Genomic DNA, 54,847 nt, shown 5'->3' on the forward strand with positions numbered 1-54,847 from the left:
CATCGCCGCTCACCGTGGTCTGGAACGAGGACTGGTTCTGGTCGACGTCGCTGATCGAGATGGTGCCGTTCGCCGTCAGCGTCGGATTGGCGCTGTCCTCGGTCACATCGGCCACCGTCGGGGTGCCAATCACCGCCGCGTCGTTGACGCCATTGATCACAACCGTCAGCGTACCGACACTGAGCGTGCCGTTCGACATCTTGATCGTGTACTGAATCGTATCGGTGAATGTCTGTCCGGCACCGAGCGCGTTGATCTGCGCACTCAACCCTGTCGCGTCATAGTGAACCTTGTTGTCGGTGCCGATCCAGAATTTCGCCCCGCTCGTGCTGCTGGTTTCGATGACGTTCGCACCGTCCTGGATCAGCAGATCCTTGTTGTAGTCAGCGAACGCCTTGTTGGTGACGACGATCCCAGCCCCTCCGTCGTCGTTCTTGACGCCGTCATCCACCGAATAGATCGTCGTCTTGGTTCCGCCACCGCTTGCCGCCAGGACGTCGAACGTGAACTGAAGGCTGCCGTCTTCTGTACCGGATTGCGTCAGATTGGCTGCCGCGCCCGAATTCGAAAAGGTGACGGTCGAACCTGAAACTGTCGTAGTCGCCATTGCCAATTTCCCCCTGTGATCCCTTTGCGAACAATGGACGTGTTCGCCCCAACGGTTACTGCTGATCCTGGCGCGCTCACTCCGCCGTTGCAGCAAGCGCATGCTCTTGCCTGCGGCGGTTGGTCAGGACCAAGCCATTCTGATTGACCGAGAAGACTTCTCTCGCTGAGAGACAAAAACCCACCCCAAGCGCTTTCGCGCTCGTTCCCCAACACTCCTAGCTGGCGTGCCCCTCTTGTCGCCGCGATCGCGGGACCAAGCCTATCTATAGGCGTTTATATTAGCTTTTTACGAATTGGAAACCATACCCGCATATATAATAGTGGGTAATGTTAATGACTTGTTAGATATTTAATTAATCGGCGACCGGTCGGTTAATGGCGTAAAACTGACGTCGCGCCGTAACTTGGTCGTTGGCGTTGTCATATCCGGATATGGCGCAAAGTGCGCCAGAGCTTGGTCGCCAGCGTCTTCCGATGTCAGCCCGCCAGGCAGTTCTGCTCTGCGGCATTGGGATCGGCTGGCGCCGTCGCCCAGGCGAGTTCGACCAGCGTCACGGTGCGCCGGCCGGCGCCGTCGACCTGGCAGACGATGAGGCCCTGCTCCTCGATGTAATCGAGCAGCCGTCGCGCCCGGCGCAGTGAATGCGAGCCATAGGCCCGCGCGATCGCCGCGTCGCTCGGGCAGGGCCAGCCCTCCTTGGCGGCGCGGGCGATCATCATGAACACGCCCTGCATGTCCTCCGGCAGCAGCGAGGCGCGCACGGAAACGTCGCGCCACGCATCGTCCTCGGCCATGTCGGAGCCGACGCCGGCGCGGGCCCGCGTCAGCATGCGGCGGAATTCCGAAAGATCGGGCACAACGGAGGCAAGCCCTTCGATGCGGCAGCGGACCACGAACTCCTGGTAGAGCACACCGATCACCCGGAACCCGGCATCCGGCTCGGCCAGGATGGCGCGCAGGATGCGGTCCATCCGCTCGCGCCGTTCGGCCAGGTCCTCGGCGCTGGGCTGCGGCTCCGCCGGCTCGGGGCGGATATCCAGCGGCGCGGCCTTGGCCGCCATCAGCTGATCGAGCAGGTCGGGCGAAGGCCGGCGTTGCGGCCTGACCGTCTCGGGTGGCGGCGCCGCCAGAATGATCGAGCGCGCGTCCTCCAGCGTCGCTTCCGGCAGCGGCATCAGTCGCGGCGTGCCGTTGCGCGGGCTGGTTTCCGTCTGGCCGATGCGCAGGCCGAGCGGACGGCGCGACAGCGCCGGACCGAGCGCCATGAAATGCCCGCGCTCCAGGTCGCGAAACGCCTCCGCCTGTCGCCGTTCCATGCCGAGCAGGTCGGCGGCGCGCGCCATGTCGATGTCGAGGAAGGTCCGGCCCATCAGGAAGTTGGAGGCTTCCGCCGCGACATTCTTGGCGAGCTTCGCCAGCCGCTGCGTGGCGATGATGCCGGCAAGCCCGCGCTTGCGGCCGCGGCACATCAGATTGGTCATGGCGCCCAGCGAGAGCTTGCGGGCCTCGTCCGAAACCTCGCCGGCGGCGGCGGGCGCGAAGAGCTGCGCCTCGTCGACGACCACCAGCATCGGATACCAGTGGTCGCGCGCAACCTCGAACAATCCGCCAAGGAAAGCCGCGGCGCGCCGCATCTGGTTCTCCGCGTCGAGCCCTTCGAGGTTGAGCACCGTCGAGACGCGGTGAATGCGCGCCCGCTCGCCAGCCGCCTGCAGGCCGCGCTCGGTATGCTCCTCGGCGTCGATCACCAGATGGCCGTAGCGTTCGCCGAGCGAGACAAAGTCGCCTTCGGGGTCGATGATGGTCTGCTGCACCCAGGGCGCGCTCTGCTCGAGCAGCCGGCGCAACAGGTGCGACTTGCCGGAGCCCGAATTGCCCTGCACCAGCAGGCGGGTCGCCAGCAATTCCTCAAGGTCGAGGGCAGCCGGCGTACCTGCCGTGGTCTGCCCCATCTCGATTGCAACGGTCATGTCTCGACTCGGATCGTCTCCCTGCGCGCGACGGGCTTACCAACCCGAGCGCGGTGCGTCGAGCACATGTCGGGCCTGGGTGGCTGGTGTCCACATCTTGGCGGCAGACTGTCGGCAGTCACTCTGGTCGGACCACCATTTCGCTGGCGCCGGTCAGCCATTGGCGTATCATCCTGGCGGGACAGGGTTCATGGCAGGAGGAGGCTAATGAACGTCGCTGCGGAAGTGCCCGTCATGGACCTGACGGTGCAAGACCTTGTTTCGTCTGCCCTTTCGAAATTTCGCGCTGGCGACACCGTCTCGACGCGCGCGATGCTCGAAGCCGTCCGCCGTTCCGATCCGGCCTGCGGCGACAGCGACGACCATCTCGTCGAACTAATCGTCATGGCGGCAATTGGTAAGACCATGGGCGTCGTCTTCGACCACCGCTCGCCTGACGAGCGATTGCCGCTTCTATCCTAGTGGCACTGCACAGGGATTTTGACCGGTCGGCTCTCTGTTTGCGTTAGCAGGCGGCATGCCTTGGAGATTGGCCGAAACGCCCATCGCGATCGTCATTCTAGGGCGGAGCAGGAGCGAAGCTCCGTCGCGAAGACCCTAGAATCCATGCCGTTACGTTTGCCAAGAAGTGCAACGGAGCAGAATTCTGCACCGCAGCAATGCTTCGAAGTCACGGAATGGATTCTATGGTCTGCGCGCGTCGCTTCGCTCCTTGCTCCGCCATAGAATGACGAAACTAACAGGCGCTTCGGCTAATCTCCACAATCGGCGATTTTGCTAATGCGGGCGCCGTCCGACAGGCCGCTAGCTGCCCAGCGGGTGCGGCATGTAACCGACGAAGCCGGCGATCTTCCAACGGCCGCCGACCTTGCGGCAGAAGTAGAGCGTCTGCCATTTGAGCCGATCGACGCCGCCGTCGGCCTTGGCGACCGAGCCATCGAACTTCTTGTGCAGCACGGCGCGATCGCCATCGACATCGATGTCGCGCATGTTGGTGACGCGGAACAGCGCCTCACGCAACGGCTCGGCGAATTTCGTCGCCGCGGTCTCCTTGGCCTGGCGCAGCCATTCGTCGCGATAGACGTCCAGCCGCGGGAACTGCAGCCGCCAGGCATCGGCATTGGCCAGGAAATGCGCATGCATGCCGAAGAAGCTCTCGGCGATGAAATCGTCCTCGACCATCGACCAGTCCTGTCCTAGGAAGGCATCGATGTCGCGCCGCACCAGCATTTCCCAGAGCGCATGGCGATCGGCATCGCCTTCCGGAAACGGGTTCTTCTCGAAGGTCATCCTGGATCTCCCCTCATATGTGCGCAGCGGTCGCAAGCGGCGTCGGGCGCAAGATGCTCAGGCTTCTGTAATAAAGCAACATGAATTTCGAAAAAATGTTGCTTTCCGACATTGCCTCTATGAGGATCATGCCGACAAGCGTAGACGGCTATATGACCCGGTTCCCCTAATGCATGTCGCCCAGAAGTGTACGCGGTACTGGGACAACGACATGCATAAAAACAAGGACTAAAGCGCGTCGCCAGAATCCGTTTCAGCGCGACGCGCTTTAGTCGACAAAAGGAGGCTCACTTGCCCAAGCAGTGCTTTGGAAAATCGCATGTTCCGCTCTCGCCCGCCGTGCGCGCCGGCGATTTCGTCTATGTCTCCGGTCAGGTCCCGGTGGGCACCGACGGGCTTGTGGTGAAGGGCGGCATCGCCGAGCAGGCCGAGCAGGTGCTGCAGAACGTCAAGGCGGCGCTGGCGCTGGCCGGCTGCACCATGGACGATGTGGTGAAGACCACCGTCTGGCTGGAGGACGCGCGCGACTTCGGCACCTTCAACACCGTCTATGCAAAGCATTTCTCGCAGGACCCGCCGGCACGCACCACGGTCGAATCCCGCCTGATGATCGACATCAAGATCGAGATCGAAGCCGTCGCCTACCGGCCGGTCTGAGCGCGGTCATACAGAGGGAGGGCACCGATGCAGTTCGATCTCCTGATCAAGGGCGGGCGTGTCATCGATCCTGCATCGGGTCTGGATGCGCAACGCGACGTTGCCATTGCCGACGGCCGTATCGCCGCGATCGACGCCGCCATCGATGCCGAGGCGTCGGGTGAGGTCGTCGACGCCAGGGACTGTATCGTCACGCCCGGCCTCGTCGACCTGCACAGCCACGTTTATTGGGGCGGCACCTCGCTCGGCGTCGATGCCGACCGGCTCGCCGCCAGGAGCGGCACCACCACCTTCATCGACGCCGGCAGCGCCGGCGCCGGTAATTTCCTGGGCTTCCGCCGCCATGTCATCGAGCGCTCGAAGGTCCGCATCCTCGCTTACGTCAACATCTCCTTTGCCGGCATATTCGGCTTCGCGAAGACTGTGTCCGTCGGCGAATGCAGCGACCTCAGGCTTTGCGAGCCGCGCGAGACGGTGGCGGCGGTGCGCGAGCACGCCGATGTCGTCGTCGGCGTAAAAGTGCGATCCGGCAAGCATGCCGGCGGCACCAGCGGCATCGCGCCGGTCGACCTCGCGCTCGAAGCCGCGGACAAGGTCGGCCTGCCGCTGATGGCGCATATCGACGAGCCGCCGCCCGGCCGCTCCGAGGTGCTGCCCAGGCTGCGCCGCGGCGACATCCTCACCCATTGCTTCCGCCCGTTTCCCAACGCGCCGGTCTTCGCCTCCGGCGCGGTGCGGCCGGACATGCGCCTGGCGCGCGAACGCGGCGTCATCTTCGACATCGGCCACGGCATGGGCTCCTTCGACTTCGAGGTGGCGAAGGCGATGCTGGCCGAAGGCCTGGCGCCCGACGTCATCTCGAGCGACGTGCATCTCTACTGCGTCGACGGCCCCGCCTTCGACATCCTGGTCTGCATGTCGAAGCTCGTGGCGCTCGGCATGCCATTGGTCGAGGTGCTGCGCGCCGCGACGGTGGCTCCGGCGAACGCGATCGCCAGGCCGGAACTGGGCTTGCTGGAGGTGGGCGGCATCGGCGATGTCGCGGTACTGAGGCAACTGCCAGGCCGCTTCACCTTCGTCGATGCGGTCGGCGCCTCGCTGGTTTCGGATCGGCGGCTGGTCTCCAACGGCATCGTCCTCGGCGGCAAATGGTGGCCGAACGAAGCGCCCGACCACAACGAGACCGAGCGCTTCGAGCCGCATGCGCACCATACGCATGTGGAGGTGGCGGCCAGGCATTTTGGCCCTATAACTTCGTCATTCTAGGGCGGAGCGACGCGAAGCGGAGCGCAGACCCTAGAATCCATGCCGTGACTATTGCCGAAGAATGCAGCGGTACAGATGGGGCTTGAGACGATCCCCGTGAAAGAAGCCCGTTCTGGTCCGCTTGCGCACGCCACGAATGTCGCGGCATGGATTCTAGGGTCTGCGCCGCGTCGCTTCGCTCCTTGCTCCGCCCTAGAATGACGAAGGATAGGTTCGCGAATTGCTCGGCTCGCCGTAGACCGGCGTCGCAATCCCTTCCATCCTCGCCTTGAGCTGCAGCGCCACATATTTCGAATAGAAGCGCGACAGCGCCAGGTTGCCGCCGTGGAACCACAACGCTTCCTGCGCCGTCGGCTTCCACATGTTGCGCAACTCACCCTGCCACGGACCCGGGTCGCCCTTCACGCCGGAACCGAGGCCCCAGCACGGGCCGACCCTGTCGGCGACCTCGCGTGAGACGATCGCGGCAACCGTCTCGTTCATCGACTGGTAGCCGGTGCAGCAGACGATCGCGTCGACGGCGAGTTCGCTGCCGTCCTCGAACAGGATGCCGTCAGGCGTCAGCGACTTGATGCCGACGCCGCTCTTCACCGCGATCTCCCCGTTCAGTATCAACTCGCAGGCGCCGACATCGATGTAGTAGCCCGAACCTGTGCGGTAGGCCTTCATCAACAGCCCGGTCTCGTCCTCGCCAAAGTCGATGGCAAAGCCGCTGTCGCCGAGGCGCATGTAGAAATCCGCGTCGCGCGCCCTGATCACATCGTAGAGCGCGCGCTGGCCCTTCGGCACCAGCGCGAAGGGCATCGAGGCGACGATCATGTCGGCCTTGTCGGTACTGATGCCGCGCGCCAGCGCCTTTTCCGAGAATATCTCGAAGCCGACATCCATCAGCGTGTCGGACTTCACCACCGTTGTGGGCGAGCGCTGCACCATGGTGACCTTCGCGCCCGCTTCCCACAGATCGACGCTGACATCGTGGCCTGAGCTTGCAGCACCAATCACTGCGACGCGCTTGCCGCTGAATTTCTCGCCGGTGGCATACTGGCTGGAATGCAAAAGCTCGCCCTTGAAGCTGTCCGCGCCCGGTAGCTCGATCTGGCGCGGCGGACCGTAGGCGCCGGTGGCGAAGACGATATGCTTCGGCTTCAGCGTGACGCGCTGGCCGACGCGATCGACCACGACGGTCCAGACCTTTTCGGCCTCGTCATAAGCGGCGCTGATGCATTTGGTGGCGACCCAATAGTTCAGCTCCATGACGCGGGTATACATTTCCAGCCAGTCGCCCATCTTGTCCTTGGGCGTGAAGACTGGCCAGTTTTCCGGGAACGGAACATAGGGCAGATGGTCGTACCAGACCGGATCATGCAGCACGAGCGAGCGATAGCGGTTGCGCCAGGAATCGCCGGCGCGCGCGTTCTTCTCGATGACGAGGGTGGGAACGCCGAGCTGCCGCAGCCGGGCGCCCAGCATGATGCCGCCCTGCCCGCCGCCAATCACCAGGCAGTAGGGCTGGTCATGCACGCCGAGATCGCGCGCCTCGCGCGCTCGTGCCTCGGCCCAGGTCTCGCGCTTCGGGTCTGCCTTGTGGCGGATGCCGAGCGGCCGGGCCGGCCCCTTCCGCTCCTCGAAACCCTTGAGCTCGGTCATCGCCGTGAACAGCGTCCGGCAGCGGCCGTCCTTGAGACGCAGGATCCCCTCGCCGCGCGCGACTGCCGTCTCGAAGCTGAACCACGCTTCGATGATGCCGTCGTCGACGCTTGGGTCTCCGGTCAGGTGCCAGTGCGACGGCTGCGCCAGATGGAGCGTGGCCTTCAGCATCTCGCGGATTGCGCCCTGTCCCTCCATGGTCTTGATGTTCCAGGTGAAGGTCAAGAGGTCGCGCCAATAGCAATCCTCGACGAAAAGGCCGGTCGCCGCCTCGATATCGCCGGCCTCCAGCGCACGGCCAAAAGCGCCGAGCCAGGTTGCCGCCTGTTGCGATGGTGCGATGTCGAGCATTCTTCTTCGTTCCTTTTTTCAGTTCGAATTCTTTATCGAAGCCGGCGCCGCTGCCTTCTCCTTCTCCCCTTGTGGGAGAAGGTGGATCGGCGCGATAGCGTCGAGACGGATGAGGGGTGTTCCAGCGGAGTGAGACGCTGGCGTCCCCGGGAGCACCCCTCATCCGACCTCGCTTCGCGAGGCCACCTTCTCCCACAAGGGGAGAAGGGACTCTGCTAATCTCCGAGCGGCTCCATCTCCTTGCCCGTCCGATGGATCTGGGCATTGTACTTGATCCGGCGCACGGTCTCGCGCGCCGGGCCGTCAATCCTGTAAGCGGTCGCCACCGCCAGAAGATCGATGGCCGCAAGGAAGGCGTAGCGCGACGCGGTCGGCTTCAGCGTATCGGGATATTCTGGCACGGCAACCGTCAGCCGCACGTCGCAGACGCGCGTCAGCTCTGTGTCCGGCGCCGTCACGCAGATCGCGTTGGCGCGATAATGCTTGGCGAGCTCGACCGCCTCGATCACCTCGCGCGTGCGGCCGGTGGCCGAAATCGCGATCACCAGATCGCCCGGCTTCAGCGTCGAGGCCGTCATGCGCATCAGGTATGGATCGCATTGCGCGCTGATGGTGATGCCGTAGCGGAACAGGCGGTATTGCGTCTCCTGCGCCAGCGCCGACGAGCTGCCGCCGAGGCCGAACACCGTCACCTGCCGCGCCTTGGCGATCAGCTCCGCCGCCTTCTGCAACTGGCCTGGATCGATCTGCCGCTCCGCCTCCTGCAGCGCGCGCCGCGCCTCGCCGAACACCGCGTTCCAGAACGGCATGCCGCTGTCGCCATTCGCGGGTTGCGGCTTGGTGGCAAGATAGAGCGCGCCGACGACCAGGCTCTGCGCGAGCTTCAGCTTGAAGTCGCGCACGCCCTCGCAGCCGATGGCACGGCAAAAGCGGGTCACCGTCGGTTCACTGACCCCTGCTCGCTGCGCGAGTGCCGCATTTGAGGCATCGACCGCATATTTGACGTCGTCGAGCACGACATCGGCGACGCGGCGCTCGGCCGGCCGCAACTCCGCATAGCTGTCCTTCACCTGCGAGATGATATCGGGAATGCGCCTGACATGGTCGTGTCGGTCGTCGGTCTCGTCCGTCCTTCGCAACGCCTTGCTGTCAGCTTCGGTCATTGGCCAGTCCTCCCCAGTCCGCTTCTGGAGCCACCATCTTCGCGATTATCCGCCCTCTGGCCATAGGCAATCAACTGCGGCGAGTATGTAGGAAAGTAACAGACATCGCAAGCGGGCAAAAAACAATGAAAAATCATACTATTAGATAAAAGATGATTGAACCTGATTGCATCCGCACTTCGCTTCCGCTTGACAGTAAAGTAGGATAGTTACAGACTGATTTTGCGGACAGATGGGGCCTTCGGCAACTCATCGCGCAGTCTCCGAGGGGAGCATGAGTACGGCAAGCGCAAGAACGCCCAAGCTCGGCGTGCAAGCAGCGACCAAGGTCTATCAAACAGCCTCCGGCGATCTTCTGGCGCTCGATCGCTGCAGCCTGGATGTGCAGCCCAATGAGATCGTCTCGATCGTCGGCCCTTCCGGCTGCGGCAAGACCACGCTGTTGTGGTCGATGTCAGGCCTGCATCGGCTGACCGGCGGCGCGATCCTGCTCGACGGCAAGGAGATCACCGGACCGCGCCCGGAGATCGGCATCGTCTTTCAGGAGGCGAACCTTTTGCCCTGGCGCAATCTCGACGCCAACATCAACTTCCCCTTCGAGATCAAGGGCGAGAAGCCCGATCGCGCCTGGATCGCGCATCTGTTGAACCGCGTCGGGCTCGACGGCTTCGGCGGCAAATTCCCGCGCGAGCTTTCCGGCGGCATGCAGCAGCGTGCCGCGATCGTGCGCGCGCTGGCGCTGAAACCTTCGGTGCTCCTGATGGACGAGCCCTTCGGCGCGCTCGACAGCTTCACCCGCGAGGAGATGAACCGCCTCGTCGAGGAGATCTGGCTCGACACCAAGACCACCATCGTCTTCATCACCCACAGCATCGAGGAAGCGATCTTCCTCTCCGATCGGGTCGTGGTGCTGACCACGCGGCCGGGCCGTGTCGCCAAGGTCTACGACGTGCCGTTTCCGCGGCCGCGGTCGCTGGAAATCATGGCGACGAAAGAAGTCTTCGACCTCACCAACAAGATCAAGATGGACATTGTCGGCGAGCGCGTCCGGCCAATTGCGCCGGAGCGGCCGTCGGCTGAAATCGTGAGGATCAGGCCGTGAGCGGGGGCGACGCCATTCCGGAATTCTCAAAGGCGAAGTCAGGCGGCGATGGCCAGGACGTCAGCCTGACCAATCTTTCGGCCTTTGCCAGCGGCCCCGGCATCAAGTCCGGCGCCGAGGTGGCGGCGATCCTCGCCGTCGCGGTGGTGATCATCGGCGGCATCGAGCTGGCGCTACGCATCTTCCACGTACCGCAATACATCATGCCGCCGCCGAGCTCGATCGCTTACGCCTTATTCGACGAGTTCCCGCTGATCGCGCCGCATCTCGGCTACACGCTGATCGAGCTCGTTTCAGGCTTTGCCATCGGCGCCATCGTCGGCCTGGTCATGGCCGCGGTGATCACCCAGTTTCCCTTCGCCGAAAAGATCGTGGCACCCTACATCCTGATCCTCGTCACCACGCCGATGCTGGCGCTGGTGCCGCTGCTCATCCTGCGCTTCGGCTTCGGCTATACGCCGCGCATCATCGCCGTGGCTTTGGCCGCTGGCCCGATGGTGATGATCAACGCCGCCACCGGCTTCCGCCGCGTCGACAGCGCCAAGATCGCGTTGGCCCGCTCCTATGGCGCCAGCACTCTCCAGATATTCTGGAAGATCCGCGCGCCGATGGCGCTGCCGATGATCCTGGTCGGCCTGATGATCGGCGCGATCTTCGGACTGCTCACCGCCGTGGGTGCCGAGATGGTCGGCGGCGGCTTCGGTCTCGGCAACCGGCTGACCTCCTATTCGTCGATGATCCAGATGCCGCAATTCTTCGCGGTGGTGCTGATCCTCTCGACGCTCGGCATCCTGATCTACGTGCTGTTCTTCCTGATCGGCAAGAAATGGGCGAGCTGGGAGACCTAATGCATCTCGCCCAAAAGTGCGCAGCGGTTTTGGGACAACGACATGCACAGACAAGCGGAGCATTGAGGCCCGGGAGGCGGGCGAAAAGGCAAGGCGAAGCAATCAACAAAAGGGGAGTGCCATGACAAACGAAAATCCGATCCATTCCAGTATCCCGGCCGGCATCAGCCGCCGCTATTTCCTGCAGGTGACGGCGGCCGGCGTCGTAACCGCCACCGCGCTCGGCGCATCAGGTCTGAAGGCCAGGGCAGCGGCTTATGAGAAATTCACCTGGATCTCGCCGCGCGGCACGCTCGAAGTGCTGGACGATTATCCCTACTGGTCGGCCAAGAAGGCCGGCTATTTCGGCGATCTCAACACCGACATGCAGCCCGGCCCTTCGGACGGCACCGCGACGGTGAAGTTCGTCGATGTCGGCCAGGCCGATATGGGCTTCCCCTCGCCCGGCGTCTTCTCCTTCGCCATCCAGAACGGCATGAAGCTGAAGTCCGTCTTCCACATGGGCGCGCGCGATACGTTCAGCATCGCCTTCCGCAAGGGCGAGGGATCGAACGACCTCAAGAAGCTGGAAGGCAAGACCATCCTGCTCGGCTCCGCCGCCTGGCAGTCGATTACCGATCCGCTGCTTGCCGCCCAGGGCGTCGACATCAAGAAGGTGAAATATGTCGAGGCCGGCTGGCCGACCTGGGGCACGGCGCTTGCCGGCGGCCAGGGCGATGCAGCGCTCTCCTGGGAAGGTCTGCGCGCCGAGTGGATCGCCAAGGGGCTCGACTTCGAATACTGGCTGGGCGTCAAGAATTCCAAGCTGCCGGCCAACACCTTCGTCGTGCGCGCCGCCGACATCGAGGATGCCGACAAGAAGGCCTTCCTGGAAAAATACCTGCGCGGCTGGGCGATGGGTCTCGAATTCGGCTACCAGAACCCGCGCGCCGCGGTCGAGGCCGTGTTCGAGCAGTTCCCGACCTTGGCCAAGAACCTTGGCCCGGAGCTCGGCACGACCTCGATCCTGCAGCAGATCAACGTCTTCCGCGGCGACATGGACAAGCGCGGCGGCTGGGGCTCGCACGACATGGCGAGCTGGCAGGGCTTCTTCGACGAAATCCTTAAGATCGGCCAGATCACGGCGCCGGTGAAGGCCGAGGACGTCTGCACGAATGACCTGATCCCGGCGGCCAACGACTTCGACAAGGCCAAGGTCAAGGCCGACGCCGACGGCGCGAAACTGTCGGAAGGCTTTGCCGCGCTCGACGTCGAGAAGATCAAGGCGCACCTGTTCGATTCCGCCGTCAAGTAGCCCCGGCGACGGCACCAGGGACAATCGGGCGGCGATCCAGTCGCCGCCCTCCATTCAATGAACATGCGGGAGGCTGACATGGCCGACAAGGTAAGGATACTGGTGGTTGGTCTGGGCAATATGGGCGCTTCGCATGCCAGCGCCTATCATCGCTCCGACGGCTTCGAGATCGTCGGCATCATGAGCCGCTCGATCAAGAGCAACAAGAAGATCCCGAAAGAACTCGCCGGCTACCCGCTCTATGAAGATTTCGACCTGGCGCTGAAGGAGACCAAGCCCGATGCGGTCTCCATCAACAGCTGGCCGAACACCCACGCCGAATACGCGCTGAAGGCGATCGCCGCCAACTGCCATGTGTTCATGGAAAAGCCCTTGGCCACCAACATCGCGGATGCCGAGAAGGTGGTGGCCGCGGCGCGCGCGAAGAACCGCAAGCTGGTGCTCGGCTACATCCTGCGCGTCCACCCGTCCTGGATCAAATTCATCGAGGTCGGCAAGACGCTCGGCAAGCCGCTGGTGATGCGCCTCAACCTCAACCAGCAGAGCAGCGGCACCGCCTGGCACTGGCACAAGAACCTGATCGACTCGCTGATCCCGATCGTCGACTGCGGCGTGCACTATGTCGACGTCATGTGCCAGCTGACCGGCGCCAAGCCGGTACGCGTGCACGGCATCGGCGCCAAGCTCTGGGCCGAAGCCGACAAGCAGAATTACGGCCACCTGCACGTCACCTTCGATGACGGATCGGTCGGCTGGTATGAGGCGGGCTGGGGCCCGATGATGAGCGAGACCGCCTATTTCGTGAAGGACGTGGTCGGCCCTAAGGGCGCGGTCTCGATCGTCGCCGGCCAGTCGGGAAGCAGCGGCAAGGACGCCGAGGAGGTTTCGGATTCCGCCGACATCGACCGCCACACCAAGACCGACGCGCTGAAGATCCATTACGCGCAGGTCGACGGCGACAAGAATTTTTCCAAGCCCGACGAGATCGTCAGCATGGAGGACGAGCCCGGTCACCAGGAACTTTGCGACCGCGAGCAGGCCTTCTTCCTGCGCGCCATCCGCGAGGACCTCGATTTGACCGAGCAGATGGATGCCGCCGTCAACAGCCTGCGCATAGTGCTGGCGGCCGAGCAGAGCATCGCGGAAAAGCGGACAGTAGAACTGGCCTAGAGCAATTCCAGGAAAAGTGCGTAGCGGTTTTCCGTCCGGCGCAAAAACAACGGAGGCCGCGCCAGGCCCCCTCATCCGACCGCTTCGCGGCCACCTTCTCCCCGAAGGGAGAAGAGGTTGGCGCCGGCGCCGACAATCCCCTCTCCCGCCGGGGAGAGGTCAGCCGAGCGCAGCGGAGGCTGGGTGAGTCTGAGCTGGTTCTCAGCTAACAGCACTACCAAGTGGGAGGAAAAACATGGCCGCGATTTCGGAGAGCCTGCTCGAAACCTACACCAGTTCCGACGCCCTAGGCTTGGCAAGCTTGGTGAAGCGCGGCGAGGTTTCGCCGGCCGAGCTTGTCGAAGCTGCGATCATCACGATCGAGCGCCTCAACCCATCGCTCAACGCGGTCATCCACCGCCTCTATGACATGGCGCGCAGCCAGGCGGCGACGGTCGACAAGACCGCGCCCTTCGCTGGCGTGCCTTATCTGCTCAAGGAGCTCGCTTCGTCCTGGAATGGCGCGCCCCTCACCAATTCCTGCCGCTACCTGAAGGACTTCGTCGCCGATTCCGACAGCGAGGTCGTGCGCCGCATCAAGGCCGCCGGCCTGGTGCTGGTCGGCAAGTCCAACGCGCCCGAGAATGGCTGGTCGATCACCACTGAGCCGAAGCTCTACGGCACGACGAAGAACCCATGGAAGGAAGGCGTCACGCCGGGCGGCTCGAGCGGCGGCGCCGCGGTCGCAGTCGTCACCGGCATGGTGCCGATCGCCGAAGCCAGCGACGGCGCCGGCTCGATCCGCGTGCCGGCCTCCTGCTGCGGCATCATCGGCCTGAAGCCGTCGCGCGGCCGCGTCAGCCTCGCGCCCTTCGGCGACTATTGGTTTGGCGGCGCCTATTTCCTCTGCTGCTCGCGCACGGTGCGCGATACCGCCGCCTATCTCGATGCGGTGGCCGGCGCCCTGCCCGGCGACGCCTATACGCCGCCGGTGCCGGAGGACAGTTGGCTGAACCTTTCCGCGCGGGCGCCGAAGAAACTGCGCATCGGCTTTACCGTCACGCCGCCCAACCGCACAGCGATGGATCCTGAAGTCAAGGCGACGGTCCTCTCCACCGTCGCCGCGCTCGAACGCTTGGGCCACGATGTCGAGGAACACGACATGCCGCTCGACGCCGACGCTGCGTGGAAAACCTATACCGACATGACCAACGTGCAGACGGCCGCTACCTTCGGCTTCCTCGAAACGCTGGTCGGCCGCCCCGTCACGCCAAACGACGTCGAGCCGGTGACCTGGGCCGTCATCCAGCGCGGCCGCGCGACCAGCGGCATCGAGCATGTTTCCGATGTCGAGCAGTTGAGGTTGATCGGCCGCGACGTCGTCGGCGACCTCAATCCCTACGACATCTTCATCACCCCGACGCTGACGCGGTTGCCGCGCCCCCTGGGTTATTACGACATGTCGGAAACCGACCTCGACCGCTACAACGCCAAATGGGCCGACGCGGTCTTCAACTTCCCCTTCAACATCTCAGGTCTGCCGGCGATCTCGCTGCCGCTTGGGCAGTCGGCCGACGGCGCGCCGATCGGGGTGCAAATCGTCGGCCGCTACGGTGATGAGGCGACGGTGCTGGCGCTATCCACGCAGCTGGAAGGGGAGATGCCGTGGAAGGACCGGCGGCCAGCGCTGTAGACGATCACCTTGTCGGGCAAGGCTATCAACGTCCGTTGGGGTAGTCAGCGCAAACGCTGGTGATGAGCTGAAGGCTCATGAACCTCGTCATTCCAGGGCGGAGCAAGGAGCGAAGCGACGCGCGCAGACCCTGGAATCCATGCCGTTACCTGGACCGAAGTGTGCAACGGTGCAGAATTCTGGACCGCCGCGGCGCTTCCGGGTCACGGCATGGATCCTCGGGTCTGCGCGCGTCGCTTCGCTCCTTGCTCCGCCCGTGGATGACGACCGCGATAGGCGTCTCGGCCAATCGCCAAGGCATGGAATCTGCCAACGCACATTAACCAACCGCAGCTTCGGACGGGACCAGCCAAAACCCCTATAAAATTCCTATATCTTTCCCACCCATCCCGTCTCGAACCTTTATGGCGATCGGGTCCATATATCCATCCGAAAAAGCGCTTTGATCGCCGTCACCGCCAAGGTGACGTGCGCCCGCGCGCGGTTTCGAGCCCGCCACGGCGAGCCGCAAACACAAAGTGGAAACAAGGAACGCCTGCAATGGACCTCATAGTTCTCGGGATCGGGATTTTATTCTTCGTCCTGTCCTTAGCCTACGTCAAAGCCTGCGACGTTATCTGAGCGGAACGGTCGGATAATGCTTCTCGATTACATTCTTGGCGGCGCAGTGACTTTGTTCCTACTTGCCTATCTCACCTACGCGCTCATCCGCCCAGAACGCTTCTGATCGGCGCACGGAAGGTCACATGATGACACTCAACGGCTGGATACAGATCCTCCTCTATTGCGGGGTCCTGCTTTTGCTCGTGAAGCCGCTCGGCGGCTACATGTATCGCGTTTTCAGCGGCGACCGCACCTTGCTCTCGCCGGTGCTCGTCCCGATCGAGCGCGGCCTCTATCGCCTCGCCGCAACGAGCGAGAAGGAGGAGCAGCACTGGGCCGTCTACGCGACCGCCATGCTGCTCTTCAACCTCGCCGGCTTCCTCGTTCTTTACGCGCTGCAGCGGCTGCAGGGCGCCCTGCCCTATAATCCCGCCGGGATGACCGCGGTCGAGCCCGGGCTCGCCTTTAACACCGCAGCCAGCTTCATCACCAACACCAACTGGCAGAACTACGGCGGCGAAAGCACGATGTCCTACCTCGTGCAGATGGCCGGCCTCACCGTCCAGAACTTCGTCTCCGCCGCCACCGGCATTGCCATCGCCATTGCCCTGATCCGCGGCTTTGCCCGCGCTTCAGGCAAGTCGATCGGCAATTTCTGGGTCGATCTCACCCGGTGCACGCTCTACGTGCTCCTGCCGATATGCATCGTGCTGACGCTCGCCTATGTCCGGCTGGGCATTCCGCAGACGCTCGGGCCCTATGTCGATGCCACCACGCTGGAAGGCGCCAAGCAGACGATCGCGCTCGGACCGGTCGCCTCGCAGGTCGCCATCAAGATGCTCGGCACCAATGGCGGCGGCTTCTTCAACGCCAACGCAGCGCATCCGTTCGAAAATCCCGACGCCATCTCGAACTTCATCCAGATGCTGACGATCTTTACGCTGGGTGCTGCGCTCACCAACGTCTTCGGCCGCATGGTCGGCAGTGAGCGGCAGGGCTGGGCCATCCTTGCCTCGATGGGCGTGCTGTTCCTGGTCGGCGTCGCCGTCTGCTACTGGGCGGAAGCCGCCGGCAACCCGCTGGTCCATGCGCTCGGCATCGACGGCGGCAACATGGAAGGCAAGGAGACGCGCTTTGGCATCGCCTTGTCCGCTCTCTTCGCCGTCATCACCACGGCCGCCTCGTGCGGCGCCGTCAATGCCATGCATGACAGCTTCACCGCGCTCGGCGGCATGATCCCGCTGATCAACATGCAGCTCGGCGAAATCATCATCGGCGGTGTCGGCGCCGGCTTTTACGGCATACTGATGTTCGTCGTCGTCGCCGTCTTCGTCGCCGGCCTGATGGTCGGCCGCACGCCCGAATATCTCGGCAAGAAGATCGAGGCCAAGGAGGTCAAGATGGCGATGCTCGCCATCCTGTGCCTGCCGCTGGCGATGCTCATCTTCACGGCCATCGCCGTGGCCTTGCCGAGCGCCGTGGCCTCGATCGCCAATGCCGGCCCGCACGGCTTCACCGAGGTGCTCTATGCCTACACATCGGCGGCCGCGAACAACGGCTCGGCCTTCGGCGGCCTCACCGGCAACACGCACTGGTACAACATCACGCTGGGCCTCGGCATGCTGATGGGCCGCTTCCTGGTCATCATCCCGGCTTTAGCCATCGCCGGCTCGCTGGCCGCCAAGAAGACCGTGCCCGCTTCCGCCGGCACCTTCCCGACCGACAGCATGCTGTTCGTGGGCCTCCTGGTCGGTGTCATCATCATCGTCGGCGGCCTCACCTTCTTCCCGTCGCTCGCCGTCGGTCCGATCGTCGAGCATCTGGCGATGATCCATGGACAGACCTTCTGAGATGACCATGCCCCGCTTTAACGACATACGTCGCAACGACCGTCACCAAACCGGTGACGGAGCGCCCGACAACGGAAGGGATGAGAATCCTCGTCCTTTCCCGACGCTTTCAACCTTTCTCGGCATGGCGGCCGTGCTGTTCGTGCTGTGGCTGCTGGCAGTTGGCCTTCCGCACCTCTTCCCGAAGACCGAGCAGCCGGCGCCGTCAACCATCATCGATACTGGAGCCTCGAAATGAGCCAGGCCAAATCCGCTGTTATCATGGACGCCCGCATCCTGGTGCCGGCGATCAGCGGCGCCTTCCGCAAGCTCGATCCGCGCACGCTGGTCAAGAACCCGGTGATGTTCGTCGTCGCCGTCGTCTCCGCGCTCACCACCGTGCTGTTCGTCAAGGATCTCGTCACTGGCGGCGGCGATCTCGGCTTCACCTTGCAGATCATCATCTGGCTCTGGTTCACCGTCCTGTTCGCCAATTTCGCCGAGGCCGTCGCCGAAGGCCGCGGCAAGGCGCAGGCCGACTCGCTGCGCAAGGCGCGCACCGAGACCCAGGCCAAGCTGCTCGCCAATGGCGATCGCTCGAAGTTCAAGCTGGTGCCCGGCACCAGCCTGAAGGTCGGCGACATCGTGCTGGTCGAAGCCGGCGACATCATCCCTTCGGACGGCGAGGTGATCGAAGGCGTGGCATCCGTCAACGAAGCCGCGATCACCGGTGAATCCGCGCCGGTCATCCGCGAATCCGGCGGCGACCGTTCGGCCGTCACCGGCGGCACCCAGGTGCTGTCCGACTGGATCCGTGTGCGCATCTCCGCCGCTTCGGGCCATACCTTTCTCGACCGCATGATCTCGCTGGTCGAAGGTGCGGAGCGCCAGAAGACCCCGAACGAGATCGCGCTCAACATCCTGCTTGTCGGCATGACGCTGATCTTCGTGTTGGCGACCGCGACCATTCCGAGCTTCGCCTCCTATTCGGGTGGCTATATCTCGGTGACGATCCTGGTTGCGCTCTTCGTGACGCTGATCCCGACCACGATCGGCGCGCTGCTGTCGGCCATCGGCATCGCCGGCATGGACCGCCTTGTGCGCTTCAACGTGCTCGCCATGTCCGGCCGCGCCGTCGAGGCCGCCGGCGACGTCGATACACTTCTCCTCGACAAGACCGGCACCATCACGCTCGGCAACCGCCAGGCGACGGAGTTCCGCCCGGTCAAGGGCGTCCCCGAGCAGGAGTTGGCCGATGCGGCCCAGCTTGCCTCGCTGGCCGACGAGACGCCGGAAGGCCGCTCGATCGTCGTGCTGGCCAAGGAGAAATACGGCATCCGCGCCCGCGACATGGCAACGCTGCACGCGACCTTCGTGCCCTTCACCGCGCAGACCCGCATGAGCGGCGTCGACTGTGACGGCTCGTCGGTGCGCAAGGGCGCGGTGGATGCGGTGCTTGCCCATGTCAGCCAGGCGACGGCCGCCGCGCATGGCGCCCGTCCGGCCGGCGACACGATCCGCGACCTGCAGGCGATCGCCGACGAGATCGCCAAGGCCGGCGGCACGCCGCTGGCGGTCGAGCGCGACGGTCGCCTGCTCGGCGTCGTCCATCTCAAGGACATCGTCAAGGGCGGCATCGCCGAGCGTTTCGCCGAACTGCGCAAGATGGGCATCCGCACGGTGATGATCACCGGCGACAACCCGCTGACCGCGGCGGCAATTGCCGCCGAAGCCGGGGTCGACGACTTCCTCGCCCAGGCGACGCCCGAGAACAAGCTGTCGCTGATCCGCCAGGAGCAGGCCAAGGGCAAGCTGGTCGCCATGTGCGGCGACGGCACCAATGACGCGCCAGCGCTCGCCCAGGCCGATGTCGGCGTCGCCATGAACACCGGCACGGTCGCCGCGCGCGAGGCCGGCAACATGGTCGACCTCGACAGCGATCCGACCAAGCTGATCGAGATCGTCGAGATCGGCAAGGCGCTCTTGATGACGCGCGGCTCGCTGACGACCTTCTCGATCGCCAACGACGTGGCCAAGTACTTCGCCATCATCCCGGCGATGTTCGCCGTCTTCTATGTTGCGCCCGGCCAGTCGACCGGTCCGCTGCAGGCGCTCAACATCATGCATCTGGGAACGCCGCAGAGCGCCATCCTGTCGGCTATCATCTTCAACGCGCTGATCATCATCGCGCTGATCCCGCTGTCGCTGAAAGGCGTGAAGTATCGTGCCATCGGCGCCGGCTCGCTGCTCACCCGCAACCTGCTGATCTACGGCCTTGGCGGCATCATCGTGCCGTTCGTCGGCATCAAGGCGATCGACCTGATCGTCACGGCCCTCGGCCTCGCATAAGGACAACCCCGATGTTCAAGCAACTCAGGCCCGCGATCGTCATGATCGTCTTCTTCACGGTGCTGACCGGCCTCATCTATCCGATCGGCATGACCGGCATTGCCCAGGCGCTGTTCCCGAACCAGGCCAATGGCAGCCTGATCACCAAGGACGGCAAGGTGATCGGCTCTGGCCTGATCGGCCAGGCCTTCGCCAGCGACGGCTATTTCCACGGCCGGCCGTCGGCCGCGGGCAATGGCTACGACGCCGGCGCCTCCGGCGGCTCCAATCTCGGCCCGACCAATCCGAAGCTGATCGAACGCATCAAGGGTGACACCGAGAAGCTGAAGGCCGAAAACCCGAATACGCCGGTGCCGATGAACCTCGTCACCACCTCGGGCAGCGGCCTCGATCCCGACATCAGCCCCGACGCTGCCTATTTCCAGGTGCCGCGCGTCGCCAAGGCCCGCGGCGTGGGCGAACCCAAGGTGAAGGCGCTCGTCGAAAGCCATGTCGAGGATCGCGAGCTGGGCTTCATGGGTGAGCCGACGGTCAACGTGCTCGCGCTCAACCTGGCGCTGGATGACCTGAAGTAATCAGCCTCCGCGCCGGGGATCGACACGCCCCCCGGCTCAATTCATGATTGGACCTGATGCCGGACGACAGGACCGCTCCCCAGAACCGACCGTCCCCCGACGCGCTCCTCGAGCATGCCGAGCGCGAGGGCCGCGGCCGCCTGCGCATATTTCTCGGCGCGGCCCCCGGCGTCGGCAAGACCTATGAGATGCTGATGGCGGGCCGCGCCCAGCGCGCCGACGGCATCGACGCCGTAATCGGCATCGTCGAGACGCACGGCCGCAAGGAAACCCAGGCCCTGGTCGACGGCTATGAGGTGATCCCGCGCCGCCTGGTCGAGCATCGCGGCCAAACTCTGGACGAGATGGACATCGACGCCATCCTGAAGCGGCGTCCCGCCCTGGTCCTGGTCGACGAGCTTGCCCACACCAACGCGCCCGGCAGCCGGCATCCCAAACGCTATCTCGATGTGCAGGAGATTCTTGCCCAAGGCATCGACGTCTACACCACGCTCAACATCCAGCATGTCGAGAGCCTGAACGACGTCGTCGCCCAGATCACGCGCGTCAGGGTGCGCGAGACGGTTCCCGATTCCATCATCGACGAGGCCGACGACATTGAGGTCATCGACCTCACCCCCAGCGACCTGATCAAACGGCTGCAGGACGGCAAGGTCTATTTCCCCAACACCGCGCAGCGCGCCATCGAGAACTATTTTTCGCCGGGCAATCTGACGGCGCTGCGCGAGCTGGCCCTGCGCCGCACCGCCCAGCGCGTCGACGAACAGCTGCTCAACCACATGCAGTCGCACGCCATTCCGGGTCCCTGGGCGGCCGGCGAGCGCGTCCTCGTCTGCGTCGACTCACAGCCTGGCGGAGCGGCGCGCATCCGCTATGCGCGCCGCCTCGCCGACCGGCTGCGCGCGCCCTGGACGGCGCTCCACGTCGACACGCCTCGCCTGGCGGGCCTGTCCGAGGAGGACAAGGACCGCCTGGCCAGGAATCTTCGCCTTGCCGAACAGCTCGGCGCCGAGATCACCACCGTTCCGGGTCAGAACGTCGCCCAGGACATCGTGCGCCACGCAACGGCGAACAATTTCACCCATATCGTCATCGGCAGGCCAACCCGTTCGCGCTGGCGCGAGCTGATCGAGGGCTCGCTCACCTATGATCTGATCCGCAATGCCGGCGACATCAGCGTCCATGTCATTTCGGGCGCCGGGCGCGATGCCGACACGCCGCCGGCGCGGGTGAAAGCGGCGCCCGAGCAGAAGCCTTTCCAGATCTGGCCCTATCTGTTCTCGACGGTCTATGTCGCCGGCGCGCTGGCTGTCAGCTCGATCCTCGACCAGTTCCTCGACGTCCGCAATCTCGCCAGTGTCCTGCTTCTGTCGGTGCTGACAGCCGCCGTGACGTTCGGACTCTGGCCGGCGCTCTATGCCTGTTTCCTGAGCGCGCTTGCCTTCAACTTCTTCTTCCTCGAGCCGCGCTACACGCTGACGATAAGGGATCCGGAAAGCATCGTTGCCTTTGCGGTCTTCCTCGTCGTGGCCGTGATCGCCAGCAATCTGACGGCGCGCGTGCAGCGCCAGGCAGTCGCCGCGCGCTCGCGGGCACGCGCCACCGAGGACATCTATTCCTTCTCCAAGAAGCTTGCCGGCGCCGGCATGCTCGACGACGTGCTGTGGGCCACCGCCTTTCAGATCGCCTCGATGCTGAAAGTGCGGGTCGTGCTGCTGCTGCCGGAAAACGGCACCATCACCGTCAAGGCCGGTTATCCGCCGGACGACACCCTGGCCGAGGCCGATATCGCGGCCGCCCGCTGGGCCTGGGAGCACAACCGCGCCGCCGGCCGCGGCGCCGACACCTTGCCTGGCGCAAAACGTCTCTATCTCCCCTTGCGCACGGGGCGAACCGCGATCGGCGTGGTTGGCCTCGACAATGACAAGCAGGGGCCCCTGCTGACACCGGAGCAGCAGCGCCTGCTCGACGCCTTGGCCGACCAGGCCGCGGTCGCCATCGAGCGTGTCCAGCTCGTCGCCGATGTCGACCGCGCCCGGCTTGCGGCCGAAGCCGACCGGCTGCGCTCGGCGTTGCTCACCTCGATCTCGCATGATTTGAAGACGCCGCTCGCCGCGATCATGGGTGCGGCCGGCACGCTCAAGGAATTCGCGCCGGCGTTGCCGGAGAAGGATCGCGCGGAGCTTCTGTCGACGGTCGTCAGCGAAGCGGAGCGGCTGAACCGCTTCATCGCCAATCTGCTCGACATGACCAGGATCGAGTCGGGCGCGATGGAGCCGAACTACGGGCTCCATTATGTCGGCGATGTAGTCGGCTCTGCGCTGAGCCGGGCACAAAAGATCACCGCCGAGCACACGATAGAGACCGATATTCCGGCTGACCTCTCGATGCTGCGGCTCGATCCGGTGCTGTTCGAGCAGGCGCTGTTCAACCTCCTCGACAACGCTGCCAAATATGCCTCGCCCGGTTCGACCATCCGGCTGCAGGCCTGGGTCGACAACGGCGCCGTCATCCTGCAGGTCATGGATGAGGGGCCGGGCATCCCACCCGATGACCTGGAGCGGATATTCGACACCTTCTACCGCGTGCGCAAACGCGACCAGGTGCGCGCGGGCACCGGTCTCGGCCTGTCGATCAGCCGCGGCTTCATCGAGGCGATGGGCGGCACGATCGCAGCCGCCAACCGCACCGACCGGCAAGGCGCGATTTTCACCATCCGCATGCCGGTGCCGGTTGAGTTGCCTGTGCCGGGCGCACCCCTTACGGACGATGCGGCATGACAAATCAGACCGTCTCCATCTTGGTCGTCGACGACGAACCGCCGATCCGTAAATTGCTGCGCGTCGGCCTCGGCAGTCAGGGCTATGCGGTCTCCGAAGCGCCGAACGCCAGGGCGGCGATCGAACTCATGCAGACCGAGCGGCCCGACCTGATCCTGCTCGATCTCGGCCTGCCCGGCATGACCGGTCTCGAGCTGCTCGGCAAATGGCGGAGCGACGGGCTCGACATTCCGGTCGTCATCCTTTCCAGCCGCACCGACGAGGCCGGCATCGTCTCGGCGCTCGAGCTCGGCGCCGACGATTATGTGACAAAGCCCTTCGGCATGAACGAGCTTGTCGCCCGCATCCGCGTGGCGCTGCGCCACAAATTCCAGCAGCAGGGCGAGAAGCCGGTATTCCACACCGGCGACCTTTCGGTCGACCTGGTGAAGCGCATTGTCAAGGTCGAGGGCAAGGACGTAAAACTGTCGCCCAAGGAATACGAGATCCTGCGCATGCTCGTGCAATATGCCGGCAAGGTGCTGACCCACCAGTTCCTGATGAAGCATATCTGGAACGACTCGACCGACGTCCAGTATCTCAGGGTCTACGTGCGCCAATTGAGGCAGAAGATCGAGAAGACCCCGGACCAGCCGCGCTACATCATCACCGAGACCGGTGTCGGCTACCGTTTGCGTGAGGTGGAATAGCCAACGCAAACCGCTGTGGTTGGCCGAAGCATCTCAACGTCGTCATCCACGGGCGGAGCGGGAGCGAAGCGGACGCGTAGACCCGAGGATCCATGCAGTTACGCCGGCCAAGGAGCGCGGCGGAGCAGAATCTGCATCGTCGCAAAGCTTCGAGGCCACGGCATGGATCCTATGGTCTGGGCTGCGTCGCTTCGCTCCTTGCTCCGCCATAGGATGACAAAGCGATAGGCGCTTCAGCAAAATCTCTGCAGGCGCATCCGCCAACATATAGCAGCGATCCCGACGAAAACTAATCCGCCGACAAATCAGCCGTTCGGGCGAGCGCGCTGCCGAAGCCGTTGAGTGAGATGGTGAAGGAGATCGGCTGCGTCGTGTCGGCCGCCGTGGCGTTGATCTTCAGCGTGGTGCCGTTCTGCAAGAGCGGCGTGGTATCGGCATCGAACGCCACCGGCACCAGGCAGCCGACCGCCTGGCAGGTATTGAACTGCAGCGTGCCATCGAGCTTCTTGTCGTCGATCTCGAGCGAGATGCCGTTGGCCAAGGCAAGCCCGAAGGGCAGCGCCAGCGTACCGGCGGCGTCCCGGCCGGTCTTGGTCGTCAATTCGATCGCCAGCAGCCGCTGGCCGCTCTGCTTGTTGAACTGCTGATGCGACAGGCTGCAGACCTTGTTGGTGCCGGTGACCTGGCAGTTGACAGTCCAGTCGCCATGCGTTTCTGACAACGCCGAGGCGCCACCCGGCAGCTGCGGCTTGGCTGCCGCGTCGGCGGGCTGAGCGGCAGGCGCCACCTTGTCGCCCTTGTTCTGGGCGGCAAGCCCCGCCGCCGGCACACCTGCGATGCAGGCGGCTGCCAGCATCGCCGCAAGATACGCGTACTTCGTCCTCATGACATCCCTTCTTGGCCCCCGCCCCGCGTCAGCTGGAAGCTGACCTTCAGGGACGCGCTGACTGCGTTCTGCCTGACCGTTTCCCCGAAAGCGCCGTTGTACCCGACCGCCAGGCCGACGCCGTTGACGCCATCGAGCTCCAGCCCGGCGCCGACCCGATAGAGCGGCGAATCGATAGCTTCCGTCAAGTGCAATGCTGGGTTGCCGAGCAGATTCTCGGCGGCGGTAAAGCGCCCCTCCATCTCCACCGCTTGGTGGAGAACTCGGCGCCGGCCTCCGTGAACAGCATCACGTTTCGCAGTCGCCCATGGCGCCGTTGGCCGGCCGCACTATATAAAACACATGGTTTTTCGCATGGGAGCCGACCAAATGCTTCGTCACGCCCTGACTGTTCTTGCGGGCACCTTGCTGGCGGTCGCAATTTCTCAGGTTGCGCCATCTTACGCGCAGGTCGTCATCCCGACGAATCGCAACGCTTTGGTGCAGCAGAACCAGCTGCAGCAGTTGCAGAACAGTTTGCAGCGGCAACAATACCAACAGCAGCAGCAATTGTATCGCGAGCTTGACCGGCAGACCGCGCCCAAGCCGCGGCCCGATGTGCCGGTGTATGACCAGACATGTCGAATGGAAGCGGTCGGCAACACGATTTCGCGGGTTTGCCGCTGACATTTCACTTTTTTCAGTTTATTAGCCGACTTACTTGCTGGCAAAATGCCGGATTGCAAGGGCAGTGGTTTTAGGGTTTGCAGGGGACGGGTTTTTGCCCGCGCGGATAGCGTATGGCAGGGGCGCTGCTCTCACCGGAATTTGGGATGGCAACAACCAAGAAGAAAGCAGTTCGCCGGGCCAGGAAAGGGCAGCGGATCCGCCAGGTAGCGGCCATTCCGTTTCGGTTGCGCGAGGACGGCGGCCTCGAAGTGTTGCTGGTCACCTCACGCGCCACGCGGCGTTTTATCGTGCCCAAGGGTTGGCCGATGAAGGGCAAGTCCGGGCGCAAGGCGGCAACGATCGAAGCTCAGGAGGAAGCAGGCGTTCTCGGCAAGACGCTGAAGCAGCCTGCCGGCACCTATTCCTATTGGAAACGCATGACCAACGGCTTCATTCGCGTGGATGTTTCGGTCTATCTGCTCCAGGTCACCGAGGAGCTTGCCGACTGGCAGGAAGCCGCGAACCGGCAGCGCGCGTGGCTACCGGCGGCAGACGCCGCCTTGCTCATCGACGAGCCGGAGCTTTCGACACTGCTGAGGGATTTGACCGTTCCGTCAGCCGACCCGGCATAACAGACGCCTGTTCAGTATCGTTCGGGCCGTACCGGCATGCCGGTATAGACCCACAGCCGCGGTTTCGGCCGAGCGCCCTCATTCGCTGCTTGACTTATACATATCCGAGCGGTTATACGTCGATCAATAGCCAACGGGTTATTGATTGCGATGACCACCGCGCACGATATGCTGTTCAGGACGCTTGCCGATCCGACAAGGCGCGCCATCTTCGAGCGTCTGTGTCGTCAAGGCGAGCAGACGGTCGGAGCCCTCACCGCGCAGGCCGGCGTGTCGCAGCCTGCGGTGTCCAAGCATCTCGGCGTGCTCAAGGAGGCGGGGTTGGTGCGCGACCGCCATGAAGGGCGCCAGACCCATTACAGCGCTCAGCTCAAAGCGCTCGCGCCGTTGATGGACTGGACGCGCGACATGGCGGGGTTTTGGGAAAGCCGGTTCGACGATCTGGAAGATCTGCTCAAAAGGATGGATCAATGAATGAAATGCCGGCCGGAACGCGCTCCGTGATTGTCGAGCGCGAGATACCTTTTCCACCGGAAAAGATCTGGCGCGCGCTCACCCAACCGCATCTCATCGAGGAGTGGCTGATGAAGAACAATTTCAAGCCGGTCGTGGACCATCGCTTCAATCTGAGCGCGGATTGGGGAGGCGTCGACTGCCAGGTGCAGACGGTCGAGCCCAACAGGACGCTGTCCTACAGCTGGGACACCAAGGACCTCGAGAGCGTGGTCACCTGGACGCTCACCCCGACGAACACGGGCACGCATCTGCGCATGGAGCAGGTTGGCTTCCGCCCCGACCAGGAGCCGTACTACCGCGGCGCCACGGTGGGCTGGAAGCGCAACTTCACGGCCTTGGAGCAGTTGCTTTCGCGGATCGATTGAAGTCCGCCAAAGCTTCAAGAGACAGAGACGGGCCTGGGCGGGCGGCAAACCGCAGGCGTAAGCAATGGAGACACGAAAATGAAGATCAAGCTGACCAGCATCTATGTCGACGACCAGGAAAAGGCTCTTGGTTTCTATACCGACGTTCTGGGCTTCACCAAGAAGGCCGACTTCACCAATGGACCATTTCGCTGGCTTACCGTTACCTCGCCCGACGATCCGAACGGCACTGAACTGCAGCTGGCGCTCAACGACAATCCGGCGGCGAAAACCTATCAGCAGGCCATCTTCAAACAGGGCCAGCCGGCGCTGATGCTTTTCAGCGACGACATCAAGGGCGACCATGAGCGTATCAAGGCCAATGGCGGCAACTTTGCCATGGCACCGACCGCGGTGACCGGCGCGACGATCGCGCAGCTCGACGACACCTGCGGCAACCTCATTCAGCTTTCGCAGCTGGCGCGCTGGTAGGCAGCTCGATCCGTCTCGTCATTTGCAAGGGAGGTTAGATTGAACTGGAGCAAGTGGATCAGGCAGCTTCACCGCTGGCTGTCGATCATCTTCACCCTCACCGTTGTTGCCAATTTCGCCGCCATGGCCATGGGCCCACCGCCCGCCTGGATCGTCTATTCGCCGTTGATTCCGCTTTTCCTGCTGCTGTTCAGCGGCCTCTACATGTTCGTGCTGCCCTATGCCGCCAGGCGGCGCGATGAGCCGGTGCGCGGGCGCATAGGATCGGCCTGATGGCGAAGGCGAAATCGCAGAAGGTTGCCGCCGATTCCCCGGCCGCGAAGCCCGTCCTGCTGTCAGGCGGCAACCCGCAGATCGCCAAGGGCTACGGCGATGTTCCCGTGCAGGCCTATATCGCGGCGATGCCGGGCTGGAAGAGCGGGACCGGGAGGCGGCTCGACCAACTCATCATGCAGGCCGTCCCCAACGTGCAGAAGGCCGTCAAATGGAACTCTCCATTTTACGGAATGGAAGGCGAAGGCTGGTTTCTCGGCATCCACTGCTTCACCAAATACATCAAGGTGGCCTTCTTTCGCGGCATGTCGCTCAAGCCGGTGCCGCCCGGCGAATCCAGGAGCAAGGACATACGCTATTTCCACATCCATGAGAACGACCGGCTCGACGAGGAGAAATTCGTTTCCTGGGTGAAGCAGGCGAGCCAGTTGCCTGGCGAACGGATGTAAGCGCACGAAAGATCAAGCGCCGCCTCCCTGAAAGGGCCATGGTGGCGATTTCTTATCCAGCATCGAGGGAGGAATCGGACATGCAACAAGGCGGCGCGCAGGACGGCAAGTCTCCGTCCGAGTTGATCGACGCAAGGATCAAGGAACTCGGCGACTGGCGCGGCGAGACGCTTGCGCGGCTCCGCGCCCTGATCAGGCAAGCCGCGCCGGAGGCCGTCGAGACATGGAAATGGCGCGGCGTGCCGGTCTGGGAGGACGCTGGCATGATTTGCACCGGCGAGACCTACAAGGCCGTCGTCAAGCTGACCTTCGCCAGGGGCGCGGCGCTGCCCGATCCGGCGAAGCTCTTCAACTCCAGCCTCGAAGGCAACACCAGGCGTGCCATCGATTTCAAGGAAGGCGACGAGGTCGACGCCGATGCGCTGAAGGCACTCGTCCGCGAAGCTGTGGCCCTCAACAAATCCAAGGCCAAGCGCTGAGAGACGGCTGCGGCGAGGCGCTATCGCATTGATCGCGCCGGCTTTTTTGTTCTGCGCCTTCGAGGGCAATCCGTGTTGAAGGCCGGCATTTAAGCAGTTGATGTTATACCGAACCGCATCCCTTCCGGCGGATACTATGCGCTAAATATCGCCATTACGTTGCGCAAGCGTCCGGGCGTTGCCGTGCAATAACTCGTGAAACAAATACTGGACAAATTTATCGCCCGTTAAGCCAGGCGCGTTATGTGGAGTATTGTCGCCGGTAACCGGGCGACATGCGGGGAAGAACATCGTCTCAACCGACGGATGAGCCGGTCGGACAGACACCAAGCGAGCCAGCACAAGCTCCATGGGAATGGGATGAAGCTCTCATCGACCGATGCCGGTCCGCGTCTCATAGGGCTGGTCTGGCCCTTCGTCGCGGTCGTCCTGATCCAGGCACTGGTTGCGACCCTCAGCCTCCACACACTATCGGCCGTCCGCGCCTATGTCGGCGGCGAAAGCCAATGGTCGAAAGGACAGAAGCACGCCATCTATTTCCTGAGCCTTTATGCCGATACCGGCCAGGAAGAATATTTCAGCGAATATCGTCAAGCCATCGCCGTGCCGTTGGCCGATCGCGCCGCGCGGCTGGCGCTCGAACAGGCCGAGCCCGACACGAACGCGGCCCGGCTCGGCTTTCTTGGCGGCAACAATCACCCCGACGATGTCGCCGGCCTGATCTGGCTGTTCCGGAATTTCCGCCGCGTGAGCTATCTCGATACCGCGATCGGCCACTGGACGGCCGCCGACGAAATGATCCTCGCCATCGAAAGACTTGGCGACGACATGCATCGAAGGCTCGAGAACGGGCCGGCGTCGGCGGCCGAGACCGGTCTCTGGAAGGCGCAAATCCACCAGCTCGACCGCCAGATCGGACCGCTTGCCAAGGCCTTTTCCGACAGCCTCGGCGAGGGATCGCGCTTTATCAAGATGGCGCTGACGGCCGCCAATCTCGCCACCGCCGCCCTGCTTATCCTGCTCGCCGTCTGGCGCACGCGCAAGCTGATGAATCAGCGCCAGACATTTCAGAACGCCCTCAATGCCGAGCGCGAGCGTGCTCAGATCACGTTGGCCTCGATCGGCCAGGCCGTCATCAGCACCGATGCCGAGGGACGGCTGGACTATATGAATGCCGGAGCGGAAAGGCTGCTTGCCTGCCCACTGGCCGCCGCAAAGGGAAAACCGCTCAACTCCTTGTTCCGGCTGGTCGACAAGGACAGCGGCGTCGAGGAGGCCGACCTGATCCCGCGCCTGCTGGCAGGCGAGCCGCGCCGCTCCAATGTGCGCCCGCAGCTTATGGAGCGTTCCGACGGCTCGGTCGTGCCGGTGGCGCTGAATGGCGCTCCGCTGATCGTTTCCGGCACGATCCTGGGTTGCGTCCTGGCCCTGCACGACATGACGCGCGAGCAGGACTATATCGAGCGCCTGTCGTGGCAGGCATCGCATGATGCGCTGACCGGTCTCGTCAACCGCCGCGACTTCGAGAACCGGCTGGCAGGCGCGATCTCCGAAGCACCGGAAAGTCCGCGCCGGCATGCGCTGATGTACCTCGACCTCGATCAGTTCAAGCTGGTAAACGATACGTGCGGCCATGCCGCCGGCGACCAGTTGCTGCGCCAGATCTCGGTGCTGCTCGCCAATGAGCTGCCGCCCGGCGACATTCTGGCGAGGCTAGGCGGCGACGAGTTCGGCGTGCTGCTCTTCGATTGCGACGCCGACTGTGCCGCCGCCACGGCCGAACGGTTGCGCGCCACGGTCCAGGATCTGCACTTCTCCTGGGAAGGGCGTCCCTTCAACATCAGCGTCAGCATCGGCATGGTCGAAGTCGCCGATGCCGGCATGACGCTGGAAGCGGTGCTGCGCGCCGCCGATGTGGCCTGCTACATGGCCAAGGAAAAGGGCCGCAACCGCGTCCAGTTCCACAGCGACGGCGACACCGCACTGCGCGAGCGCTTCGGCGAGATGGCCTGGGTGCAGCGCCTGCATGCGGCGCTCGATGAGAACCGCTTCAGGCTGCATGCGCAGGAGATCGCGCCGCTGCGGGACGATATCGTGGAACAGGGCGCGCATATGGAAATCCTGCTCAGGCTGACCGACGAGGACGGCAGCTTCGTCACCCCGCAGAGCTTCATTCCGGCGGCGGAGCGCTACGGACTGATGCCGGCGATCGACCGCTGGGTGGTACGCAACACCTTTGCCACTTTGGCGGCCAGGCGCACCGACCCGCGCGCGACGCCGATATCCACCTGCGCGATCAATCTCTCGGGCGCCACTTTCGGCGACGAAACATTTCTCGGCTTCATGCGCGAGCAGTTTACCGCGCAGGCCATTGCGCCCGAAACGATCTGCCTGGAGATCACCGAGACAAGCGCCATCGCCAATCTGACCGAGGCCATGCGCTTCATTGCCGACCTGCGAGAACTGGGCTGCCGCTTCGCGCTCGACGATTTCGGCTCCGGCATGTCGTCCTTCGCCTATCTGAAGCATTTGCCGGTCGACTACCTCAAGATCGACGGCAGCTTCGTCAAGGACATGCTCGACGACCGCATCGACCGCGCGATGGTCGAGATGATCCATCACATCGGCAAGGTGACGGGAAAACGCACCATCGCCGAATTCGTCGAAAGTGACGGCATCATCGAGGCCTTGAAAGCGATCGGCGTCGATTATGCGCAGGGCTATGCGATTGCGCGGCCCCAGCCATTCGACGCTGCCACGGTGCTGGGGCGCGCGCGGATCGAGCGCGGTGCAACCGCAGACACCCGGCGGACTTCGGCGCAGACGTTGCTCCGCAAGGTCGGCTAGAGCGTGTCGCCCAGAAGTGTGCAGCGGTTCTGGGACAACGACATGCTTCAAAACAAAGACTTAAAAGCGCGTCGCCTGAATCCGGTTCAGCGCGACGCGCTTTAGTAGTCCCACCTTCTAGGCATTCGCCCCTCCGGCTTGCCGCTCCAAGAGGATCGTCGGCTTCTCGTGATAGGTGGTCCGCAGCATTTCGCGATAGCCGTTCTTTTCGGCCACCTTGAGCGAGGCGCCATTTTCCGGATCGATGATGCAAACGGTTCTCGCCTGCCCGAACGCCTCATCGCCCCAGGCGACGATCTGCCCGACGACTTCGCTCGCAAGTCCTTGACCCTGCGCCTCCGAGGCTAATGCCCAGCCGGCTTCCGGCACGCCCTCAAGCGATGGCTGGATGTCTCGCTTCAGGTCGTGGAAGCCGACCTCGCCAATAAAAGAACCCGACGCCTTGTCCTCGATGGCCCAGAAGCCGTAGCCGATCAGCGACCACAGGCCGGCATGGCGAAGAAAACGCATCCAGCTCTCCTCGCGGGTGCGCGCCTTGCCGCCGATGAAACGGGTGACGGCGGGCTCTGCCCACATGGCGGCATAGGTTTCGAAATCGTCCAGCCGGTGCGGCCGCAGAATGGTGCGCGCCGTCTCGAGTATCGGCACGCCGGCTTCCGTTTTCATGCTCATGCATTCCCCTCCATTGAGGCGGCAGCGCTTAGCAAACCAGCACGTTCGAGCAAGGGCCAGGATCGGCCGGGTCATCCTCCAGCGCTACGATTTCGGCGTCTGGGAATTTTGACCGACGATGCTACTCTTCGAACCTACACGATTAAGCCACGTCGCGCCGCCGCCTAATGCATGTCGCCCAGACGTGTACGCGGTTCTGGGACAACGACATGCATAAAAACAAGGACTTAAAGCGCCTCGCCTGAATCCGTTTCAGCGCGACGCGCTTTAGCGCAGGGAAAGAACATGGACACCACTGATCTTGTCTTGGCCATCCTCCATCACCTGCTGGTGTTCTCGCTGGCCGGCATCATCGGCGCCGAATTCGTGATGGTACGCGGCGATTTGGGGGCGGCGACGCTCAAGCGCCTTGCCGGCATCGACCGCCACTACGGCATCATCGCCGCGCTGATCGTCATCGTCGGCATCTGCCGGGTGTTCTTAGGCCTGAAGGGCTGGGAATTCTATGTCTACAACTGGGTGTTCTGGGCGAAGATGGTGGCCTTCATCATCGTCGGCCTGTTGTCGATCGTGCCGACCATGCGCTTCCTCTCCTGGAACAGGCAGGCGAGCGGCAATCCTTCCTTCGCGGTGCCGGCGGCGGAACTCGCCTCGGTGAAGAATTATGTCCGCGCCGAGGGCTTCATCTTTCTGCTCATCCCGGTCTTTGCCGCGGCAATGGCACGCGGCTACGGTTACTAGAGCGGAAAACCACCTAGACCTCGGCCGGAAACGTCTCATTCAGCGGCGCGATCGGCACCGGCGGCGCCGGTATGTCGGTGGTCTTTTCCTTCGACTTGCAGATGTCGGCGATGACGCAGGCCGGGCAATCGGGCTTGCGCGCCTTGCAGACATAGCGGCCATGCAGGATCAGCCAGTGATGCGCATGGCGCATATATTCAGCCGGGATGACCTTGAGCAGCCCCTCTTCGATCTGTTCCGGCGTCTTGCCGGGGGCCAGCCCGATCCGATTGCCGATGCGGAAGATATGCGTGTCGACCGCCATGGTGTGCTGGCCGAAGGCGACGTTGAGCACGACATTGGCGGTCTTGCGCCCGACGCCCGGCAGCTTCACCAGTTCGTCGCGATCCTGCGGCACCTGGCCCGCATGGTCGTCAACCAGGGCCTTCGACAACGCGATTACGTTCTTGGCCTTGTTGCGCCACAGACCGATGGTACGGATATAGTCGCCGACCTTGGCCTCGCCCAACGCCAGCATCCTGGCTGGCGTGTCGGCCGCCGCGAACAGCGCCCTCGTCGCCTTGTTGACGCCGGCGTCGGTCGCCTGCGCCGACAACACCACCGCGACCAGCAGGGTGAAGGCATTGACATAGTCGAGCTCGCCCTTCGGCTCCGGCCGCTGCACACAAAAGCGCCGGAAGATCTCATGCACCTCGGCAGGGCTGTAACGCGACCGCGACGCGGCTTTTCGCGGCCGTCGACCGGGCGCCCGCCCGCCGCCGGCGACGGCGGGTTGAGACTTTTTGACAGCTACGGATTTTTTGGATTTGGGAGGCGCCATTTCCTTCCTATAATATTCCCTCATGAGCGACACAAACGCCTCGTTCCAGGCCGACGAGCCATTTTTCCAGGCCTTGCTGACGCCGCACCGCTCGCTCGGCCGCACCGGCTTCCTGATCCTGATGGGAGCGCTTCTGTTCGGCTGGATCGTCATCGGCGCGTTCTTCCTGGCGCACGGCGCCTGGCCGGTGTTCGGCTTCTTCGGCCTCGACGTGATCGCCGTCTACATCGCCTTCCGCGCCAATTACCGCGCCGCGCGCGCCCGCGAGGAAATATCGGTCTCGCGCACCAGCCTCGACATCCGCAAGACCGCGCCGTCCGGCCGTTCGGAAGCACATCATTTCAATCCGTTCTGGACACGGTTTTCGATCGCCCGCCACAGCGAGATCGGCATCACCAAAATGGCCGTGGAGGCGCAGGGCAAGAGCGTGGCGATCGGCGGCTTCCTCAACCCCGACGACCGCGAAAGTTTCGCGACCGCCTTTTCGCGCGCGCTGGCGACCGCCAAGGCGCGTTGACGCATCAGAACCGGTAGCGCAGCAGCCAGCCGACCTTGCGCATAGCGGGGATAAGCTTCCAGAGGCCAACGAAGAGACGCGCGGACCAGCCGGCTCTCCAACGCCTTGCCGTAAAGCGTCATCAGCAAGGTCTCCCTTGCTCCGGTCAGATTTACCTTTTCGCCGGCCATGACCGTCCTCTTCGGCTCGAAGCTGGGCGGCAGGAAGGCAAGTTTCGGGTGGTTGCAAAGCTCTGGAAGAACGATATTCGCGCTCAAGGAGATATTGCCATGAACGCCCAGATAACCATGAATACCCGCATGAAACCGTCAGCGATCCTTCAGAACGACATCACGCCGGAAGGCAGCGACTACGAGGTCGTGCGCCGCGCCATCGAGAAGATCAGCCTCGACTACCGCGACCAGCCCTCGCTCGAGGTCCTGGCCGAGGAAGTCGGCGAGACGCCGACCGGCCTGCAGAAACTCTTCACCCGCTGGGCCGGCCTGTCGCCCAAGGCCTTCCTGCAAGCGGTGACGCTCGATCATGCGCGCAGGCTGCTCGATTCCGGCATGCCGCTCCTGGAGACCTCGTTCGAGCTCGGCATGTCCGGCCCCGGCCGGCTGCACGACCTCTTCGTCACCCATGAGGCGATGTCGCCCGGCGACTACAAGACCCGGGGCGCGGGTCTCACCATCCGCTATGGCTACCACATCTCGCCTTTCGGCATCGCGCTGATCATGGTCACCGACCGGGGTCTCGCCGGCCTGGCCTTCTGTGACGCCGGCGGCGAGCGGGCTGCCTTCGCCGACATGTCCGGCCGCTGGCCGAACGCGACTTACGTCGAGGACATGTCCGCCACCCAGTCTTACGCCGCGCGCGTCTTCGACCCGACGCATTGGCGCGCCGACCAGCCGCTGCGCGTGGTGATGATCGGCACCGATTTTCAGCTGCGCGTCTGGGAAGCCTTGCTGCGCATCCCGATGGGCAGGGCCTGCACCTATTCCTCGATCGCGGCAAGCATCGGCGCGCCGAGCGCCAGCCGGGCCGTAGGCGCCGCAGTGGGCGCCAACCCGATGTCGTTCGTGGTGCCCTGCCATCGCGCGCTGGGCAAATCCGGCGCGCTCACCGGTTATCACTGGGGCCTGACGCGCAAGCGCGCAATCCTTGGTTGGGAAGCGGGGCAGGTGTCCTGAAACATCGATTTTTTGGCATCCCATTGCGAAAAACCGTGTATCGAAATATAAATCGGTACAGTTCAAATAAGCTGATCAAATTATTGACAAAATACAACCGGCGGCAACCTCTGGTTATATCGCCGGTTTTCTTTGAAGTTGCTTTCCATTATTATTCGATTTAACGCTAAATTAACCACGATAAAGGGAAGATGACCCTATGTTGAGCCGTACCATCCGGCTCGAAAGAGGGGTCTCAATGAACTTCCTTCGCGCCGTCATGGCTGCGAGCCTGCTGGCCGCCTGCGCCGGCCAGACAGCATCGGCCGCCACCACCGGAAATGTGCTGTTCAACGGTACGATCACCGCGACCTGCACAGTCACGATCAATTCTAACGGCACGATGACCGTCAGCAGCAATCTTCAGTCGCTGAGCTCGCATAATGCCGGCGGCTCGGCCGGCAGCGCTCAGGTCGATACCACGGGCGGCGTCTCGCTCAGCGTAGACCCGGTGACCACGACGACCGTGCCGGCCTCGGACACTACGGCGACGACATGGACCCCCACCTTTGCCACTTCCGGCGCCCAGACGATTGCCGAAACCGGCACCGCGACCGCGCTGACGGTGCCGGGCACATCGACGGTCGCCGTCAATCTTGTCGGCACCAAGAGCGGCACAAACCGCTTCTCCGCCGGCAACTACCAGGCAACGGTGACGCTGCGCTGCGAATAGTCTTGTCGCGAAAGGAGCGGTCCTTGAGAACGATTGCAATTCTGGCGGCGGGCCTGACCGCCGTGCTGTCTCCCATCGCCGCGACCGGCCAGTCGATGACGCCGATGCGGGGCGAGGTGCGATCCTTCGCGGATGCCTTCGCCGTTCGTGTCTTCCCAGGCAACCCGTACAACCAGCGCATACGTGTCGAGGTTCATGTCTATGACCAGGATTTCCAGCCGGTCGACGCCAAGATCACGCCAAGCGCCTTCCTTCTGGCCGGCCAGGCATCGCGTCCGGTTCTGGTGGTCGTCCCGTTCGACGGCGCGAACGAGCGTAAAGTGCGTATCTGTACCGAGAGTATTCCCTTTCCAAGCGAGCAGACGCAGATAAGGGCACAGATATGCGGAAAGTTTTTCGGGCATCGCAGGTTCTGACCTTGTCGCTGCTGCCCCCCTTGGCTGTCGTAAGTCAGGGGCTTGCCGAGGACATCCTGAACCTGAACCAGAACCAGACCGGTTTCAGTCTGCCCGGCGTCAGCCTGCCTCAGGGCCAGGACGAGGTTCATGCCAGCGACGGCACGACCTGCCGCTCAGCCGTCTCCGGCAGCGGCGCCTATCTCGACCTCGGTGTCATCCAGGGCAACAACAGCAGCAACCAGACCAATAGCGACATCGCCACATATGGCCGCGTGGTGATCCCGATCGGGCGGACGCCGAAACGCGTCGATTGCAGCCGCCTCTATGAATTGGAAGTCGAGCGCCTGCAGCTTGAATTGAAGCTCCTGAAAATGGGCCTTGGCGCCGACGGCCAGACAACGGGGAGCACGACGAGCACCGCCGCCACGGCTTCCGCGGCTCCCGCGGCCCGCTCGGCGACATCGGCAGGATGGGCCAACGAAGGCTGGAGCATCAGAGGCACAACCGGCAATGAAAAGAAAAAGAAGAGGAAATAGCCGCGCGCTGCTCACGATAGCAGCGCTTGCCGGCTTCTGTCTCCCGGCACAGGCGGCGATCGTCGGCACCTGCACCATCATGATCGGGGCGTCGGGAACGATGAAATCGAACCCCTCTATCAACATCTTCGGCTCCAAGCAGGCGGGCGGGTCGAGCGCCGGCGCCACCATCACCGCGAATTCGACGCTGTGTTCCGTCCTAAACCTGCTAGACTGCTATACCGTTTCCGCGCCCGCGCCGGCCGCTTTCACGTCCGCGCCGAGCGGCGGCGACACCAATGTAACTTTCGCCTCCGTCTTCCGCCTCGACGGCTCAGGCGTGGACATTCCGGGCAGCTCGCCGCAGCGGGTGACCAACGGCACCCACACCATCCAGGTCGATCTCACCGCCACGAAGTCGCCCGGCATCTTCCCGGCCGGCAATTATCAGGGCATGGTCACGGTCCGCTGTGAATGATGCTGTGGGCCAAAGGCTCGCGCAACCGACATGATCTGGCAACCGGCGGGCTTTGCGGCTAGCTTCGCGCCCAGCCTGCAATTCCACGAAAGCGCTTCACGTATTTCGCCCGGAATTGCGCAAAAAGCAGATTCTTGGAGCAGGTCCGCCTTTCAGCACAGGCCGACCCGCTTCAGCGGGAGGCACTTTTTTGATTATCATTGTCGGTTCGATCAACCTCGACCTCATCGCCAATGTCGACCGCTTGCCGGAACCCGGCGAGACGGTGCGCGGCTCCAGCTTCGCCACCGCGCCCGGCGGCAAGGGCGCCAACCAGGCTTTGGCCGCGGCGCGCGCCGGCGCGCAGGTGCGCATGGTGGGCGCGGTCGGCAAGGATAGTTTTGCCGCCGAAGCGCTCGCCCTGCTCAAGGCCGGCAATGTCGACCTCTCCGGCGTGGGCGAGAGCTTCGCCTCCACCGGCACGGCCTTGATCCTGGTCGGCGCCGACGGCGAAAACGTCATCGCCGTCGTGCCCGGCGCCAACGACTCGGTCGTGCCGGGTGATGTCGCCAAGGCCTACCTCAAGAAAGGTGATGTCGTGCTCTTGCAGCACGAGATCCCGCTGCAGACGGTCGAGGCCACGCTTGACGCGGCGCGCGCGGCGGGCGCCGTCAGCGTGCTCAACACCGCGCCCTTCCGTTCTGAAGCCGCCGGCTTCCTCGGCAAGGCCGATTATGCCGTCGCCAACGAAACCGAGTTCGATCTCTATGGCGAGGCCCTGGCGCTTTCCGGGCGCGACCGCCCTGCCCGCATGCGCGACTATGCCCTAAAGACAGGCCGCGCGATCGTCGTCACGCTGGGCGGCGACGGCGTGCTGGCGGCCACGCCGGACGATTTCCTCGCCATTCCGGCGCTGAAGATCACCCCGGTCGACACCGTCGGCGCCGGCGACACGTTCTGCGGCTATTTCGGTGCCGGCCTGTCATCCGGCCTGCCGCTTCAGGAAGCGCTTACCCGCGCCGCCGTGGCCGGCTCGCTCGCCTGCCTGAAGCCCGGCGCGCAGCCGGCTATCCCGCTGGCAAAGGATGTCGACGCTGCCTTGGCGGCGGCACGGTAGCCGCCATGCGCCCCGTCACAAAACATGCCGTGCCGCCGGCGGGCGATATCTGCCGCCTCTCCGCTGTCGATCTCGCCGACAACATCAGGCAGCGCCATCTGTCGGCGCGCGAGGTGGTGAGCGCCTTCCTCGACCGCATCGAGGCGGTGAACCCGCTGGTAAACGCCATCGTCTCGCTTCGCGAGCGCGCCGACATCCTGGCCGAAGCCGACAGGGCCGATGCCCATCTGGCCCGGGGCGGCGAGGCCGGATCGCTGTTCGGCCTGCCCATTGCCATCAAGGACCTCGCTTTGACCAAGGGGCTCAGAACCACGTTCGGCTCACCGATCTTCGCCGATTTCATTCCCGACGAGGACGAATTCTTCGTCGAGCGCATCCGCGAGGCCGGCGTCATCATCATCGGCAAGACCAATGTTCCGGAATTCGGCCTGGGCTCCAACACTTACAATCCGGTCTTCGGGCCGACGCTCAATGCCTTCGACCCGGTGCTGACCGCCGGCGGCTCGAGCGGCGGCGCGGCCGTGGCGCTGGCCCTCGACATGGTGCCGGTCGCCGACGGCAGCGACTTCGGCGGTTCGCTGCGCAATCCGGCCGCCTATAACAACGTCTACGGTTTCCGTCCCTCGCAGGGTCTCGTGCCCGCCGGCCCGGCTTTCGAGGTCTTCCATTCCCAGATGGGCGTCGAAGGACCGATGGGCCGCAGCGTGCGCGACATCGCGCTGCTGCTCGATGAACAGGCTGGCTATCACCCGCAAGCGCCACTGTCATATGCCAAAGAGGGCTCGTTCCTCGACGGCTTGCGGGCGAAGACGTCCGGCGGCCGCGTCGCCTGGCTGGGCGACCTCGGCGGGCACCTGCCGACGGAACCGGGCGTCCTCGACCTTTGCGAGGCCGCCCTTGCGCGCTTCGCCGACGCGTCGTTCCACAGTGAAGCGCTGGTCCCGGATGTCGACTTCGAGGCGCTGTGGCAGGCCTTTGTCACCTTGCGCCAGGCGAGCAGCGGCTGCGGGCTGAAGACGCATTACGACGATCCGGCAAAACGCAGGCTTCTGAAGCCTGAGGCCGTCTGGGAAGTAGAACAGGCGATGCGTCTCACCGCGCCGCAAGTCCATGCCGCAACGGTCCGGCGCAGCTCTTGGCACCGCACGCTGCTTGCACTGTTCGAACGCTTCGACCTGATCGCCCTGCCCAGCGCTCAGGTCTTTCCGTTCGACGTCTCGACCCATTGGCCGCGCGAGGTCGCCGGGCGGACCATGGACAGCTATCACCGCTGGATGCAGGTCTCGGCCTTTGCCACGCTCGGCGGCTGCCCGGGGCTGAACGTGCCGGCAGGCTTCGACGACAAAGGCCGGCCCATGGGCATGCAGTTGATCGGCCGCCCGCGCGGCGACCTCGCCGTGCTCAAAGCCGGCGCCGCCTATGAGGCGACGCTGCCCTGGTCGGCGGGAGCGGCCTAATGCATGTCGCCCAGAGGTGTGCAGCGGTTCTGGGACAACGACATGCATCAAAACAAAGACTTAAAGCGCGTCGCCTGAATCCGGTTCAGCGCGACGCGCTTTTAAGCCACCTTGGTTGGCAAGGCCGGACGGCTTGCGCCGGCAGCGGCGCCGTGCATTGATCCGCGGCGCTCTGTCCCGTTCGAGGAAAGACCATGTCGCTGGAACTTTACGCAACCTATGTCGTCGCCTGCATCGTCATCATCCTGGTGCCCGGTCCGACAGTGACGCTGATCATCGCCAACAGCATCCGCCACGGCTCGCGAGCGGGCTTGGCCAACGTAGCCGGCACCCAGGCCGGGCTCGCCATCATGATCGCCATCGTCGGCATCGGCCTCAACACGCTGATCGCAGGCATGGGCCACTGGTTCGAATGGGTGCGGCTGATCGGTGCCGCCTATCTGATCTGGATGGGCGTGCAGATGTTCCGCGCCAAAGGCACTCTGAACCCCGACGGATCGGCGAGAAAGCCGCGCGGCGGCTTCTTCCTGCAGGGTTTTCTGGTGGCGATCTCAAATCCGAAGACGCTGGTGTTCTTCGGCGCCTTCTTCCCGCAGTTCATCGCGCCGCAGGGCAATTACACGCTGCAGATCGTGGTGATGGGCCTGACCGCCATGATCTTCGCCGCCATGTCGGACTCGACCTACGCGCTTGCCGCCGGCCGCGCCGGCCGCCTGCTGTCTGCCAGCCGCGTCAGGCTGATGTCGAGGATCAGCGGCAGCTTCCTGGTCGGCGGCGGGTTGTGGCTGGCGTTCTCGAAGGCGAAGTGAGCAGTCTTCCCCTTCTCCCCTTGTGGGAGAAGGTGGATCGGCGCGCAGCGCCGAGACGGATGAGGGGTGTTCCAGCGAAGTGAGGCGTTGGCATTACCTGGAACACCCCTCATCCGACCTCGCTTCGCGAGGCCACCTTCTCCCACAAGGGGAGAAGGCAAAACGAGGCGCTACAGCCGCCCCAGCCGCTCCACCAGCAGCGCGAAGAAGCCGTCATGGTCGATGTCGCGCATCACCGTGGCGTTCTTCTCCCGCTTGGTGACGCCCCACCAGTCGATCACCGTCATGCCCATGGTGAGTTCCGACGCGGTCTCGACGCTGACATTGCAGCGGCGGCCCTTGAACAGCTCCGGCTTGATGAGATAGGCGATCACGCATGGATCGTGCAGCGGCCCGCCATCGGTGCCGTATTTTTCCTCGTCGTAACGTTCGAAGAATTCCAGCATCTCGGCGGTCGCGGTGCCGACCTTGGTGCCGAGCTGGCGGAAAGCCTGGATGCGCTGGGACGTGGTCAGCGCCTTGTGGGTGACGTCGAGCGGCATCATCACGATCGGAATGCCCGATTTGAACACCAGATCGGCGGCCTGCGGGTCGACATAGATGTTGAATTCAGCGGCCGGCGTGACATTGCCGCCTTCGAAGAAGCCGCCGCCCATCAAGACGATTTCCTTGATCCGCGGCGCGATCCTGGGCTCGCGGATCAGCGCCAGCGCGATGTTGGTGAGCGGTCCGAGCGGGCAGAGCGTGATCGTGCCGCTTTCCTCGCGCATCAGCGTCTCGGCGATGAAATCGACGGCGTACTGCTCCTGCAGCTTCATGGTCGGCTCTGGCAGCTGCGGGCCGTTCAGGCCGGTCTTGCCATGCACTTCCTCGGCGGTGACGAGTTGGCGCGCCAGCGGGCGGATGGCGCCGGCATAGACCTTGACGTCGGGCCTGCCGGCCAGTTCGCAGATCTTGCGGGCATTGTTCTGGGTCAGCTTCAGCGGCACGTTGCCTGCAACCGCTGTTATACCGACGATCTCCAGCTCGGAACTGCCGAGCGCCAGCAATATGGCGACGGCATCGTCCTGGCCGGGATCGGTGTCGATGATGATCTTTCTGGATTGGGGCATTTCAATTCCTTTTGGGAGTCTTTTTGGGCGGGGTTTAGGGCATGATCCCGAAAAGTGGGACCCGGTTTTCGGACAAGATCATGCTCCAACGAAGAGCTGAAACAGGATGGCGGTTCAAGGAAACGTCATCCGGTTTCAGTGGCTTGAACTTGATCGCGCGGCGGACCATATCAAGACCATCGGGAAAAATGCCATCCGGGTTTTTCCAGTTTGTGTCGCTCTTCAGAGGACAGTGTAACAATGAGTCGAATGACGCCCTTCTCCAGCCCCCTTCTTCTGGGTTTCGATGCCATGGAAAAGACGCTCGAGCGTCTGGCGAAATCGGGCGACAGCTATCCTCCCTACAACATCGAGCGCCTGAACGCTTCTGACGGCAACGCCGAGAGGTTGCGTATCACGCTGGCCGTGGCGGGCTTCGCCGAAAGCGACCTCGATGTCACCACGGAGGAAAACCAGCTGATCGTGCGCGGCCGTCAGACCGACGACACCGAGCGCGAATTCCTCCACCGCGGCATCGCCGCGCGCCAGTTCCAGCGCTGTTTCGTGCTGGCCGACGGCATGCGGGTGATCGCGGCGGAACTGAAGAACGGCCTGCTGTCGATCGATCTCGACCGGCCGGAGTCCGAACGGCTGGTACGGAAAATAAACATTTCGGTGAAAGACTAACCTTCGCCGATGGCTCTATGCGAGGCGGCCAATCCTGGCGTCCTCGCGCCAAGGAGGCTTGAAATGACCAGAACTGAAGAAATGATCACCATGACCAGCGGCGAACTCGCCCATCTCGGCGAAGGTTCGGTCGCTTATCTGAGGAAAGTGTCGAGCGATGACCTGCGCGGCCGCTTCCCCGGCCTCGAGGAGATCGCACCCGGCATGGAGCTGTGGGCGCTGTTTGCCGCCAACGGCCAGCCGATCCTGCTTTCCGATGCCCGTGACCGGGCGCTGGCAGGTGCGCTGGAAAACGATCTGACCACGGTCGCGATCCACTAAACCATGATCCCGAAAAGTGGTATCCGGTTTTCGGGCAAGATCATGGTCTAACAGGACTGCGACCGCGACGTCCGGAATCGAAAGGGCCGCCCGGGCGGCCCTTGGAAGATCTAATCCAAAAACTTCAGGCTGCGTGCGAGGCCTGCGTGTCCGACAGAAGCGCGTGGATCGCCACCGCGTCGCGCGTCCCCCTGATCTTGGCTACCGTGTCGGCATCGCGCAGCACGCGCGCGATGCGCGACAGTGCCTTGAGATGGTCGGCGCCCGCACCTTCCGGCGCAAGCAGCAAAAACACCAGATCGACCGGCTGGTCGTCCAGCGCCTCGAAATCGACCGGCGTTTCCAGCCGGGCGAAGACGCCCGCTATCCGCTTCACGCCGGCGAGCTTGCCATGCGGAATGGCGATGCCATTGCCGACGCCGGTCGAGCCCAGCCGCTCGCGCTGCAGGATGGTATCGAACACCTCCCGTTCCGGAATCCCCGAAATCGCCGCCGCCCTCTCCGACAGCATTTGCAGAAGCTGCTTTTTGGAATTCGCCTTCAACGCCGGCATGATCGCCGAGACGCTGATGAGATCACTGAGATCCATGCTTGAAAAATCCCTTGCTCGCCTGCCGCGCCAGTCGTCGCCCCCTCGCGCGGCTGGCTTTTTATGCCTGCGCGACTTTGGTCGTCGACGGATCGATCCAGCCGATATTGCCATCCGGCCGGCGGTAGACGATGTTGAGATGGTCGTTTCCGGCATTGCGGAAAACGAAAACCGGGCTGTCGCTGGTATCGAGCTCAATGACGGCCGACGCTACCGACATGGTCCGCAGCGTCATACTTGATTCGGCGACGATGACCGGAGCGAAGTCCTCCGGAATATCTTCCTCGTCGTCGGTGAGAGGAGCCATGACGGTGTAGGCGATGTCGGTCGGCTCTTCGCCATTGCCGGTATTGCGCGACTTCAGCCGGCGCTTGTAGCGCCGCAGCCGCGTTTCCAGGCGATCGGCGGCCGCCTCGAAGGCAAGCGTCGGGTCCTGGGCGTCGCCGGTCGCCTGCAGAGAAGCGCCGGAATCGAGCCGGACCATGCAGTCGGCGGAGAAACGCGACCCCGATTTGATGACCGTGACATGTCCTGAAAAACCCCGATCGAAATATTTCTCGATCGCCTCGCCGACCCGATCGTTGATGCGCGTGCGGAACGCATCGCCGATGTCCATGTGCTTTCCCGAAATGCGTAGATTCATCTGAAAACTGACCTTCCTTGCTCAGGCTTCAAACTGATCCCGAGTTTATACCCGTGGTGCGCGCGCACAAGCTTTGCAGCGGCATGCGCGCCGATTTTAGACCCGAACTTTCCGGTTGATCACAAGTCGCCTTCTTGGCCGTCCATGGCCGTGTCTGACGGACCCATTCGCAAGCGGGCATTACCGCCCCGCTCATGCGGGCGGGCTTCTAGACACTTCATTGCGGCTTGTCAATGAAGCTTGGGAATTGTGGAAAATCCGCCTGTCCCGCAGCGATCAAGGGCTTGTCGAGATTCGGGTCAGGCCGAGTCGAGAATGGCGGTTTTCGAGAACCGGCCTACGCCGGCCGTAGCCTTCATAGAGCGGAAACACTTGTGAGGGCTTCGGTCGGCGAAGGCCGGAAGCGCAGAAAACCACCATTCGCAGGCCGGCATCACCCGAATATCGACAAGCCTAATGCATGTCGCCCAGAAGTGTGCAGCGGTTCTGGGACAACGACATGCATCAAAACAAGGACTCAAAGCGCGTCGCCAGAATCCGGTTCAGAGCGACGCGCTTTAGCGGCCGGCGTTCGCGAGCGCCCGCTTCTCCCGCCGCCGCTGCACCGACGATGGAATGTTCATGCCTTCGCGATATTTCGCGACGGTGCGGCGCGCGATGTCGACCCCGTTTTCCTTGAGCATGTCGACGATGGCGTCGTCGGAGAGCACGTCGGCGGGCCTTTCCTCGTCGATCATCTGCTTGATACGGTCGCGCACGGCCTCGGACGAATGCGCTTCGCCGCCCTCCGCCGAAGCGATCGATGCGGTGAAGAAATAGCGCAGCTCGAAGACGCCGCGCGGCGTCAGCATATATTTGTTGGCGGTCACGCGGCTGACCGTCGATTCATGCATGCCGATGGCATCGGCCACCGTGCGCAGGTTGAGCGGTTTGAGGTGCCGCACGCCATGGACGAGGAAAGCGTCCTGCTGCCGCACGATTTCCGAGGCTACCTTGAGAATGGTCTTGGCCCGCTGGTCGAGGCTGCGCGTCAGCCAGTTGGCGTTCTGCAGGCATTCGGCGAGAAAATCCTTTTCCGCCTGGTCCTTTGCGTGGCGCGAAACGCGGGCAAAATAGACATTGTCCACCAGCACGCGCGGTAGCGTGTCGGCGTTGAGTTCCACCACCCAGCTGCCGTCATTGGCGGCACGCACCTCGACATCGGCGACAATGGCGTCGCTTGCGCCGCCCGAAAACGCCAGGCCGGGTCGCGGATCGAGCGCGCGGATCTCGGCCAGCATGTCGAGGAGGTCCTCCTCGTCGACGCCGCAAATGCGTTTCAGCGTCTGGAAATCCCGCCGCGCCAGAAGCTCGAGGTTGGCGACCAGCGCTTTCATCGCCGGATCGAGCCGGTCGCGCCCAGCCAGCTGCAACGACAAGCACTCGGCAAGGTCGCGCGCAAAAAGGCCTGCCGGCTCGAAGGTCTGGCAGACGCCGAGCACACGCGCCACCGCCGCTTCATCCGTACCGAGCCGTGCCGCGATCTCATCGAGGTCGGTGCGCAGGTAACCGGCTTCGTCGAGCCCGTCGGCGAGCTCACCCGCGATGAGGCGTTCGCCGGGGCCGAGGGAAGCAAGCGCGATCTGCTCGCCGACATGCTCGCCCAGCGTGACGGCGGCCGCGGCCATGTCGCCGACATCGAACCCCTCGGACGATGCCGCGCCGGCGCCGCTCCCGGCGGCCGATTTCCACTGCGCCGTGAGATCCGGTCCCAGCCTCTCGCTGGTGCCGGGATCGTCGGGAAACAGGTTCTCCAGGGAAGAATCGAGCTTTTGCGAGATCGCTTCCGCGCTCCACTCGGTCTCGCCCTCGAACCAGTCGCCTTCGGGATCCTTCTGCGGCGCAGACTCGCTTTTCTGGGATTGATCGCCGGCGGCGTCGTCCTGCGGTTCAGCCCGCTCCAGGAGCGGATTGCGCTCGATCTCCTCGTCGATGAAGCGTTCGAGCTCGACATGGGTGAGCTGCAGCAGCCGGATCGACTGCATCAGCTGCGGCGTCATCACCAGCGACTGGGATTGTCTGAGCTGCAGTTTGGCTGCCAGCGCCATGATGTGATTCAAACGCCTCGTCTACGCAATCGGACTGTGCCGAAGCAGATTTTCCCGGCCAGGCATAGAAACTGGCCCGGCTTTTGCTTGTCAAGGAAAACGCTAGCAGGAGCGGCTTACCGGAGCGTTATCTGGCCGAGAAATCGCGACAAAGCAGTCGAAATTCACCCGCGGGAAAGGTATTTCACGCTTAGAGCGTAAAGCCCTCGCCGAGATAGAGACGCCGCACATCGGCGTTGGCGACGATCTCGTCGGCCCGGCCGTGCGTCAGCACCTGGCCGGCATGGATGATATAGGCGCGGTCGATCAGGCCGAGCGTCTCGCGCACATTGTGGTCGGTGATCAAAACGCCAATGCCGCGCGCCGTGAGATGGCGAACGAGCTGCTGGATGTCGGCGACGGCGATCGGGTCGATGCCGGCGAAGGGCTCGTCGAGCAGCATATAGGCCGGCCGTGTCGCCAGCGCCCGCGCGATTTCGAGGCGACGCCGTTCGCCTCCCGACAGCGACATCGACGGCGCCTTGCGCAGATGGCTGATGTGAAACTCCTCGAGCAGCTCGTCGAGCGTGCGTTCGCGTTCCTTGCGGCTCTTTTCCACCACCTCCAGCACGGCACGAATGTTCTGCTCGACGTTCAGGCCGCGGAAGATCGAGGCTTCCTGCGGCAGATAGCCGATACCAAGGCGGGCACGCCGGTACATCGGCATCGAGGTGACATCGAAGCCGTCGATCTCGATCGAGCCTTCATCGACGGGAACAAGGCCGGTGACCATGTAGAAGCAGGTTGTCTTGCCGGCGCCGTTGGGTCCGAGCAGGCCGACGGCCTCGCCTGCGCGCACGCCAAGCGTCACCCCGCTCACCACCTTGCGACCCTTGTAGCTCTTGGTCAGGCCCTTGGCGATCAGGGTGCCCTTGAACTTCGCCTTGTCGGTGCCGACCGTCGCCGGCGCAGCGGGTTGTGCGGCCGCCCGCCCCGGAAGGCGAGCAAGCAGCGAAGTCACGCCGGCCATTACTTGCTCGACGCTCCCTGCTGCTGCTTGTCCTGTTTCTGCGGCTTGAACATCATGATGACGCGCGGGCAGCCTTCGACATTGCCGAGGCCGCTCTTCATCTGCACGGTGAGCTTGCAGCCCTTGAGCACATTGTCGCCCTGCGACAGCACCACTTCCTTGCCCGAAAGCACCAGCACCTGCGTCTTCATGTCGAATTTGCCGGTGTCGCCGGTGGCGATCTGGTCGTTCGATTTGATGTAGACTTTGTTCTCGACCTCCAGGTGGTCGATATTGGCGGCGCCTGTCATCGCCGACGCACCGGCCGAAGCACTTTTGCCAGCATTGGCATCCTTGACATAATAGACCGTCATCTTGCCGGCCTTGAGCAAGGTCGGCCCCTGATTGACGGTCACGTTGCCGCTGAACACGGCCATGCTGTCGGCCTGACGGACCTCGAGCTTGTCGCTCTCGATCTGGATCGGCTGGTCACCCGACAGTTTCAACCCTGGGATCTGGCTGGTCGCGCTGGATTGCGCGAACGAATGCGCCGTTCCCAAAAACAGCAATGCGGAAGCAGCGCCCAGAAGCCATGCGGATTTACTGCGACGCATTCTGTTCTCCACTGTTGACCCCTGCCGCCTTCAGCGCAGTTGGATCGATGTTGACGCGTACCCGGCTTTCGAAGACCACGAGCCTGCCATTGTCCTCGACCGACATCGAGTCCGCGGTGATGCGCGACCCGCCACGGCTGACGTCGACCGGATTGCTCGTCTTCATAGAGCCTTTGCCCATGTCTAGGAAGATCGATTTGAATTTCGCCACGAGGCCGTCTGTCGTCGTCACGCTGACGTCGCTGGTCAGGTCCATCGTATTGACATCGCGGTTGTAGATACCGTGCGCGGCATCGACCGATACGATATTGTCGGTGGCCACCGGCAGTTTGGCGTTGATGCCTTCGAGATCGATGATGGCCTGCTGGCCGACATCCTGCGTCGCCCTGGTCGCCGTCAGCGAATACGGCAGCTTCTGCTTGGTGAAACCGTTGAGCTTCGGATTGGCCATCACCAGCTTGCCGTTCGAAAACGCCGTGCCATCTGCCTGCACCGAGACCGACACGGGCGCTTTAAGATAGGAATAGACCGGAAAGGCGATGGCAATCGCGGCCGCGAGGAGCGGCACCGCGAATTTCAGCACGCGGACGCGTCGCGAGTGCCGCTGCGCGCGGTTGAACGCATCGCCACGCGTGCCACCCTGGGTGGCGGGAGCCGATACCGTTTCGGCATCGCTCGGTTCGTCAGATCGCGCCAACATGACTTTTCTAATGGACCTTTGTCCGCCCAAACACCGACTATAGGTGGTATGCCGACACCTACAAGCAAGCACAAGCGGAGGAAAACTGCAAAAATGTGACGGCTGCTGCCCGCAAAATCGAGAGCAATCTGGCAGCACGGCCTGTACTTCATAGCAGATACAGACTGGTTGCGTTAATTTTTCGTGAGGTCGACGTCAACGTCGAAGCTCGAGGCCAAGCCTTTCAGGAAACGGTAGCCGTGTGCCAAGGCTTGCTTTAAAAGCGTGCTTTCCCACCGACCCAAGAGGCTGACGATGGCAATGAGAGCCGACGACCTGATCGACCGCCGCCGCTTGCGCCGCAAGCTGACTTTCTGGCGCGTGGCAGCTTTTGTGGTTCTGGCGGCAGCCGTGATCGCTTTCTCGGCCTGGCTCTATGACGACAATTTTGCCGGCCGGGCAGTCCCCCATATCGCCAAGGTCAAGATTGAAGGCACCATCACCGAGGACGAGGAACTGCTCAAAAGGCTGGAAAAGATTCGCACATCGCCGGAGGTGAAGGGCGTCATCCTGTCGATCGATTCGCCCGGAGGCACCACGGTCGGCGGCGAGTCCACATTCGAGGCAGTGCGCAAGCTTGCCGGCGACAAGCCGGTGGTGGCCGAAGTCGGCACGCTGGCGGCGTCGGCCGGCTATATGATCGCTAGCGCGGCCGACCACATCGTTGCCCGCAAGACCTCGATCGTCGGCTCGATCGGCGTGCTGATCCAGTATCCCGACGTCAGCGGCCTCATGGACAAGCTCGGCATCAAGCTGGAAGAAGTGAAGTCATCGCCGCTCAAGGCTTCGCCCTCGCCCTTCAAGCCGACCAATGACGACGAGCGCGCCATGGTGCGCAAGCTGATCCTGGACAGCTATGACTGGTTCGTCGGCATCGTCGCCGACCGCCGCAAGATGACGCATGAACAGGCACTGGCGCTGGCCGACGGTTCGATCTTCACCGGCCGCCAGGCTTTGGCCAATCATCTGGTCGATGCCGTCGGCGGTGAGCAGGAGGCGATCGACTGGCTGGCGACCAAGGGCGTGGACGGCAAGCTCAAGGTCGTCGAGTGGAAGGACAAGGACAGGCGGGGCGGTTTCCTGTTCTCCCAGTCGATGGCAAAAGTGGCGGCCAAGGCGCTCGGCCTGCCGGATGCCGGCGGCGATGTCATTCACGAGCTCGGCGCCGACCGCTTGTTTCTTGACGGTCTCGTTTCGGTCTGGCACCCTTGAGGCGCCGTTGGTACGAGCCAAAAAAGCAATAAAAATCATCCTGATAATCGACTGCAGTGGTTTTACGGGGAACGTTCTATGATCAAATCCGAACTTGTGCAGATCATTGCTGCACGCAACCCGCACCTTTTCCTGCGCGACGTCGAAAACATCGTCGGCGCGATCTTTGACGAGATCACCGATGCGCTTGCCGAGGGCAACCGGGTCGAGTTGCGCGGTTTCGGCGCCTTCTCGGTGAAAAACCGTCCCGCCCGCACCGGCCGCAACCCGCGCACCGGCGAATCCGTCGAGGTCGAGGAAAAGTGGGTGCCGTTCTTCAAGACCGGCAAGGAGTTGCGCGAAAGGCTGAACGGCGGCAAATAGGCGCCGCGCCGGCGGGTTGAAACGGCATCTTGGCGCTCAAAGCATGTCTCCCGAAGGTGGAGACCGGTTTCGGGACAAAGACATGCGCGCTTTAAGAAGTCTCTCCATGGAGATCTGATGTTCAATCGCTTCATCCTCGTCGTGGTCTTCGTGCCGCTGGCCATCATCCTGATCGCGCTCGCCGTCGCCAACCGCGGCTCCGTCGCCTTCACGCTCGATCCATTCCATCCCGGCAATCCCGCGCTGACGCTGAACCTGCCCCTGTTCATCTTCTTGTTCCTGGCCTTGGCCGTCGGCATGGTCGTCGGCAGCATGGCGACCTGGATGAAGCAGGGCCGCTACCGCAAGCTCGCGCGCCAGCGCGGCCTCGAGGCGGAAAACCTGCGCCAGGCGGTGAACCGCGCGCCCGCGGCGCCCAAGGGACCGGCGCTGCCCAAGCCGACGAACTGAGCGGCCACCTGCCTTTATGGAGTTTTCCCATGCTGACTATTTCGGCCGCCGAGGTCGACCGCGCGCTGACCTTTCCCGGCCTTGTCGAGACATTGCGTACCGCTTTCCGCGATGGCGCGGTGCAGCCGGTTCGCCACCATCATGGCGTCGAACGGCCGGATGGCGCCGCCTCGACCCTGCTTTTGATGCCGGCCTGGACCGACTTCAACGCCGCGGGCACCTCGGCCGGAGGCCATATCGGCGTCAAGATCGTCACCGTGTCGCCTGACAACAACGCCATCGGCAAGCCGGCGGTCATGGGCCTTTATCTTTTGCTCGACGGCGTCACCGGCGAGCCGGAAGCGCTGATCGATGGCCAGCGGCTGACCCAGTGGCGCACGACCTGCGCTTCGGCGCTCGCCGCCTCCTATCTCGCCCGCAAGGATGCCTCGCGGCTTTTGGTGATCGGCGCCGGCGCGCTGTCGCCTTTCCTCGCCAAGGCGCATTCGGCGGTGCGGCCGATCAGCTCCATCCGCATCTGGAACCGCACGCCGGCCAATGCCGAAAAGGTGGCGGCCGCCTTGCGCGCGGAAGGCCTTCCGGCAAGTGCCGCCAGCGATCTCGATGCGGAGCTTGCCGAGGCCGACATCGTCGCCTCGGCGACGATCTCGAGCACGCCGCTGGTCAAGGGCGCGCTGCTGAAGCCGGGCGCCCATGTCGATCTTGTCGGCGGCTTCACGCCGACGATGCGCGAAAGCGATGACGACGCCATTTCGCGCGCCCGCGTTTATGTCGACACCCGGGCCGGCGCCACCAAGGAAGCCGGCGACATCGTCCAGCCGCTGGCCTCAGGTCTGCTGAAGCCGGAAGCGATCATCGCGGATCTGCACGAGCTCGCGCGCGGCGAGAAGCAGGGCCGCCAGAGCGACAGCGAGATCACGCTGTTCAAATCGGTCGGCGCCGCGCTTGAAGACCTCGCTGCGGGCATCGCCATCTACAAGGCGCTCAATAGGCAGTAGGGATTGGGCAGTAGGCAATAGGGAAGATCTGCCTGCTGCCTACTGCCTACTGCCTACTGCCTACTGCCTACTGCCTACTGCCTACTGCCTACCGCCCATTCGGCCAGTAGACGCGCAGGCGATGATTGTCTGGATCGAGCGCGACGAAGGTACGGCCGAAATCCATGTCGGTCGGCGTCTGCAGGATGTTCAGGCCGCGACCCGCCCAATCGATATGCGTGGCGTCGACCGCCGCTGCGTCCTCGACCGCAAGCACGAGCTCGCCGCCGCCGCCCGCCGTGGCAGCCGCGGGCTCGACAGTGTGACGTGACCACAGACCAAGCTTGAAGCCCTTGTCGAGCACGAACATCGCGAAGGTCGGCGAGGATTCGACCGGCTCATGTCCGAGCAGCGAGGCGTAGAACGCACTGCTCTTTTCCGGGCTGTCGACATAAAGGATAACGAAATTCGGCGTGGTCATATCTGGTCTCCAAGTTTGAACCTTGGAAACTGTATGCGATACCACTGTCAGATTCTGGCAGCAGCGATCAACCGACGGAGTTCTTCCGTGCGTTCTGGCCAGGCGCGCCGAGCGTTGCCCGCCATTCTTTGAGCATCGCCTGGCGGCGGCGCGGATAGCGGATATCGGTCGCTGTCAGGCCGGACATGCGGTCAGCGCGGAAATGGCGGAAGTCCTGGCGCTTCTCGCACCAGGCCACCATCACCCGCACTTTGTCGAAGAAGGCGAGCGCGAATGGCCAGACCAGGCGCTCGGATGCCGCTCCCCCGGCGTCACGGTAAAGGAAGCCGAGCTTGCGCTCGTCGCGGATCGTCTGCCGCACGACGCCAAGGTCGATCGCTTCGACGCTTTCTGCGCGTGGCCCCACGAGCAGCGTTGTCGCGTCGAGATCCTCACGCAGGTCATCCGGCAGCACCGCCGCGATCTTGGCCAGCGCGTCCGTCGCGGCAGCCGCCAACCTTTTGTCCGGCTGCTTTGCCACCCAGCGCGAGCCGAGCACGATCGCCTCGATCTCCTCATCGGTGAACATCAGCGGCGGCAGCATGAAGCCGGGCTTCAGCACGTAGCCAAGCCCCGCCTCGCCTTCGATCGGCGCGCCCTGCCCCTGCAGCGTCGCGATGTCGCGATAGAGCGTGCGGATCGACACGCCCATCTCCTCCGCAAGCGTGCGGCCGCTCACCGGCAGCCGGTGGCGGCGCAGGATTTGGACAAGGTCGAGCAGGCGTTCGGAGCGGGACATCGATTTCGTCATCAGGGATGACGGACCATAGGGCTGGGCCGGGCATCACGGCAAGCGATCCGATGACACGGAACGCCTGTGTTCCATTGCCGTTGTCTCCACAATGGAGATGCGCGGATTCCTGTTGTTCTGGTCGGTGCTCGCCACCACGATCGCGGCGCTCAGCCTCGGACCGTCCTTTGCCCATGTGCTGGAATCGCTGCCCAGGTTGACGAAATGGCCGCCGGAACTCTGGCGCGAGGCGACCGTCTTCAACGGTCAGTTTCTGCTTTTTGCCATGATCGGAGCGCCGCTCGACATCGCCGCGATCCTCTGTCCTGCGCTGCTTGCCTGGATGCTGCGCGGCCAAGCTACGGCCTTCTGGTTCGTGCTCGCCGCCACCTTGCTCTATGCGATCTCGCTGGCGCTCTGGTTCGGGCTTGTCAAACCGGCCAACGATATTCTCGCGACCTGGGCGCCCGGACCCATCCCGGATAATTTCGAGGCCGTCCGGCTGCGCTGGGAAACCGGCCATATGGCGGTGGCCGCAGCAAAGGCGCTTGGCTTCATTTCGCTTTGTCTTGGCCTGCTTAGGGTCCGCCACGGTTGATGACCTCCATTGAATAAGCCACGGTTTGTTGCGCCGGTGGGCTGAGCTGTGGCAGAAGCGGGCCGAACCGCCGGAGATGATCCTTCTTGAAATCCTTTCGCGACAAACGCCGCGATAATCGCCCGCAGCCTGCAAGGTCGGAACAGTCCCGCCCGCGCGATGCGTTTGCTGCGGGAAGGCAGCAGGCAGCGCCCGCCGAGCGCCGTGAAACGAAACCGACGGATCGGCAGGAAGCCAAGCCGGCGCCACGCGTTCTTGCCCGCCGCGAAGGCGTGTTGCCCACCGAGCGCCTACCGCTGATCCTCGAAGTCGCGCCCAACGCCGATTACGCGCTGCTGGACAGCGGCGCGGGCGAGAAGCTCGAGCAATACGGCCCCTACCGTATCGTGCGCCCCGAAGGCCAGGCGATCTGGCAACGGGCGCTTCCCACCAAGGAATGGGAGCGTGCCGACGCTATCTTCACCGGCGACACCGACGAGGAAGGCATCGGCCGCTGGCGCTTTCCGAAGGCGCCGCTCGGCGAGACCTGGCCGATGAAGCATGACGGCATCGACTATCTTGGCCGCTTCACGTCGTTTCGCCATGTCGGCGTCTTTCCGGAGCAGGCTTCGCATTGGGACCATATGGCGGGGTTGATCGCGGCGGCGAAGCGCCCGGTCAAGGTGCTCAACCTGTTCGGCTACACCGGCCTTGCCTCGCTGGTGGCGGCGCGCGCGGGCGCCGAGGTCACGCATGTCGATGCCTCGAAGAAGGCGATCGGCTGGGCGCGCGAGAACCAGGAAATGGCCGGCCTTGCCGACAAGCCGATCCGCTGGATCGTCGAGGACGCGGTGAAATTCGCCGAGCGCGAGGAACGCCGCGGCAGCCGCTACGACATCGTGCTGTTCGACCCGCCGGCCTATGGCCGCGGCCCGAAGGGCGAGGTTTGGCAATTGTTCGAGGACCTGCCGGGCCTTACCGACCTCTGCCGCTCGATCCTGACGCCGAAACCGCTGGCGGTCGTTCTCACCGCCTATTCGATCCGCGCCTCCTTCTTCGCCGTCCACGCGCTGATGCGCGATACCTTCGCCGGCATGGGCGGCACGGTCGAATCCGGCGAACTGATCATTCGTGAGAAATCCGCCGGCCGCGCGCTGTCGACCTCGCTGTTCTCGCGCTGGGTGGCTTGAAATGACCGCACATGACGGCGCGCGCACTGTCGGGCAGGTCAAGGAAGTCACCAGCCTTGCCAATCCGCTGATCAAGGACATCAAGGCACTTGCGCTCAAGAAATTCCGCGACCAGCAGAACGCCTTCATGGCCGAGGGCCTGAAGCTCGTTATCGACGCGCTCGACCTCGGCTGGACGATCAGGACCTTGGTCTTCGCCAAGGCCGGGCGCGGCAATGCGGTTGTCGAAAGGGTCGCCGCGCGGACCGTTG

The 54,847-nt window shown here is 63.6% G+C and carries 61 protein-coding genes (1 of these 61 cut by a window edge); 43 read left to right on the forward strand and 18 right to left on the reverse strand.

The features are described 5' to 3' along the window. Positions 1–607, reverse strand: a 607-nt coding sequence (locus tag RFM98_RS18295) for a VCBS domain-containing protein (protein ID WP_320310192.1), incomplete at its 3' end; no start/stop codon positions are given. 479 nt (positions 608–1,086) lie between these two features. After that, positions 1,087–2,580: a helicase HerA domain-containing protein gene (locus RFM98_RS18300; protein WP_320310193.1), complete on the reverse strand. Its 1,494-nt coding sequence runs from the start codon at positions 2,578–2,580 to the stop codon at positions 1,087–1,089. A gap of 207 nt (positions 2,581–2,787) precedes the next feature. Between RFM98_RS18300 and RFM98_RS18305 the strand changes: the two genes are divergently transcribed. Continuing rightward, positions 2,788–3,042, forward strand: a complete 255-nt coding sequence (locus RFM98_RS18305) for a hypothetical protein (RefSeq protein WP_320310194.1) — start codon at positions 2,788–2,790, stop codon at positions 3,040–3,042. 342 nt (positions 3,043–3,384) lie between these two features. Here the strand turns inward: RFM98_RS18305 and RFM98_RS18310 are convergent, their stop codons facing one another. Beyond that, positions 3,385–3,870 carry a hypothetical protein gene (locus tag RFM98_RS18310; protein WP_320310195.1) on the reverse strand — a complete coding sequence of 162 codons (486 nt, stop codon included), beginning with the start codon at positions 3,868–3,870 and terminating at the stop codon, positions 3,385–3,387. Between the two features lie 291 nt (positions 3,871–4,161). On the opposite strand from RFM98_RS18310, the gene RFM98_RS18315 reads away from it, so the two are divergent. Both RFM98_RS18315 and RFM98_RS18320 read left to right on the forward strand, forming a co-directional pair. Then, positions 4,162–4,527, forward strand: coding sequence for a RidA family protein (locus RFM98_RS18315; RefSeq protein ID WP_320310196.1), 366 nt, complete (start codon positions 4,162–4,164; stop codon positions 4,525–4,527). A gap of 27 nt (positions 4,528–4,554) precedes the next feature. Then, entirely contained in the window at positions 4,555–5,793 is a 1,239-nt protein-coding gene (locus RFM98_RS18320) for an amidohydrolase/deacetylase family metallohydrolase (protein WP_320310197.1), read from the forward strand. A 192-nt stretch (positions 5,794–5,985) separates the two neighbouring features. Here the strand turns inward: RFM98_RS18320 and RFM98_RS18325 are convergent, their stop codons facing one another. After that, positions 5,986–7,791, reverse strand: coding sequence for an NAD(P)-binding domain-containing protein (locus RFM98_RS18325; protein ID WP_320310198.1), 1,806 nt, complete (start codon positions 7,789–7,791; stop codon positions 5,986–5,988). A 215-nt stretch (positions 7,792–8,006) separates the two neighbouring features. Beyond that, the gene (locus tag RFM98_RS18330) at positions 8,007–8,954 is read right to left on the reverse strand and encodes a MurR/RpiR family transcriptional regulator (RefSeq protein WP_320310199.1); all 948 of its coding nucleotides are present in this window, start codon (positions 8,952–8,954) and stop codon (positions 8,007–8,009) included. Positions 8,955–9,228: 274 nt separating this feature from the next. On the opposite strand from RFM98_RS18330, the gene RFM98_RS18335 reads away from it, so the two are divergent. The 12 genes from RFM98_RS18335 (at position 9,229) to RFM98_RS18390 (ending at position 23,865) form a co-directional block, all read left to right on the forward strand. After that, positions 9,229–10,056, forward strand: a complete 828-nt coding sequence (locus RFM98_RS18335; RefSeq protein ID WP_320310200.1) for an ABC transporter ATP-binding protein — start codon at positions 9,229–9,231, stop codon at positions 10,054–10,056. Continuing rightward, positions 10,053–10,904 (forward strand): ABC transporter permease, encoded by an 852-nt coding sequence (locus RFM98_RS18340; RefSeq protein WP_320310201.1) that lies wholly within the window; start codon positions 10,053–10,055, stop codon positions 10,902–10,904. The genes RFM98_RS18335 and RFM98_RS18340 overlap by 4 nt, the downstream gene beginning before the upstream one ends. Before the next feature lie 121 nt (positions 10,905–11,025). Beyond that, positions 11,026–12,198, forward strand: coding sequence for an ABC transporter substrate-binding protein (locus tag RFM98_RS18345; RefSeq protein ID WP_320310202.1), 1,173 nt, complete (start codon positions 11,026–11,028; stop codon positions 12,196–12,198). Between the two features lie 78 nt (positions 12,199–12,276). Then, positions 12,277–13,368, forward strand: coding sequence for a Gfo/Idh/MocA family protein (locus tag RFM98_RS18350; protein WP_320310203.1), 1,092 nt, complete (start codon positions 12,277–12,279; stop codon positions 13,366–13,368). Between the two features lie 235 nt (positions 13,369–13,603). Continuing rightward, positions 13,604–15,040, forward strand: coding sequence for an amidase (locus RFM98_RS18355; protein ID WP_320310204.1), 1,437 nt, complete (start codon positions 13,604–13,606; stop codon positions 15,038–15,040). A 637-nt stretch (positions 15,041–15,677) separates the two neighbouring features. Continuing rightward, the gene (locus tag RFM98_RS18360) at positions 15,678–15,767 is read left to right on the forward strand and encodes a K(+)-transporting ATPase subunit F (RefSeq protein ID WP_040990279.1); all 90 of its coding nucleotides are present in this window, start codon (positions 15,678–15,680) and stop codon (positions 15,765–15,767) included. 22 nt (positions 15,768–15,789) lie between these two features. Further along, positions 15,790–17,493, forward strand: coding sequence for a potassium-transporting ATPase subunit KdpA (gene kdpA, locus RFM98_RS18365; RefSeq protein WP_320310425.1), 1,704 nt, complete (start codon positions 15,790–15,792; stop codon positions 17,491–17,493). 1 nt (position 17,494) lies between these two features. Further along, a complete protein-coding gene (locus tag RFM98_RS18370; RefSeq protein WP_320310205.1) occupies positions 17,495–17,731 on the forward strand; it encodes a hypothetical protein in 237 nt (78 codons plus the stop codon). Beyond that, positions 17,728–19,821, forward strand: coding sequence for a potassium-transporting ATPase subunit KdpB (gene kdpB, locus RFM98_RS18375; protein WP_320310206.1), 2,094 nt, complete (start codon positions 17,728–17,730; stop codon positions 19,819–19,821). The genes RFM98_RS18370 and kdpB overlap by 4 nt, the downstream gene beginning before the upstream one ends. 11 nt (positions 19,822–19,832) lie before the next feature. Then, positions 19,833–20,396, forward strand: coding sequence for a potassium-transporting ATPase subunit KdpC (gene kdpC, locus RFM98_RS18380; RefSeq protein ID WP_320310207.1), 564 nt, complete (start codon positions 19,833–19,835; stop codon positions 20,394–20,396). Between the two features lie 56 nt (positions 20,397–20,452). Continuing rightward, positions 20,453–23,176 carry a DUF4118 domain-containing protein gene (locus tag RFM98_RS18385; protein WP_320310208.1) on the forward strand — a complete coding sequence of 908 codons (2,724 nt, stop codon included), beginning with the start codon at positions 20,453–20,455 and terminating at the stop codon, positions 23,174–23,176. Continuing rightward, the gene (locus RFM98_RS18390; RefSeq protein WP_320310209.1) at positions 23,173–23,865 is read left to right on the forward strand and encodes a response regulator transcription factor; all 693 of its coding nucleotides are present in this window, start codon (positions 23,173–23,175) and stop codon (positions 23,863–23,865) included. Before RFM98_RS18385 ends, RFM98_RS18390 begins: the two co-directional genes overlap by 4 nt. A gap of 289 nt (positions 23,866–24,154) precedes the next feature. Here RFM98_RS18390 and RFM98_RS18395 read toward each other — a convergent pair whose 3' ends face one another. Together RFM98_RS18395 and RFM98_RS18400 are read right to left on the reverse strand one after the other, a co-directional pair. Next, positions 24,155–24,751 carry an invasion associated locus B family protein gene (locus tag RFM98_RS18395; RefSeq protein WP_320310210.1) on the reverse strand — a complete coding sequence of 199 codons (597 nt, stop codon included), beginning with the start codon at positions 24,749–24,751 and terminating at the stop codon, positions 24,155–24,157. Further along, positions 24,748–24,993, reverse strand: a complete 246-nt coding sequence (locus RFM98_RS18400; protein WP_320310211.1) for a hypothetical protein — start codon at positions 24,991–24,993, stop codon at positions 24,748–24,750. Before RFM98_RS18400 ends, RFM98_RS18395 begins: the two co-directional genes overlap by 4 nt. A gap of 127 nt (positions 24,994–25,120) precedes the next feature. Here RFM98_RS18400 and RFM98_RS18405 point away from each other — a divergent pair, with 127 nt between their 5' ends. From RFM98_RS18405 to RFM98_RS18445, 9 genes are all read left to right on the forward strand, one after another. Beyond that, entirely contained in the window at positions 25,121–25,417 is a 297-nt protein-coding gene (locus RFM98_RS18405) for a hypothetical protein (RefSeq protein ID WP_320310212.1), read from the forward strand. A 146-nt stretch (positions 25,418–25,563) separates the two neighbouring features. Further along, complete coding sequence (locus RFM98_RS18410) at positions 25,564–26,031, forward strand: NUDIX hydrolase (protein ID WP_320310213.1); 468 nt, start codon at positions 25,564–25,566, stop codon at positions 26,029–26,031. Positions 26,032–26,181: 150 nt separating this feature from the next. Beyond that, positions 26,182–26,505, forward strand: coding sequence for an ArsR/SmtB family transcription factor (locus tag RFM98_RS18415; RefSeq protein WP_040990288.1), 324 nt, complete (start codon positions 26,182–26,184; stop codon positions 26,503–26,505). Continuing rightward, entirely contained in the window at positions 26,502–26,912 is a 411-nt protein-coding gene (locus RFM98_RS18420; protein WP_320310214.1) for an SRPBCC family protein, read from the forward strand. Before RFM98_RS18415 ends, RFM98_RS18420 begins: the two co-directional genes overlap by 4 nt. 78 nt (positions 26,913–26,990) lie before the next feature. After that, entirely contained in the window at positions 26,991–27,383 is a 393-nt protein-coding gene (locus tag RFM98_RS18425) for a VOC family protein (RefSeq protein ID WP_320310215.1), read from the forward strand. A 39-nt stretch (positions 27,384–27,422) separates the two neighbouring features. Further along, complete coding sequence (locus RFM98_RS18430) at positions 27,423–27,656, forward strand: hypothetical protein (RefSeq protein WP_320310216.1); 234 nt, start codon at positions 27,423–27,425, stop codon at positions 27,654–27,656. After that, the gene (locus RFM98_RS18435) at positions 27,656–28,105 is read left to right on the forward strand and encodes a DUF1801 domain-containing protein (RefSeq protein WP_320310217.1); all 450 of its coding nucleotides are present in this window, start codon (positions 27,656–27,658) and stop codon (positions 28,103–28,105) included. Before RFM98_RS18430 ends, RFM98_RS18435 begins: the two co-directional genes overlap by 1 nt. A gap of 80 nt (positions 28,106–28,185) precedes the next feature. Beyond that, the gene (locus tag RFM98_RS18440; RefSeq protein ID WP_320310218.1) at positions 28,186–28,584 is read left to right on the forward strand and encodes a DUF1801 domain-containing protein; all 399 of its coding nucleotides are present in this window, start codon (positions 28,186–28,188) and stop codon (positions 28,582–28,584) included. Positions 28,585–28,944: 360 nt separating this feature from the next. Continuing rightward, positions 28,945–31,431 (forward strand): EAL domain-containing protein, encoded by a 2,487-nt coding sequence (locus tag RFM98_RS18445; RefSeq protein WP_320310219.1) that lies wholly within the window; start codon positions 28,945–28,947, stop codon positions 31,429–31,431. Between the two features lie 117 nt (positions 31,432–31,548). On the opposite strand, the gene RFM98_RS18450 is transcribed toward RFM98_RS18445, so the two are convergent. Next, complete coding sequence (locus tag RFM98_RS18450) at positions 31,549–32,097, reverse strand: GNAT family N-acetyltransferase (protein WP_430682326.1); 549 nt, start codon at positions 32,095–32,097, stop codon at positions 31,549–31,551. Between the two features lie 291 nt (positions 32,098–32,388). On the opposite strand from RFM98_RS18450, the gene RFM98_RS18455 reads away from it, so the two are divergent. Then, positions 32,389–32,844, forward strand: a complete 456-nt coding sequence (locus RFM98_RS18455) for a DUF2214 family protein (protein ID WP_320310221.1) — start codon at positions 32,389–32,391, stop codon at positions 32,842–32,844. Positions 32,845–32,857: 13 nt separating this feature from the next. Here RFM98_RS18455 and nth read toward each other — a convergent pair whose 3' ends face one another. Then, complete coding sequence (nth, locus tag RFM98_RS18460; protein WP_320310222.1) at positions 32,858–33,664, reverse strand: endonuclease III; 807 nt, start codon at positions 33,662–33,664, stop codon at positions 32,858–32,860. A gap of 22 nt (positions 33,665–33,686) precedes the next feature. Between nth and RFM98_RS18465 the strand changes: the two genes are divergently transcribed. The 9 genes from RFM98_RS18465 (at position 33,687) to RFM98_RS18505 (ending at position 40,818) form a co-directional block, all read left to right on the forward strand. Beyond that, complete coding sequence (locus RFM98_RS18465) at positions 33,687–34,181, forward strand: DUF2244 domain-containing protein (protein WP_320310223.1); 495 nt, start codon at positions 33,687–33,689, stop codon at positions 34,179–34,181. A 269-nt stretch (positions 34,182–34,450) separates the two neighbouring features. Further along, positions 34,451–35,353, forward strand: coding sequence for a methylated-DNA--[protein]-cysteine S-methyltransferase (locus RFM98_RS18470; protein WP_320310224.1), 903 nt, complete (start codon positions 34,451–34,453; stop codon positions 35,351–35,353). Positions 35,354–35,591: 238 nt separating this feature from the next. Then, on the forward strand, positions 35,592–36,065 hold the full coding sequence (locus tag RFM98_RS18475) for a hypothetical protein (protein ID WP_320310225.1): 474 nt from the start codon (positions 35,592–35,594) through the stop codon (positions 36,063–36,065). A gap of 23 nt (positions 36,066–36,088) precedes the next feature. Further along, complete coding sequence (locus RFM98_RS18480; RefSeq protein WP_320215457.1) at positions 36,089–36,481, forward strand: PDZ domain-containing protein; 393 nt, start codon at positions 36,089–36,091, stop codon at positions 36,479–36,481. Beyond that, a complete protein-coding gene (locus RFM98_RS18485; RefSeq protein WP_320310226.1) occupies positions 36,448–36,999 on the forward strand; it encodes a hypothetical protein in 552 nt (183 codons plus the stop codon). The genes RFM98_RS18480 and RFM98_RS18485 overlap by 34 nt, the downstream gene beginning before the upstream one ends. Then, positions 36,974–37,456, forward strand: coding sequence for a hypothetical protein (locus RFM98_RS18490; RefSeq protein WP_320310227.1), 483 nt, complete (start codon positions 36,974–36,976; stop codon positions 37,454–37,456). Before RFM98_RS18485 ends, RFM98_RS18490 begins: the two co-directional genes overlap by 26 nt. A 190-nt stretch (positions 37,457–37,646) precedes the next feature. Beyond that, a complete protein-coding gene (locus RFM98_RS18495; protein WP_320310228.1) occupies positions 37,647–38,552 on the forward strand; it encodes a ribokinase in 906 nt (301 codons plus the stop codon). 5 nt (positions 38,553–38,557) lie between these two features. Continuing rightward, entirely contained in the window at positions 38,558–40,009 is a 1,452-nt protein-coding gene (locus tag RFM98_RS18500) for an amidase (RefSeq protein ID WP_320310229.1), read from the forward strand. A 194-nt stretch (positions 40,010–40,203) separates the two neighbouring features. Beyond that, positions 40,204–40,818 carry a LysE family translocator gene (locus RFM98_RS18505; protein ID WP_112096583.1) on the forward strand — a complete coding sequence of 205 codons (615 nt, stop codon included), beginning with the start codon at positions 40,204–40,206 and terminating at the stop codon, positions 40,816–40,818. 170 nt (positions 40,819–40,988) lie between these two features. Here RFM98_RS18505 and RFM98_RS18510 read toward each other — a convergent pair whose 3' ends face one another. Then, positions 40,989–41,930, reverse strand: coding sequence for a nucleoside hydrolase (locus RFM98_RS18510; RefSeq protein ID WP_320310230.1), 942 nt, complete (start codon positions 41,928–41,930; stop codon positions 40,989–40,991). A 240-nt stretch (positions 41,931–42,170) separates the two neighbouring features. On the opposite strand from RFM98_RS18510, the gene RFM98_RS18515 reads away from it, so the two are divergent. Both RFM98_RS18515 and RFM98_RS18520 read left to right on the forward strand, forming a co-directional pair. Next, entirely contained in the window at positions 42,171–42,596 is a 426-nt protein-coding gene (locus RFM98_RS18515) for an Hsp20 family protein (protein ID WP_320215450.1), read from the forward strand. 63 nt (positions 42,597–42,659) lie between these two features. After that, positions 42,660–42,917 (forward strand): BQ00720 family protein, encoded by a 258-nt coding sequence (locus tag RFM98_RS18520; protein ID WP_320215449.1) that lies wholly within the window; start codon positions 42,660–42,662, stop codon positions 42,915–42,917. Between the two features lie 124 nt (positions 42,918–43,041). Here the strand turns inward: RFM98_RS18520 and ptsN are convergent, their stop codons facing one another. The 6 genes from ptsN to lptC form a co-directional block, all read right to left on the reverse strand. Continuing rightward, the gene (gene ptsN / locus RFM98_RS18525) at positions 43,042–43,506 is read right to left on the reverse strand and encodes a PTS IIA-like nitrogen regulatory protein PtsN (protein ID WP_320310231.1); all 465 of its coding nucleotides are present in this window, start codon (positions 43,504–43,506) and stop codon (positions 43,042–43,044) included. A 61-nt stretch (positions 43,507–43,567) separates the two neighbouring features. Next, on the reverse strand, positions 43,568–44,149 hold the full coding sequence (gene hpf / locus RFM98_RS18530) for a ribosome hibernation-promoting factor, HPF/YfiA family (protein WP_320310232.1): 582 nt from the start codon (positions 44,147–44,149) through the stop codon (positions 43,568–43,570). Positions 44,150–44,706: 557 nt separating this feature from the next. Continuing rightward, complete coding sequence (gene rpoN / locus RFM98_RS18535; protein ID WP_320310233.1) at positions 44,707–46,236, reverse strand: RNA polymerase factor sigma-54; 1,530 nt, start codon at positions 46,234–46,236, stop codon at positions 44,707–44,709. Between the two features lie 190 nt (positions 46,237–46,426). Next, positions 46,427–47,245, reverse strand: a complete 819-nt coding sequence (lptB, locus tag RFM98_RS18540) for an LPS export ABC transporter ATP-binding protein (RefSeq protein WP_140644562.1) — start codon at positions 47,243–47,245, stop codon at positions 46,427–46,429. Beyond that, positions 47,245–47,838 (reverse strand): LptA/OstA family protein, encoded by a 594-nt coding sequence (locus RFM98_RS18545; protein ID WP_320215446.1) that lies wholly within the window; start codon positions 47,836–47,838, stop codon positions 47,245–47,247. The genes lptB and RFM98_RS18545 overlap by 1 nt, the downstream gene beginning before the upstream one ends. Then, positions 47,825–48,538: an LPS export ABC transporter periplasmic protein LptC gene (lptC, locus tag RFM98_RS18550; RefSeq protein ID WP_320310234.1), complete on the reverse strand. Its 714-nt coding sequence runs from the start codon at positions 48,536–48,538 to the stop codon at positions 47,825–47,827. Before lptC ends, RFM98_RS18545 begins: the two co-directional genes overlap by 14 nt. 294 nt (positions 48,539–48,832) lie before the next feature. Here lptC and sppA point away from each other — a divergent pair, with 294 nt between their 5' ends. The 4 genes from sppA (at position 48,833) to lhpI (ending at position 51,600) form a co-directional block, all read left to right on the forward strand. Beyond that, positions 48,833–49,789, forward strand: a complete 957-nt coding sequence (gene sppA, locus RFM98_RS18555) for a signal peptide peptidase SppA (RefSeq protein ID WP_320310235.1) — start codon at positions 48,833–48,835, stop codon at positions 49,787–49,789. A 78-nt stretch (positions 49,790–49,867) separates the two neighbouring features. After that, entirely contained in the window at positions 49,868–50,152 is a 285-nt protein-coding gene (locus RFM98_RS18560; RefSeq protein ID WP_027165368.1) for an integration host factor subunit beta, read from the forward strand. 117 nt (positions 50,153–50,269) lie between these two features. Next, the gene (locus tag RFM98_RS18565) at positions 50,270–50,602 is read left to right on the forward strand and encodes a DUF1049 domain-containing protein (RefSeq protein ID WP_320310236.1); all 333 of its coding nucleotides are present in this window, start codon (positions 50,270–50,272) and stop codon (positions 50,600–50,602) included. Positions 50,603–50,631: 29 nt separating this feature from the next. After that, entirely contained in the window at positions 50,632–51,600 is a 969-nt protein-coding gene (lhpI, locus tag RFM98_RS18570) for a bifunctional Delta(1)-pyrroline-2-carboxylate/Delta(1)-piperideine-2-carboxylate reductase (protein ID WP_320310237.1), read from the forward strand. An 88-nt stretch (positions 51,601–51,688) separates the two neighbouring features. Here lhpI and RFM98_RS18575 read toward each other — a convergent pair whose 3' ends face one another. Both RFM98_RS18575 and RFM98_RS18580 read right to left on the reverse strand, forming a co-directional pair. Then, positions 51,689–52,060, reverse strand: coding sequence for a VOC family protein (locus tag RFM98_RS18575; RefSeq protein ID WP_320310238.1), 372 nt, complete (start codon positions 52,058–52,060; stop codon positions 51,689–51,691). 67 nt (positions 52,061–52,127) lie between these two features. After that, positions 52,128–52,838, reverse strand: a complete 711-nt coding sequence (locus tag RFM98_RS18580) for a helix-turn-helix transcriptional regulator (protein ID WP_320310239.1) — start codon at positions 52,836–52,838, stop codon at positions 52,128–52,130. A 103-nt stretch (positions 52,839–52,941) separates the two neighbouring features. On the opposite strand from RFM98_RS18580, the gene RFM98_RS18585 reads away from it, so the two are divergent. From RFM98_RS18585 to RFM98_RS18595, 3 genes are all read left to right on the forward strand, one after another. After that, positions 52,942–53,427 carry a DUF1772 domain-containing protein gene (locus tag RFM98_RS18585; protein WP_320215440.1) on the forward strand — a complete coding sequence of 162 codons (486 nt, stop codon included), beginning with the start codon at positions 52,942–52,944 and terminating at the stop codon, positions 53,425–53,427. An 86-nt stretch (positions 53,428–53,513) separates the two neighbouring features. Next, positions 53,514–54,596 (forward strand): RsmD family RNA methyltransferase, encoded by a 1,083-nt coding sequence (locus RFM98_RS18590; RefSeq protein ID WP_320310240.1) that lies wholly within the window; start codon positions 53,514–53,516, stop codon positions 54,594–54,596. A 1-nt stretch (position 54,597) separates the two neighbouring features. Then, positions 54,598–54,847, forward strand: partial view of a TrmH family RNA methyltransferase gene (locus RFM98_RS18595; RefSeq protein ID WP_320310241.1) — the 5' end (the start) only. It continues 611 nt past the right edge of the window; 250 of the gene's 861 nt are visible here — the first part of the coding sequence; its start codon is at positions 54,598–54,600; its stop codon lies off the right edge, out of view.

Origin of the sequence: Mesorhizobium australafricanum (assembly GCF_033977265.1) — a bacterium.
GTDB lineage: Bacteria > Pseudomonadota > Alphaproteobacteria > Rhizobiales > Rhizobiaceae > Mesorhizobium > Mesorhizobium australafricanum.

What these genes read in the sequence shown, in the direction of transcription:
- RFM98_RS18300 (WP_320310193.1), bottom strand. Translation starts at nt 2,580, where the DNA reads ATGACCGTTGCAATCGAGATGGGGCAGACCACGGCAGGTACGCCGGCT.
- RFM98_RS18305 (WP_320310194.1), top strand. Translation starts at nt 2,788, where the DNA reads ATGAACGTCGCTGCGGAAGTGCCCGTCATGGACCTGACGGTGCAAGAC.
- RFM98_RS18310 (WP_320310195.1), bottom strand. Translation starts at nt 3,870, where the DNA reads ATGACCTTCGAGAAGAACCCGTTTCCGGAAGGCGATGCCGATCGCCAT.
- RFM98_RS18320 (WP_320310197.1), top strand. Translation starts at nt 4,555, where the DNA reads ATGCAGTTCGATCTCCTGATCAAGGGCGGGCGTGTCATCGATCCTGCA.
- RFM98_RS18325 (WP_320310198.1), bottom strand. Translation starts at nt 7,791, where the DNA reads ATGCTCGACATCGCACCATCGCAACAGGCGGCAACCTGGCTCGGCGCT.
- RFM98_RS18330 (WP_320310199.1), bottom strand. Translation starts at nt 8,954, where the DNA reads ATGACCGAAGCTGACAGCAAGGCGTTGCGAAGGACGGACGAGACCGAC.
- RFM98_RS18335 (WP_320310200.1), top strand. Translation starts at nt 9,229, where the DNA reads ATGAGTACGGCAAGCGCAAGAACGCCCAAGCTCGGCGTGCAAGCAGCG.
- RFM98_RS18345 (WP_320310202.1), top strand. Translation starts at nt 11,026, where the DNA reads ATGACAAACGAAAATCCGATCCATTCCAGTATCCCGGCCGGCATCAGC.
- RFM98_RS18350 (WP_320310203.1), top strand. Translation starts at nt 12,277, where the DNA reads ATGGCCGACAAGGTAAGGATACTGGTGGTTGGTCTGGGCAATATGGGC.
- RFM98_RS18355 (WP_320310204.1), top strand. Translation starts at nt 13,604, where the DNA reads ATGGCCGCGATTTCGGAGAGCCTGCTCGAAACCTACACCAGTTCCGAC.
- RFM98_RS18360 (WP_040990279.1), top strand. Translation starts at nt 15,678, where the DNA reads ATGCTTCTCGATTACATTCTTGGCGGCGCAGTGACTTTGTTCCTACTT.
- kdpA (WP_320310425.1), top strand. Translation starts at nt 15,790, where the DNA reads ATGACACTCAACGGCTGGATACAGATCCTCCTCTATTGCGGGGTCCTG.
- RFM98_RS18370 (WP_320310205.1), top strand. Translation starts at nt 17,495, where the DNA reads ATGACCATGCCCCGCTTTAACGACATACGTCGCAACGACCGTCACCAA.
- kdpB (WP_320310206.1), top strand. Translation starts at nt 17,728, where the DNA reads ATGAGCCAGGCCAAATCCGCTGTTATCATGGACGCCCGCATCCTGGTG.
- kdpC (WP_320310207.1), top strand. Translation starts at nt 19,833, where the DNA reads ATGTTCAAGCAACTCAGGCCCGCGATCGTCATGATCGTCTTCTTCACG.
- RFM98_RS18385 (WP_320310208.1), top strand. Translation starts at nt 20,453, where the DNA reads ATGCCGGACGACAGGACCGCTCCCCAGAACCGACCGTCCCCCGACGCG.
- RFM98_RS18390 (WP_320310209.1), top strand. Translation starts at nt 23,173, where the DNA reads ATGACAAATCAGACCGTCTCCATCTTGGTCGTCGACGACGAACCGCCG.
- RFM98_RS18395 (WP_320310210.1), bottom strand. Translation starts at nt 24,751, where the DNA reads ATGAGGACGAAGTACGCGTATCTTGCGGCGATGCTGGCAGCCGCCTGC.
- RFM98_RS18400 (WP_320310211.1), bottom strand. Translation starts at nt 24,993, where the DNA reads ATGGAGGGGCGCTTTACCGCCGCCGAGAATCTGCTCGGCAACCCAGCA.
- RFM98_RS18405 (WP_320310212.1), top strand. Translation starts at nt 25,121, where the DNA reads ATGCTTCGTCACGCCCTGACTGTTCTTGCGGGCACCTTGCTGGCGGTC.
- RFM98_RS18410 (WP_320310213.1), top strand. Translation starts at nt 25,564, where the DNA reads ATGGCAACAACCAAGAAGAAAGCAGTTCGCCGGGCCAGGAAAGGGCAG.
- RFM98_RS18415 (WP_040990288.1), top strand. Translation starts at nt 26,182, where the DNA reads ATGACCACCGCGCACGATATGCTGTTCAGGACGCTTGCCGATCCGACA.
- RFM98_RS18420 (WP_320310214.1), top strand. Translation starts at nt 26,502, where the DNA reads ATGAATGAAATGCCGGCCGGAACGCGCTCCGTGATTGTCGAGCGCGAG.
- RFM98_RS18425 (WP_320310215.1), top strand. Translation starts at nt 26,991, where the DNA reads ATGAAGATCAAGCTGACCAGCATCTATGTCGACGACCAGGAAAAGGCT.
- RFM98_RS18435 (WP_320310217.1), top strand. Translation starts at nt 27,656, where the DNA reads ATGGCGAAGGCGAAATCGCAGAAGGTTGCCGCCGATTCCCCGGCCGCG.
- RFM98_RS18440 (WP_320310218.1), top strand. Translation starts at nt 28,186, where the DNA reads ATGCAACAAGGCGGCGCGCAGGACGGCAAGTCTCCGTCCGAGTTGATC.
- RFM98_RS18445 (WP_320310219.1), top strand. Translation starts at nt 28,945, where the DNA reads ATGAAGCTCTCATCGACCGATGCCGGTCCGCGTCTCATAGGGCTGGTC.
- RFM98_RS18450 (WP_430682326.1), bottom strand. Translation starts at nt 32,097, where the DNA reads ATGAAAACGGAAGCCGGCGTGCCGATACTCGAGACGGCGCGCACCATT.
- RFM98_RS18455 (WP_320310221.1), top strand. Translation starts at nt 32,389, where the DNA reads ATGGACACCACTGATCTTGTCTTGGCCATCCTCCATCACCTGCTGGTG.
- nth (WP_320310222.1), bottom strand. Translation starts at nt 33,664, where the DNA reads ATGGCGCCTCCCAAATCCAAAAAATCCGTAGCTGTCAAAAAGTCTCAA.
- RFM98_RS18465 (WP_320310223.1), top strand. Translation starts at nt 33,687, where the DNA reads ATGAGCGACACAAACGCCTCGTTCCAGGCCGACGAGCCATTTTTCCAG.
- RFM98_RS18470 (WP_320310224.1), top strand. Translation starts at nt 34,451, where the DNA reads ATGAACGCCCAGATAACCATGAATACCCGCATGAAACCGTCAGCGATC.
- RFM98_RS18475 (WP_320310225.1), top strand. Translation starts at nt 35,592, where the DNA reads ATGAACTTCCTTCGCGCCGTCATGGCTGCGAGCCTGCTGGCCGCCTGC.
- RFM98_RS18485 (WP_320310226.1), top strand. Translation starts at nt 36,448, where the DNA reads ATGCGGAAAGTTTTTCGGGCATCGCAGGTTCTGACCTTGTCGCTGCTG.
- RFM98_RS18490 (WP_320310227.1), top strand. Translation starts at nt 36,974, where the DNA reads ATGAAAAGAAAAAGAAGAGGAAATAGCCGCGCGCTGCTCACGATAGCA.
- RFM98_RS18500 (WP_320310229.1), top strand. Translation starts at nt 38,558, where the DNA reads ATGCGCCCCGTCACAAAACATGCCGTGCCGCCGGCGGGCGATATCTGC.
- RFM98_RS18505 (WP_112096583.1), top strand. Translation starts at nt 40,204, where the DNA reads ATGTCGCTGGAACTTTACGCAACCTATGTCGTCGCCTGCATCGTCATC.
- RFM98_RS18510 (WP_320310230.1), bottom strand. Translation starts at nt 41,930, where the DNA reads ATGCCCCAATCCAGAAAGATCATCATCGACACCGATCCCGGCCAGGAC.
- RFM98_RS18515 (WP_320215450.1), top strand. Translation starts at nt 42,171, where the DNA reads ATGAGTCGAATGACGCCCTTCTCCAGCCCCCTTCTTCTGGGTTTCGAT.
- RFM98_RS18520 (WP_320215449.1), top strand. Translation starts at nt 42,660, where the DNA reads ATGACCAGAACTGAAGAAATGATCACCATGACCAGCGGCGAACTCGCC.
- ptsN (WP_320310231.1), bottom strand. Translation starts at nt 43,506, where the DNA reads ATGGATCTCAGTGATCTCATCAGCGTCTCGGCGATCATGCCGGCGTTG.
- hpf (WP_320310232.1), bottom strand. Translation starts at nt 44,149, where the DNA reads ATGAATCTACGCATTTCGGGAAAGCACATGGACATCGGCGATGCGTTC.
- rpoN (WP_320310233.1), bottom strand. Translation starts at nt 46,236, where the DNA reads ATGGCGCTGGCAGCCAAACTGCAGCTCAGACAATCCCAGTCGCTGGTG.
- lptB (WP_140644562.1), bottom strand. Translation starts at nt 47,245, where the DNA reads ATGGCCGGCGTGACTTCGCTGCTTGCTCGCCTTCCGGGGCGGGCGGCC.
- RFM98_RS18545 (WP_320215446.1), bottom strand. Translation starts at nt 47,838, where the DNA reads ATGCGTCGCAGTAAATCCGCATGGCTTCTGGGCGCTGCTTCCGCATTG.
- lptC (WP_320310234.1), bottom strand. Translation starts at nt 48,538, where the DNA reads ATGTTGGCGCGATCTGACGAACCGAGCGATGCCGAAACGGTATCGGCT.
- sppA (WP_320310235.1), top strand. Translation starts at nt 48,833, where the DNA reads ATGGCAATGAGAGCCGACGACCTGATCGACCGCCGCCGCTTGCGCCGC.
- RFM98_RS18560 (WP_027165368.1), top strand. Translation starts at nt 49,868, where the DNA reads ATGATCAAATCCGAACTTGTGCAGATCATTGCTGCACGCAACCCGCAC.
- RFM98_RS18565 (WP_320310236.1), top strand. Translation starts at nt 50,270, where the DNA reads ATGTTCAATCGCTTCATCCTCGTCGTGGTCTTCGTGCCGCTGGCCATC.
- lhpI (WP_320310237.1), top strand. Translation starts at nt 50,632, where the DNA reads ATGCTGACTATTTCGGCCGCCGAGGTCGACCGCGCGCTGACCTTTCCC.
- RFM98_RS18575 (WP_320310238.1), bottom strand. Translation starts at nt 52,060, where the DNA reads ATGACCACGCCGAATTTCGTTATCCTTTATGTCGACAGCCCGGAAAAG.
- RFM98_RS18580 (WP_320310239.1), bottom strand. Translation starts at nt 52,838, where the DNA reads ATGTCCCGCTCCGAACGCCTGCTCGACCTTGTCCAAATCCTGCGCCGC.
- RFM98_RS18585 (WP_320215440.1), top strand. Translation starts at nt 52,942, where the DNA reads ATGGAGATGCGCGGATTCCTGTTGTTCTGGTCGGTGCTCGCCACCACG.